Source organism: Salinisphaera orenii subsp. orenii MK-B5 (genome assembly GCF_003788635.1).
GTDB classification, from domain to species: domain Bacteria; phylum Pseudomonadota; class Gammaproteobacteria; order Nevskiales; family Salinisphaeraceae; genus Salinisphaera; species Salinisphaera orenii.
Genome location: NZ_AYKH01000001.1, coordinates 113718 through 169319 on the forward strand (window position 1 = coordinate 113718; position 55602 = coordinate 169319).

The window sequence follows — 55602 nt, forward strand, 5'->3', positions numbered from 1 at the left end:
GCCACCGCGTGCACCGGCCGGCCGACGAAATCCGCCAGCGCGCGCGTGCTGGTGTGGTCAAGCGACTGTGCCGCGCCCGGCACGAGCTCGAAGTCACCGCCGGCGCCGTGAACCAGTGACAGATCGACCCCGTCCAGTCGCCCCGGTGGCTCCCGCAGCGGCCCCGCCGGTAACAGTCGTCGATTGCCGAGCCCGCGGCGGGCGTCGGTCACCGCGATCTCCATATCCCGGGCCAGACGATAGTGCTGCAGCCCGTCGTCGGCCACCACGCAGTCGACGCCGGCTTCGGCGACAAGCGCGGCGGCCCCGCGCGCGCGGTCCGGGTCCACCGCCACCGGTACGCCCGCGCGGCGGGCGATCAGGACGGGCTCGTCGCCGGCCACGGCGGTTGGCGTCGTTGCGGTCACGCGCAGCGGGTAGCGCTCCGCCCGGCCGCCATAGCCGCGCGAGACCACGCCGGGGCGCAGTCCCCGCGCCTGCAGCGTGCGCACGATCAGGATCACCAGCGGCGTCTTGCCGCTGCCGCCCACGGTGATGTTGCCGATCACGAGCACCGGCACGCCGACCCGCCGCGAGCGCAGCCAGCCACGGGCATAGGCCGCGCGCCGCAGTGCGACGACCCGGCCGAACAGCCAGGCCAGCGGTAGCAGCGGCCACCAGGCGCCACCGGGCCGGTACCAGGCGCGCTCGAGCGCGCGCGCGAGGCGTTTCATCAGCCCGGCTGCGAGAACTGGATGTCGTGCAGGTTGCGGTAGTGGCCGCGCTGGTCCATCAACTCGCTGTGCGTGCCCTGCTCCACCAGCTCCCCGTCGTACAGCACCACGATCCGGTCCGCATCCTGGATCGTGGACAGTCGGTGCGCGATCACGAGCGTGGTGCGGTCGCGCATGAGCACCTCCAGGCCCTTCTGTATCGCCCGTTCCGACTCGGTATCCAGCGCCGAGGTCGCCTCGTCGAGAATCAGGATCGGCGAATCCTTGAGCAGCGCGCGTGCGATCGCGATGCGCTGGCGCTGGCCGCCGGACAGCATGATGCCGTTCTGGCCGACGAGCGTGTCGTAGCCCTCGGGCAGCGACTCGATGAATTCGTGCGCGTAGGCCCGCCGCGCGGCGTCGATCACGGTCTCGCGGTCAGCGCCGCCGAGGGTGCCGTAGGCGATGTTGCCTGCAACGGTGTCGTTGAACAGCACCACGTTCTGATCGACGAGGCTGATCTGGGCGCGCAGATCCGCCAGCCGGTACTCGGACAGTTCGTGCCCGTCCAGCCGGATGCTGCCGGCCTCGTAGTCGTAGAAACGCGGCAGCAGCGACAGCAGCGTCGACTTGCCGCTGCCGGAACGGCCGACGAAGGCCACCGTCTGGCCGGGTTCCACATCGAAGGTGATGTCGCGCAGGACATAGGCCTCGGTGTTCGGATAGCGAAACGCCATCTCCGAGACCTGGATCTCGCCGCGCGCGCGGTCGATGGTCAGCCGGCCTGGATCGCGCTCCGCCGGCTCGTCCAGCAGCTCGAAGATCGCGCCCGCCGCCGCCATGCCGGCCTGAATGGTGGCGTTCACGCTGGTCAGGCGCTTGATCGGCTGCATCATCCCCATCATCGCGCCGAAGAAGGTCGCCAGATCGCCCGGCGACATCATGCCGCCGCCGGTGTCGCGCACGGCGATCGCGACCACGCAGGCCGCGGCGATCGCGGTGATGAACTGCAGCACCGGCACGCTGGCCGCGGTCGTGGTGGCCTTGCGCATCGACATGCGGCGGAAGCGCTCGTTGATGCGATCGAAGCTGTTGCGTTCGTGCTCCTCGCCGCCGAAGACCTTCACCACCCGCTGCCCGGTGAGCACCTCTTCGCTGATGTGCGTGATGTCACCCATGGACTGCTGCATGGTCACGCTGTAGCGACGAAAGCGCTTGGAGACGTTGCTCACGATCAGGGCGATGATGGGCCCGACCACGAAGACCACCATCGCCAGCGACCAGTTCACCCAGAACATCAGAAAGGTGAAGCCGATGATGCGCATGGTGTCCTGCACCACGATCGTGATCGCGCTGGTCGCCGCCCCGGAGATCTGGCCGGTGTAATAGGTCAGCTTGGCCGTGGTCTTGCCGGTCGAGTGGTCGTCGAAAAAGCTCGTCGGCAGCTGCAGGAACTTGGCGAACACGTCCCGGCGCACGTGATAGATCACGCGGTTGGCGACCCACGACATGCCGTAGCTCGACAGGAAACCGAACACGCCGCGCACCATCAGCAGTCCGAGCAGGAAGACCGGAATCCAGCGGATCATCCACGGGTCGCGATCCACGATCGAGCCGTCCAGCAGCGGCTTGAGGATATAGATCAGCCCCGTATCGGCCGCGGCGTAGCCCACCATCCCGATCGCCGCGATACCGAGCCATTTCCGATGGGCCCAGGTATAGCGCAGCAGCCGCGGATAGATCTCGCGGACCGGCATGTCGGTATGAACTTTCTGGCGCGCCAAAACTACTCCTGTGATCGCGTGGCGACGTCCACCCGGGCGAAACCGGCGGCCGCCGCAGCATCGAATACGCGCACGACCGCACCGTGTCGCGCATCGCGATCGGCGCGCACCCGCAATGCGCGATCCGGGTATTGTGCCCGCTGCGCGCGCAGCGACGCGACCAGCGCCTCGGCGGCGACCGACTCGCCGGCGACTTCAAAGCCGCCGCCGGGGGTCACGCGCACGTCGACGTGCGCCTCCTTGGTCGCGCCCGCATGGGCCGCCGGTGGCAGCTCCAGCGCCAGCACGCGCTCGTCCGCGAACCGCGCCGATACCATGAAAAAGATCAGCAGAATGAACACGACGTCGATCAGCGGCGTCAGGTTCACCCGCGGCTCGGTATCGTCATTGCGGCCGAATCTCATCGCGCGGCCGCCGGCGATCCCTGCTCGGTGTCCATCAGCCGTACCGCCCAGCGCTCGAGCAGCAGCGCCCGCTCCGCCACGCAGCCGGTGAAATAACGATGCGCGGCCAGCGCGGGGATGGCCACGCAGAGGCCGGCCGCGGTCGTCAGCAGCGCCTGCCCGATACCGCCGGCCAGCCCGCCGGCCGCACCGGAGGCCTCCAGCGCGGCGAAGACGTCGATCATGCCGGCGACCGTGCCCAGCAGACCCAGCAGGGGCGCGATCGCCGCGATCGTGCCCAGCGTGTTGAGATAGCGCGACATGTCATGGGCGGCGCGGCGCCCGGCCTCTTCGATGCGTTCGCGGCGCTGATCGGGCGACGCCCCGCGCGACGCCGCGACCGCCGCCCACACCTGCCCCAGCGGGCTGTGCGCGGCCAGTGCCTCGCGATCCGAGGCACTCAGCGCGCCGGCGCGCGCGATCCGGGCGAGCTGACCGGTCAGGGCGGGCGGCGCGACCCGCGTCGCCCGCAACGCCCAGGCGCGTTCGATCACGATCGCCAGCCCGAGCACCGAGCACAGCAGGATCGTCAGCATCAGCCACCCGCCGGCCATCGTCATCTGCCCCATGCGTCGTGCTCCCTTAGATCAGACGCGCACCGAAGCCAAGCCGGCACGCTCGCGCAGGCATCATAGTCGTCGCCCACGGGCCGCGGCCAGCGGGTCACGGCACCTGCCAGAGCCGCGGGTGCTGGTCACGCCAGCGGGTGACACGGATCGCGCGTTCCGCGCTGCCGGGTACGGCCACCCTCAGCGCCCCGCCCGTCGCCGTGCCGATGCGCTGCGCGCCGACAGCCGAGAGCCGTTCGCGCACGCCCTCGGTGGGAAATCCCCAGCGGTTGCGCCAGCCGGCGGAGATCAGCGCAAATCGCGGCCGCACGGCTTCGAGGAAGGCCGAACTGGAGGAGCTGTCGCTGCCGTGATGTCCGACCACGAGCACCTCGCCGGCGAGCGCCTCCGCATTGCGGGCGATCAGGCGCGCCTCACCCGCGGCGTCCAGATCGCCGGTGAGTAGCACCCGCCCGCCGGGCGAAGCGATGCGCAACACGCAGGAGCGTCCGTTGGTATCCGCGGCCGCCGCACGCTCGGCCCGTGTCGGATACAACACCCGGAAGTCGACGCCGTTCCAGCGCCATTGCTGTCCGGCCACGCAGGGGCTGTCGCCGCCCGCGCCCTGCCATCGGACCACCTCGAGTTCGCGGACGATGGCTGCCGCCCCGCCCCGATGATCGAGATCGGCGTGACTGATGAGCAGGCGATCCACCCGGGGCCGACCGACGTGGCGCAGATACGGCACCACGATGGCCTCGCCGGTATCGAAGCCGGTCCGATAGGCCGGCCCGGCGTCGAAGACCAGCGTGTGTTCCCGGGTGCGAACGACCACGGCCAGCCCCTGGCCGACGTCGAGGACGGTCACGCGATAGGCTTCCTGCGGAATGCGTTGATCGGCGGGCTGCCAGCCGATCAAGGCCGGCAGCAGCAGCGCGGCACCCGCCCAGCGCCCCGGCAGGCCGCGCGGTAGCAGCAACAGTGCGATTCCCGCGATCGCAAGCAGCAGCGCGGCCACGCCGGGCAGCGTCAGATGAACCGCGGCCAGCGGCCAGTCGGCGACCCATGCCAGCCCCTGCCAGCCCGCTCCGAGAAGCCACGCCGCCCCCGTCAGCAAGGGTCCGCCGGCTGCCGGCCAGGCGAGCGCCAGGGCCGTGAGCGTCAGCAGCGCGGGCACCACGACCACCGCGAGCGGGATCAGCAGGGCGTTGACCACCGGCGCGACCATCGACGCCTGCTCGAAGAACCAGAGCGTCAACGGCGTCAGACCGGCGATGAGCGCGAGCTGGATATGACCGAAGGCCAGCCAGTGCCCCCGGCGCGGGCCGCTCGCGGCGATATAGAGCAGCCACGCCACGGCCCCGAACGACAGCCAGAACCCGGGCGCGATCACCGAAGCCGGGTCCCAGAAAAGCACTGCGATGGCGGCGAAGGCGAGCGTGCGCGACGGTGCCACATCCCGCCGCAGCGCCATGACGGCGAGCGCAACGGCAACCATGACCAGCGCACGCTGGGTCGGCAGCGCCAGACCGGCGAGCGCGGCGTAGCCGGCCGCACCCACGAAGGCTGCCGCGGCCGCCAGACGATGCGCCGACCAGCCCGGCGCCACCCGAAGCGCCAGCCAGCGCGCCAGAAAGAACAGCACGCCCGCGATCAGGCCGATGTGTAACCCGGAAATGGCAACCAGATGGCTGGTTCCCGTGGCCCGCAGCACCGCCCACTGGGCGTCGCTGATCGCATCGCGTGCGCCCAGCGTCAAGGCCTCGATCAGGCCACGCGCCGGCGCATCCCCCAGTATCCGATCCAGCCGCCGCAGCGCCAGGGCGCGCAGTCGGTCGAGCGACATCGAAGCGGCCCGATCGCAGTCTCCGGCCTCGCGCACGTAACCGGTGGCGTCGATGCGTTCGCGCCAGAGCCACGCCTCGTAATCGAAGGTGCCCGGGTTCGCCGAGCCGTGCGGGGTCTCCCACTTCACCGTGGCCCGCACGCAGTCGCCCGGCAACAGCGCGGGCGGGTCGTCGTACCAGGACAGCCGCACCCGATACGGGGCGACGTCGCGCGCCAGCACGAAGCGACTGCGAAAGGCCTCATGGCTGACGAGTCCGGACACGCGTCCCACGACGGTGGCGGTCTCCCCGCTGCGTTCGACCGGCAGGCGCGCGTCGAGTCGATGCGCGACGTCCAGGCTCGCCCACAGCGCCGCGACCAGACCGGCGGCGAGCACGGCGCGGCCGGGAAAACGCAGCAGACAGCAGAGTAGTCCGGCCAACGGCAGTAGCGGCGCGATCGGCGTCGGCCACAGGTAGACACCGCCGCTGGCGCCGATACAGGCCAGCGCGAGCAGCCGCGGATCCCGGGCATAGCGGGCGAGCGCCCCGTGCCAGCTGCGGTCGGGGTCCAGCTGTACGTTGTCGTCGCCCCGCCCCATCGTCGGCCGCCCGTTCATCCGCGCGAATGCGCCTGCCCCGGAACTTTCACATTACACGAGGCCGGCGGCAACGCAGCACGGAGCGCCGTGGGTCGCGGCGAACGTCAGGCCAGGTCGGACAGCTCCGCGGGCGCCAGGCGGCCGTCCGACAGGGTCCAGACCTGATCCATGCGCTGGGCCAGCGTGCGGTCGTGGGTGACCATGACCAGGCTGGTATCCAGCGACTCGTTGAGTTCGAGCATCATGTCGAACACGCTCGCCGCGGTGCGATGGTCGAGGTTGCCGGTCGGCTCGTCGGCCAGGATGCAGGCGGGCCGCGTGACCAGGGCGCGCGCGACCGCGGCACGCTGGCGCTCGCCGCCGGACAGTTCGGTCGGCTTGTGCTCCAGCCGATCGCCCAGCCCCACGCGCTCGAGCAGTTCGCGGGCGGTCTGCAGCGCCGGCCCCGTGGGCCCGCGCCGTATCAGCAGCGGCATCGCCACGTTCTGGACCGTGGTGAACTCCGGCAACAGATGATGAAACTGATAGATGAAGCCCAGTTTTTCGTTGCGCAACCGGCCGCGGGCGGCGTTCGACAGTCGCGTCATGTCGTGCCCGCCGATGCGGATCTCGCCGCTGCTGGGCGTGTCCAGCCCCCCGAGCAGATGCAGCAGCGTCGACTTGCCCGAGCCGGAGGCGCCGATCACCGCGATACGCGCCCCGGGGGCGACCTCCAGGTCGATGTCGCGCAGAACCGTGACCGGCTCGCGAACCTCGCTGAACAGCTTCGACAGACGGTGACAGGACAGTACCGGTGTGGCGCTCGCATCACTCATAGCGCAGGGCCTCCGCCGGCTGCACGCGCGCCGCGCGCCAGGCCGGGTAGAGCGTCGACAGGAAGGACAGCACCAGCGACAGCGCCGCGATGCGGAGGACGTCGGTCTGGTGCAGTTCGGCCTTGAGCTGGCTGATGTAGTAGACGTCCGCGGAAAGCAGATCGGTGTTCAGCAGGCTCTCGAGCATGGGCACGATGTGCTCGATGTTGATCGACAGCAGCACGCCGAGCGCCACGCCGAGCACGGTGCCGATCACCCCGATCAGCGAGCCCTGGACCATGAAGATGGCCATGACCGAACGCGGCGTGAGCCCGAGCGTTCGCAGGATGGCGATGTCGCCCTGCTTGTCGGTGACCACCATCACCAGCATGGAGACGATGTTGAAGGCCGCCACGGCGATGATCAGGCTGAGGATAATGAACATCACGGTCTTCTCGGTGGCGATCGCCTGGAAGAAATTGGCGTGCTGACGCGTCCAGTCGGAGACGCGCTTGCCGGGATCGAGTGTGGCCTCGAGTTGCCGGGTGACATCGGGCGCGTCGAACATGTCGGTCAGATGCAGCCGCAGGCCGGTCACGCCCTCGCCCATGTGGTAGAGCGTCGCGGCATCCTCCATGTGGATCATGACCATGCCGCGGTCGTACTCGTACATGCCGACCTTGAACACGCCACCCACGGTGAACCGCCGAAAGCGCGGCACGATGCCCGCCGGCGTGATGTTGGCCTTCGGGATCATCAAGTCCACCTTGTCGCCGACGCCGACACCGAGCAGAGCCGCGAGCTCCGCACCGATGACTATCCGATATTCGCCGGCTTCCAGCGAATCGAAGCTGCCGGCGACCATGTGGTCGGCGACGTCGGAGACCTCGGTCTCCTGTGCCGGCAACACGCCGCGGATGAGCGTGCCCGACATATTGCGTCCGCTGCGCAGCATGCCCTCGCCACTGATGTAGGGCGCCGCACCGTTGACGTCCGGCAGCCGCTCGTTGACCTGGGTCTTGAGTTCGCTCCAGTCCTGGAGCGCGTTCCGGCTGGAGGAGATCTCCACGTGCGAAGCCATGCCCAGGATACGATCGCGCAGCTCCGCCTCGAACCCGTTCATCACCGACAGCACCGTGATCAGCAGCATCACGGCCAGCGCGATGCCGCCCATGGAGATCGACGAGATGAAGGAGATGAAGTGGTTGCGACGCTTGGCCCGCGTGTACTTCAGGCCGACGTAGAGTTCGAGGGGTCTAAACATGGCGGCGCATTAAAGCATAATGAGCCCGCACGACGCAGCGCGGCGGCGCGCCGTACGGGGCCATCGGAAAATCAGTCATGCGCATGAGAACGTTACATCGACCGATAGTTCAGATCGGGCTGGAAATCGGCGCAGCACTCGTGCTCCTCGCCGGGGCGAGCACGAAGGCGGCGGCGGACGACTACGGCGCCGAGCCGACGCCGCCACGCGCCACGACTGCGTCCCCGTCCTCTCCGGCCACGTCGGCGGTGCGGCCGCAGCCGCCGTCCACCCCGCCCCGCGGCACATCGATGGCGCGCGTCGAGCGCGAGTACGGCGAGCCGCGCCGTCGCCACGCGCCCGTCGGCCAGCCGCCGATCACGCGCTGGGACTATCCCGCCTACCGGCTCTACTTCGAATACGACCGGCTGATACACGCCGTGGTGCCGGCGGACCCGGCACCCGTGGCCCACCGCGACGAACTCGCGGTGCCACGATGAGCGCCCGCCGGCTCCCGCCGGAATGGGCACCGCAGGCTGCCATACTGCTGGTCTGGCCGCGCTCGGCGGGCGACTGGGGCGGGGGCCTGGCGGCCGCCCGCGACACCATCGCCACGATGGCGGCCATCATCGGCGAGCGCCAGCCTGTGATCCTCGTGGCCGCGGACGCCGAATGCCGGCAGAGCATCGACGACCATCCGCGGCTGCGGGCCGTAGTGCCGCCGGTCGTGATCGACGCGCCGAACGACGACATATGGGTCCGGGACACCGGCCCGCTGACCGTGTTCGACGACGAGCGCGTGTTCGTCGATTTTCGCTTCGACGGCTGGGGCGGACGCTTTGCGGCACTCAACGACGACCGCCTGACGGTCGCCCTGCACGTTGCGGGCGCGCTCGGCCGCGGCACGCTCGAACGGCGTTCGGCCGTGCTCGAGGGCGGCAGCATCGAAGCCAGCGGCACCGGCGCGCTGCTGACCACCGAACGCTGTCTGCTCGCCGGCCGGCGCAATGCCGGGCTCAGTCGCTCGGGCGTCGAGGCGATGCTCGGCGACGCCTTCGGCGCGACCACGATCCACTGGCTCGCCCACGGCGATCTCATCGGCGACGACACCGACGGCCACATCGACACGCTCGCCCGCTTCGTCGCGGCGGATACGATCGCCTATCAGGGCTGCGCCGACGAGACCGACCCGCATTTCGAATCGCTGACCGCCATGCGGCGCGAGCTCGAGGCGCTGCGCGCCCCCGACGGCACCGCCTATCGACTCGTCGAACTGCCCCTGCCCGCGCCGATCCACGACCCCGACGACGGCCATCGGCTGCCCGCCGGCTACGCCAACTTCGTCATCGCCAACGGCTGCGTGCTGATCCCGGCCTTCGACGACCCCGCCGACGCCGTGGCCCGGCAGCGGCTGGCCGACTGCTTTCCCGAGCGCGAGGTCATCCTCATTGACAGCCGCGCCTTGATCCGCCAGCACGGCGGCCTGCACTGTGCCTCCATGCAGATTCCCGCCGAGACCGCCCATGGCTGACACCCGCATCCGGCGCGTGGCCGTCGCCCAGTACGCCTGCACGCCCGAGCCCGCGACCAACCTGGACACCGCCGTGGCCCATATCCAGCGCGCGGGCGAGGCAGGCGCCGATCTCGTGCTGCTGCCGGAGCTGCACAACACGCCCTACTTCTGCCAGCGCGAGGATCCGGCCGGCTTCGACCTGGCCGAACCGATCCCCGGGCCCTCGACCGAGCGTCTCGCGGCAGCCGCCCGCACCGCCGGGGTGGTGGTCGTGGCCTCGCTGTTCGAACGCCGCGCTCCCGGGCTATATCACAACACCGCGGTGGTGCTCGACCGCGACGGTCGCATCGCCGGCCGCTACCGCAAGATGCACATCCCGGACGATCCCGAATACTACGAGAAGTACTATTTCACGCCCGGCGATCTCGGCTTCACCCCCATCGACACGTCCATCGGCCGGCTCGGCGTGCTGGTCTGCTGGGACCAGTGGTACCCGGAAGCCGCGCGGCTGATGGCGCTGGCCGGCGCAGAGCTGCTGATCTATCCCTCCGCGATCGGCTGGGACGACGCCACCGACGACGCCGACGAGCAGGCGCGCCAGCTTGCCGCCTGGCAGGGCGTGCAGCGCGGCCACGCCATCGCCAACACCCTGCCCGTGATCGCCTCCAACCGGGTCGGCGTCGAGGGCGACGCCGACACCGAGATCCGTTTCTGGGGCCACAGCTTCGTGTTCGGCCCCCAGGGCGAGACCCTGGCCGAGGCCGGCGAAAGCGGCGAACTGCTCATGGCGGACATCGACACGGCGCGCACCGAGACTCTGCGCCGCGTCTGGCCGTTTCTGCGCGACCGGCGAATCGACGCCTTCGGCGAGCTGACGCGGCGTTTCCGCGACTGAAGCACGCGCGGCCAGTCGTCTCGAGCGCGGGTCTGTGCAATAATCCGCGCCCTCAAATGGCCGCTGCAGACGACATCGACGCGCGCACCTCCCCGCTGTCACCGCCGGCGCTGACACCCGGTGCGCACGACCACTGGCAGGGGCTGGCCGGCTGTGCGTCCTCGCTGGCGCTGGTTCAGGCCGCCGAGGCCGCGGACGCGCTCACGGTGGCGGTCGTGGCCGATGAGCATCGCGCCTACCGGCTCGAGGAGGAACTGCGCTTCTTCGCCGGCGATTCGCTGGTCATCCGGCATTTTCCCGACTGGGAGACGCTGCCCTACGACGTCTTCTCGCCGCACGCCGACATCGTCTCGGAACGCCTCGCGCTGCTGCACGCCCTGCCCGGCATGGGTCGCGGCATTCTCATCGTCGCCGCGGACACGCTGCTCCAGCCCCTGCCGCCGACGACCTTCGTCGACGCGCGTGCGATGGTCTTCGAGGTCGGCCAGCAGCTCGATTTTCACGCCCTGCGGCAACGCCTGGAAGCCGCCGGCTATGCCGCGGTGTCCGAGGTGCGCACGCACGGCGAATACGCCATCCGCGGCGCGGTCATGGATCTCTATCCCATGGGCGCGGCCACGCCATATCGGCTGGATCTGTTCGACGACGAGATCGACACCATCCGGGCGTTCGATCCGGAGACGCAGCGCTCGACCGACCGCATCGACACGATCCGGCTGCTGCCGGCGCGCGAATTCCCGCTGGACGACGAGGCCATCAAGGCCTTCCGGCAGCGCTACCGGCAGGCGCTGGAGGGCGACCCGGGCAACAGCGTGATCTATCGCGATGTCTCCCGCGGCGTGCCGCCGGGGGGCATCGAGTCCTATCTGACGCTGTTCTTCGACGGCACCGCCTCCCTGTTCGACTATCTGCCGGCGCACGCCCGTGCGGTCGAGCTCGGCGACGTCGCCGCGGCCGTCGACAGCGCCTGGATGGCTCTATCGGCGCGCTACGAGCAGCGCGGCGTCAATCCCGAGCGGCCGCTGCTGCCGCCCGAGGCCGCGTTCGTGAACCCCGCGACCGTGCGCTCGGCGCTGGACGGGCTCACCGCCGCCCGCATCGAGGTCGGCCGCGACGGCATCGACTTCGGCGCCACCGACGTGCCCGCGCTCACCGGCGCCGACATCGCCGCCACCGGCCATGCGCTGCGCGATTTCTTCGAGGGCTTCGACGGCCGGATCCTGATCACCGGCGACTCCGCCGGCCGCCGCGAGGCGCTGCGCGACTGGCTCACCACGCTGGGGCTGGCCCCGGCGCGCTGCGAGGACTGGGCGGATTTCCGCACCCAGAACAAGCGCATCGCCGTGACCAGCGCACCGCTGGAGGCCGGCTGCGTGATCGCCGCCGACGGGCTGGCGATCATCGCCGAGACCCAGCTCACCGGCAGCCGGCCGCCGGCCAAGAAACGCCGCCGCGTGGTGCGCGATCCCGAGACGGCCATCCGCGAGCTCACGGACCTCGCCCCCGGCGCCCCGGTGGTGCACCAGGACAACGGCGTCGGCCGCTACCGCGGGCTGATCAAGCTCTCCGCAGGCGGCGTGGAGAACGAGTTCGTCACCATCGAGTACGCCGGCGGCGACCTGCTCTACGTGCCGGTGGCCTCGCTGCATCTCGTGCACCGCTTCACCGGCGCCGACGGCGACAGCGCGCCGCTGCATCGGCTCGGCAACGAGCGCTGGTCGAAGGCGCGCAAGAAGGCCGCGGAGCGCGCCCGCGACACCGCGGCCGAACTGCTGGAGGTCCAGGCCCGTCGGGCCGCGCGTCAGGGCACCTCGATGGTGGCCGATGCCGACGACTACGCCCGGTTCGCCGCCGATTTCCCCTTCACCGAGACGCCCGACCAGCAGCGGGCCATCGACGAGGTGCTGGCCGATCTCGCCGCCGGCACGCCGATGGATCGCGTGGTCTGCGGCGATGTCGGCTTCGGCAAGACCGAAGTCGCGCTGCGCTCGGCCTTCACCGCGGCCTCCGCCGGCTATCAGGTCTGCGTGCTGGTGCCGACCACCCTGCTCGCCCAGCAGCATTACCAGAGCTTCGCCGATCGTTTCGCCGACTGGCCCGTCCGGGTGGCCGCACTCAGCCGCATGCGCACCGGCAAGCAGCGCGAGAGCCTGCTCGCCGAGATGGCCGACGGCCGTCTGGACATCGTCATCGGCACCCATCGGCTGCTGCAGAAAGACATCCGCTTCAAGCGGCTCGGCCTGCTGATCGTCGACGAGGAGCACCGCTTCGGCGTGCGCCACAAGGAGCGCATCAAGGCACTGCGCGCCCAGGTCGATCTGCTCACGCTCACCGCGACCCCGATCCCGCGGACGCTCAACATGAGCCTGTCGGGCCTGCGCGACCTGTCGATCATCGCCACCCCGCCGGAATCGCGGCTAGCGATCCAGACCTTCGTGTCCCGCCACGACGGCGCCCTGATCCAGGAGGCCGCCCGCCGCGAGATGCGCCGCGGCGGGCAGATCTACTATCTCCACAACAAGGTCAAGGACATCGAGGGCGTCGCCCGCGATCTGGCGGCGCTGCTGCCGGAGGCCCGCATCCGCGTCGCCCACGGCCAGATGCACGAGCGCGAGCTGGAGTCGGTGATGCTCGACTTCTATCACCGGCGCTTCGATATTCTGCTGTGCACGACGATCGTGGAATCGGGGATCGACGTGCCCAGCGCGAACACCATCATCATCGACCGCGCCGACACCTTCGGTCTCGCCCAGCTGCATCAGCTGCGCGGGCGCGTGGGCCGTTCGCACCATCGCGCCTATGCCTACCTGCTGACGCCGCCGCGCGAATCAATGACGCCGGACGCCGAGAAGCGCCTCGACGCACTCGCCTCGCTGGACGATCTGGGCGCGGGATTCGCCTTGGCCACCCACGACCTCGAGATCCGCGGCGCCGGTGAACTGCTCGGCGAAGGCCAGTCCGGCCAGATCCAGGAGATCGGTTTCGATCTCTACCGGCAGATGCTCGATCGTGCGGTGGCCGCCTATCGCCGGGGCGATGTGCCCGATATCGACGCCGACGGCCTGATGGGCGCCACCGAGGTCGAGCTCGGCGCCACCGCCCTGCTGCCCGAGGACTACATCCCCGATGTGCACATGCGGCTGGTGCTCTACAAGCGCATCAGCGCGGCCCAGGACGCCGCCGGCCTGCGGGCGCTCAAGGTCGAGCTGATCGACCGCTTCGGGCTGCTGCCGGAGGCCACGGAGACACTGTTCGCCGCGACCGGCGTCAAGCTGCTCGCCGCGGGGCTGGGCATCGCCAAGATCGAGGCCGGCCCCGACGTCGGCCGCCTGCACTTCGGCCGCGACAGCCGCATCGACCCGGCCCGGCTGATCGCCATGGTGCAGTCGGACGCCCGAGCCTATCGGCTCGAGGGCGACGCCCGGCTGGTGTTCTTCAAGGACATGCCGGACGTCGACACGCGCGTGGCGCGCCTGACCGAGCTGCTCGGCAAGCTGGGGGCGCAGACCGAGGACGCCGCAGGGGCCGCCGTCGCCGAAGGCTGAGCGGGCCGAGCGGGCCGAGCGGGCGCAACACACCACCGCCAAATCCTTGACGCAGGACGCGCCACCGGGCGTCAGCAGGTCAACCGCGAGTCGCGATGCCGCGCGGCACGAGCCCGCGACGACGCAGGCTCGCTATCTCGTCGGGATCGGATCAGATCAGGGCGGCTGCCGGCGCGGGCCCAACTCACCGCCGGCGAGCGGGGCTCGCATGTGGCATCGGGTCAGCGAATCGCGCCCAGGGCCAAAGGGCTACACAGCCGGAGTGGAGACCAAACGTGGCCCGCACGGGACGCCTGAATGCCTTCTAGAGCGAGGGCAACAGCTGTTCGAGAATGCGTTCCACGTTCGCCATGCCCCGGGTCAGCGTCGCCTCGATCTCGGCGTGGATCGCGCTGCCGCCGCTGCGGCCGGCGGCCTTGTTCACCACCACCGCGCAGCAGGCGTAGTCGAGGCCGGCTTCGCGGGCGAGTGCGGCTTCGGGCATGCCGGTCATGCCGACGATGTCGCAGCCGTCCCGCTCCATGCGGTCGATCTCGGCCGCCGTTTCCAGGCGCGGACCCTGGGTCACACCGTGCACGCCGCCATCCGCCGGCGCGAGATCGAGACGCCGCGCGGTCTCCAGAATGGCCGTACGCAGCGCCGAATCGTAGGGCTCGGTGAAATCTATGTGATCGAGACTGCCGCCGGCCGGATCGTCGTGGAAGCTGTGGGCGCGGCCCCAGCTGTAATCGATGATCTGATCCGGCACCACGATACGGCCCGCCCGCATCGCCGGTGTGATGCCGCCCACCGCCGCGACCGCGATGACCTGCCGGCAGCCCGCATCGGCCAGCGCGCGGATGTTGGCGCGGTAGTTGATGCGATGCGGCGCGAGCCGGTGTCCGGGGCCGTGGCGCATGACGAAGCAGGTGTCACGGCCCGCGAAGCGCCCACACACCAGCGGCCCCGACGACGGACCGTAGGGTGTGGAGGCCGGCGCCGGGTTGCCGGCGGCCTCGAGCGCGGTGAGCTCGGCGAGCGCGGTGCCGCCGATGACGCCGATCGGCGCCGTCATGTCAGCCGCCGCGGCCGACCGCGTAGACGGCCGGCAGCTGCCGGAAATAGCCCTTGTAGTCCATCCCGGCGCCGAAGACATAGCGATCCTCGACCGGGCTGCCGAGAATGTCGGCGTTCATGCCCGGCTCGCGACGATCATGGTCCTTCTGCAGCAGCATCGCGGTCCGCACCGAGGCCGCGCCCTGGGCCTCAATGGCGCGCAGGATCGCGGCCAGCGTATGGCCCTCGTCGAGGATGTCGTCGATGATCAGCACGTGCCGGTCCGCCAGCCGGATGCCGGGGCTGACCTTCCACACCAGTTCGCCGCCATCGGTGTCGCCGCGATAGCGCGTGGCGTGCAGGTAGTCGAACTCGAAGGGAAACGCCAGCCGCTTGGTGATCTCGGCCGTCGGCTGCAGCCCGCCGAGCATGACGCACATGATCACCGGATCGCGATCGGCGAGCTGATCGCTGATCTCGATCGCCATGCGGTCATAGCACTGCTTGAGCGCCGTCTCGTCGAGCACACAGTCGGCGCCGGCGTAGACCGCGCAGGCCTCCTCGTAGCGCTCGGGATCGAATCCGCTCATGCCTCTCCTTCCTCGGTCGGGCTGTCCGGGCCCCGTTCATCGGTATGGTGACGTTCGCGGGCCTCGGCCCGCCGCCGCTCGGATTGTACCTTGTCGGGGTCGATCTCTTCCTGCGTGGCCGCCGCTTCGGCGGTCGCCCGCTCGGCGCCGAGCACGCGCAGGACATCCGGCACGTGCAGGGTGGAGGTCGGATAGGCGATCGTCGCATCGTGCTCGCGGACGATGTCCTGGATGCGCTGGAGCACGCTCTGCTTCACCGCGAGATACTCGGTCCAGTCCGTGGTCCGCGTGTAGCAGTAGACCAGCAGATTGAGCGCACTCTCGCCCAGGCTGTCTAGATAAGTGAGGATGATCTGGTCGCTGTCGATGCCCTCGTCGGCGTCGAGCATGTGCCGCACCGCGGTCACGATGTCGGGCACGGCCGCGGCGTCGTCGTAGCGCAGCGCCACCGTCTCCATGATCCGGCGGTGGGTCATGCGCGAGGGGTTTTCCAGGGCCACGTTGGAGAACACGGCGTTGGGCACGTACAGCGGCCGCATGTCGAAGCGCCGCACGGTCGTCGCGCGCCAGCCGATGGCCTCGACCACGCCCTCGATGTCGCGATCAGGCGAGCGGATCCAGTCGCCCACGGAGAACGGCCGGTTCAGGTAGATGGTCAGGCCGCCGAAGATGTTGGCGAGCACGTCGCGCGCCGCGAAACCGACGGCGATGCCGCCGACGCCGGAGAACGCCAGCAGCGCGGAAGGCGCGACGCCGAAGGCCTGCAGCAGCAACAGCGCCGCCACGATCAACACGACGATGCGCAGCAGTTTCGCCAGCGCGTCGGCCGTGGTGGCATCGATGCGGTTTCGTCGTGTCGCCGCCCGCGACAGCGCGTTGGCGCCCACCGAGCGGATGATGCGAAACGCCAGCCAGGTGCCGATCAGAATCAGCGCGATCTGTCGCACCCGGGGCAGATAGGCGAGCCAGCCCTCCGGATCCTCGGGCGCTGCGATTCGGACCGCCACCGAGATGCCGATGACCCAGATCGCGGCCTGCAGCGGGCCGTTGACGCTGCGATAGATCGCATCGTCCCAGATGTTGGCCGTGTGGCGCACGCGCCGGTGCAGCAGTGCGAGCGCACCCCGGGTGATCAGATCCAGCGCGACGGTTGCCGCGAGCACGGCGGCCAGGTCGAGCCAGACGCCCCAGGTGCCGCGCAGATCGCCGTAGGCGGCGACCAGATCTGCGATGAGCGTCTCGCCCGGCATGTCAGGCGCGTGTGTACTCGTCGTCGCGCAGGCGCTCGAGTTCGGCGTGCGCCCGCCGCCAGCGCGGGTCGGCCCGCAGCGCCTTGAGATCGGGTGCGGGCGTCTCGCGCCCGCAGTCGGCGATCAGGCGCTCGCGGCGCGCGACGCCGGGCCCGTCGAGCGCCACCGCCTCGAGCAGGCCGTCGACGGCCGCGCGATCGTTGCAGACCGGCAGAAAATCGCAGCCCGCGGCCTGTGCCCGGCGGGCGCGCTCGCGGTGATCGCCGACGACCGCCGCGCCGCCCATGCTGAGATCGTCGCAGAACACGCAGCCCGAGAATCCGAGTTCACCGCGCAGCACCGTGTCGATCCAGTAGTGCGACAAGCTGGCCGGCTCGGCGTCGAGGGCCGGGTAGCGCACATGGGCCATCATCACCGAAGCCAGTCCCGACTCGATGAGTCCGGCGTAGGGCGCCATGTCGGCGCGAACGTCGCGGGCCTCACGTCGGTCCACCGGCAATTCCGCATGCGAGTCCGCGGCGACGAAGCCATGACCCGGGAAATGCTTGGCCGTGGCCGCGCTGCCGGCCTCGACGAGGCCGCCGGCGAAGGCGTCGGCGAGCGCGGCCACCGTCGCGGCGTCGGCGGCGAAGGCGCGATCGCCGATCACGGTGGAGGCGCCGTGATCGAGGTCGAGCACCGGAGCGAAGGGCACGTCGACGCCCACGGCCGCGAGCTCCGCGGCCATCAGCCAGGCGAGCTCGCCGGCGGCACGCCGCGCCGCATCGCGATCGGTGACCGCAAGCCGGCCGAGCGCACGCATCGGCGGCACGCGGGTGAAGCCGTCGCGAAAGCGCTGCACGCGGCCGCCCTCCTGATCCGCGGTGATCAGCAGGTTCGGCCGCGCCGCGCGCATGGCTGCGGTGAGCGCGGCCAGCTGGGCCGGGTCGGCGTAGTTGCGCGTGAACAGGATCGCCGCCCCGACCGCGGGGTGCGCCAGCAGCTCGACGTCGGCCGCGCTCAGTTCGGTGCCGGCGACATCGACCACCAGCGGCCCGGGGCGCGCCGGAGCGCTACTCATGGATATTGACCTTCGTGCCCACGACCACGCGGTCGAATAGATCGATCACGTCGTCGCTGGTCATGCGGATGCAGCCGATCGAGCCGGGCTTGCCCATGACCGCAGTATCGGCCGCGCCGTGGATATAAATGTAGCGGCGCATGGTGTCCATGGCGCCGAGCCGGTTGACGCCGACCTCCTCGCCGCACAGCCATAAGATCCGCGTGAGGATCCAGTCGCGCCGCGGCGCGGCCTCGGCCAGTTCCGGCGAATAGATCTCGCCGGTCGGGCGTCGCCCCTTGAACACCGTGCCGCGCGGCGCGTCGGCACCGATCTTGGCGCGGATGCGATGACGACCGCGGGGCGTCTGGTTGCTGCCCTCGAACTCGCCGCCGCCCTTGGTCGCGGTGGAGACCAGATAGCGCCGGAGCTCGTGATCCCCCGCATCCAGCACGACCAGCGTCTGCTGACCCAGATCGATATCGACATGCACACCCGCAGCATTCATCCGCGCCACCGCCCGTAGGGTTCAAAGGAAAGCGCGTGATTGTAGTACCGCCGATCGTCGGAGACCTCGTCCCCGAGCCAGTCGGGGCGCGCGAAGGTCTCGTCGGCCGCGCTCAGCTCGATCTCGGCGACCACCAGCGGCGCGTTTTCGCCTTCGAAGACATCGATCTCCCAGGTATGGCCGTCGTGATCCACCCAGTGGCGCGTCTTGATCACGGGCGGGGCGACACACAGCGAGGCCAGCATCTCGCGCGCTTCGGTCAGCGGGATCGGGTACTCGTACTCGGCGCGAGCGGTGCCGATCACCGCCGCCTTGACGTTGAGATTGGCCCGCGTGTCCTCGACGCGGACCCGTACCGAGGCCGGCCCCTCGCCGCAGAGATAGCCCTGCTCGAAACGGGCGCTGGCGCGCACGTGGTCGCGCCAGCCGTCCCCCGCCACCAGAAACTTGCGTTCGATTTCCGTCGCCATCCGTCAGCCGTTCCTCTCGAAGACCGCCATCGATTCGATGTGCGCGGTATGCGGAAACATGTCCATGACGCCGGCGTGCGTCAATCGGTAGCCGTACCGATGCACGAGCTCGCCCGCATCCCGGGCCAGGGTGGCCGGATGACAGGAACAGTAGACGATGCGCTTCGCCTCGCTCGCCGCCACCTGCGGGAGCACTTCGGCCGCACCGGAGCGCGGCGGGTCGATCAGCACCTTGTCGATGGGCGGCTGCGCCCAGGACGGCGATGCCTCGGGCTCGAACAGATTGGCGACATGGGCCTCAATGTTGTCCACGCCGTTGGCCCCTGCGTTGACCCGCGCGCGCTCGACCAGGCCGGCCTCGCCTTCGACGGTGACCACACGCGCGGCCCGCCGCGCCAGCGGGACCGAGAAGTTGCCGAGACCGGCGAACAGCTCGAGCACGGTCTCGTCGGCCTGCACATCGAGCCGCGCCAGTGCCTGATCAACCATGCGGGCGTTGATCCCGGCGTGGATCTGGACGAAGTCGTTGGGCTGGAAATACAGCCGCGCATCATGCGCCGGCAGCGTGTAATAGAGCGCCGGCGCGTCAGCCGACAGCGGCGCGATCGTGTCCTCGTTGCCGGGCTGCAGATAGATCGAGAAGCCGTGCTCGGCGCCGAACGTCGCCAACCGCTCGCGATCGGCCGCCGTGGGCTCATCGAGCACCCGAAAGACCAGCGCGATGGCATTGTCACCGGCCGCGACCTCGATCTGCGGGATGCGCTCGCGGATCGACAGCCCGTCGATCAGGTGCGCGAGGGCCACCAGCCGCGTGCCGACCGGCTCGACCAGCACCTCGCAGCGCTGAAGGAGCGCGATGAACGGCGCGCCGCGCTCGCGGAATCCGACCAGCGTGCCGCCTTTTTTCGGCACGTATTTCACGCCCAGCCGGGCCCGGCGCCGATAATGCCAGCGCTCGGCGACCAGCGGCGCCAGGGTCGCATCGGGCTCGACCTTGCCGATGCGCGCCAGCGCCTGCATCAGCTGGTCCTGCTTGAACGCCAGCTGGGCATCCTCGCCGGCGTGCTGCAGGGCACAGCCCCCGCAGACGCCGAAATGGGCGCAGCGCGGGGTGACCCGATCCGCGGAGGCCGACAGCAGCGTCTCCAGCGCGGCCTCCTCGTAGTCGCGTTTCTGCCGGGTCGGGCGATAGAGTGCGCGCTCGCCCGGCAGCGTGTCAGCCACGAAAACCGCCTTGCCGTCGACATGGCCCACGCCGCGGGCATTGCTGGCCAGATCGACGATGTCGGCGATGTTGCGCTCGACCGGACGGCCGCGCCGGCGCCGTCGACTCATGCCGCGCCCTCCGCCGGCCACGCCGCCTCTCGCTGATGGCGCTCCTCCGGGCTCATGCGGCCGCGGGCGACCTGCAGACGCAGCCAGAGCCGGTAGCGCCCTTCCGCGCGCGCGGCCGGCCCACGATCGGCCATTGCGCCGACACCGAGCAACTCGTGGTATTCGAGCTCTGCGTCCGGCTCGGCCTCGGCCGTCGGGAAGCCCAGCGCATCGGCGAGGCCGAGAAATCCGTCCGGACACCAGCCCTCCGGCAGCGGCAGATCGTGCATCAGGGCCCGCGCGGCCAGCAGCTGCAGGTCCGCAGCGCACCAGGCCACGGCCTCCGCGCCCGGGTCCGGCCAGGCCGCGAACAGACGGCGCAACCGCGTGGCCTCGTCCACGCCGGCATCGGCGTCGACGTCCAGCCGGCGGATCGCCCGCCCCGAATCGATCACCGCAGCGAGCCCACGCACCGCGCGCAGATGCGGCGGCCACGCGATACGTCCGGTGCGCTGCAGACGCACCTGCTCGAAGGCGCTGGTCAGGTCGGCGTCGTCGAGCCGCTCGTAGTCGCCCAGCCGGCGCGCCGCGCCGACATCGAGACCCGTGTCCAGCGCCAGCGCCACCACGCCGACGGTCACGGCTTGTCGTACACGCCGGTGGACAGGTAGCGATCGCCGCGGTCGCAGATGATCATGGCGATGGTCGCGTTCTCGACCTCGCGGGCCAGGGACAGCGCCGCGAACGCACTGCCGCCGGAGGACGGGCCGGCGAATATGCCCTCCTCGCGCGCCATTCGCTTCATCGTGGCTTCGGCATCGGCCTGTTCGACGTTGATGACCCGATCGACCCGCTCGGGCTCGAAGATCTTCGGCAGGTACTCCTCGGGCCAGCGCCGGATGCCGGGAATCTTGGATTCCCCGGCCGGCTGCACGCCGATGATCTGGATGTCGGGATTCTGCTCCTTGAGATAGCGAGAGCAGCCCATGATCGTGCCGGTCGTGCCCATGGTGGCCACGAAATGGGTGATCTCGCCGCCGGTGGCCTGCCAGAGCTCGGGGCCGGTGGTCTCGTAGTGCGCGCGCGGATTGTCGGGATTGGCGAACTGGTCCAGCACCACCCCCTCACCGTCGGCGTGCATGCGCGCAGCGAGATCACGGGCGCCCTCCATGCCCTCGGACTCGGAGACCGAGACGATCTCCGCGCCGTAGGCACGCATGGACGCGCGTCGCTCCTCGCTCATGTTCTCGGGCATGATCAACTTCATCCGGAAGCCCTGCATGGCCGCCACCATCGCCAACGCGATGCCGGTATTGCCGCTGGTCGCCTCGATGAGCGTATCGCCCGGGCGGATGTCGCCGCGTTCGGCGGCACGCCGGATCATGCTGTAGGCCGGTCGGTCCTTGACCGAGCCCGCGGGGTTGTCGCCTTCGAGCTTGGCCAGCAGCGTGTTCGAGGCATTACTGCCATAGCCTTCGGGCAGGCGCTGCAAACGCGTGAGCGCGGAATTGCCGACGAAGTGATCGAGCGTGGGATAGTCTTTCATGGCGCGATTCTAGCAGCGCACCCGCGCTCAGCGCAGTGCCCGACGGCCGGTATCCATGGCCGCCCGCATCTCGCGCACGGCCTCGGACAGGCCCACGAACACCGCGCGCGCGACGATGGCGTGACCGATGTTGAGTTCAACGATTTCGCCGATCGCCGCGATCGCCTCCACGTTGTCGACGTGCAACCCGTGCCCGGCGTGGACCTCCATGCCGAGCCCGGCGGCGTGTTGCGCCGCGGTGGCGATACGGCGGCGCTGATCGTCGCGCTCGGCCGTGCCGCGGGCATCGGCGTAGGCGCCGGTGTGCAGTTCGATGTGGCGGGCCCCGGCCGCGGCAGCCGCCTCGATCTGACGTGAATCGGGGTCGATGAACAGCGCCGCTCGGATGCCGGCGGTATGCAGTCGCCCGAGCGCCTCGGCCACGGCACCGACCTGACCGGCGATGTCCAGCCCGCCCTCGGTGGTCAGTTCGGCCCGCCGCTCGGGCACGAGACAGCAGTCGCGCGGATGGCCGTGCACGGCGATCTCGAGCATCTCGGCGGTCATCGCCATCTCCAGGTTGACCGCGATGTCGGTACCCTGCAGCAGCGCCTCGACGTCGGCGTCCTGAATGTGGCGACGGTCCTCCCGCAGATGGACGGTGATGCTGTCCGCACCGGCGGCCACGGCCTGACGCGCGGCCTGCACCACATCGGGATAGACCGTGCCGCGCGCCTGCCGCAGGGTGGCGACATGGTCGACGTTGACGCCCAGCCGCAGGGGCTTGGTTGACGTTCGGGTGCTTGCGTTCAAGTCGGGTCTCCCCTGGCGGTTCGTTGGGTGTCGGTGCCGGCGGCGAACTGCTGCATCGCCTGGAGCGTGGCCACGGACTTCAGCGGTCGGCCGCCCAGATGCGGCGCGATCGCGGCCTGCATGAGGTCGCGCGCCGCGCGCACGTCGGCGCGGCTGTCGAAGCGCCCGGCGGCCAGCCCGCGCAGGGCGTCACCGGCGATCTGGACCTCGCCGGGCCCAGACGCGCCGCGGGCCTGCCGCAGGCCGGTATCGGGATGATAGAGATAGCGCCCGCCCGCGACCACCGCCGTGTCGTCGTCGCTGGTGGCCTCCAGCGAGATGCCGTAGCCGAGCACGTCGAGCAGATCGCGCTCGAAGAATCGCAGCGCGACGATCGCCGGCGCTCCCGCGTCGAGTCCGTCGAGCAGCGCGATCAGGCTGTCGTAGAGCGGCGGATGCGGATCGTCACGCGCCAGCAGGCGCATGATCAGCTCGCTGGCGTAGAAGCCGCCCATCAGCGCGTGACCGCTCAGGCGGTAGCGCCGCGGCGCGTCCACGTCGGTCAGCGTATGCAGTTCGCCCCGGCCGGTCCAGGACAGGGCGAGACCGGTCAGCGGCTCCAGCACCCCCTGCCAGCGCGACTTCGGGCGCCGCGCCCCCTTGGCCAGCAGCCCGATCCGGCCGTGCTCGCGGGCGAAGGCCTCGACCAGCACGCTGGTATCGCGCCAGGCGCGGCGGTGCAGGATCAGTGCCGGGGCGAGTTCGACGCGCATAGCGCTGACATCGGCGACGGGGGCATCACATCTGCGAGCACGCGATCGGCCGACGGCGCACCGTCCCACGGCCCGGCGGCGGCCGGCACGGGCTCGGGGCCAGGTCCGACCGGATCCGGCAATCCGCGCTGCGGGCGCGATTCGAGCGAGGCGTTGACGAGTGGAATCGGATGTTGCGGACGTTCGAAACGCATGGTGACGCGCGTGGGACAGGCCGTGAGAAACGGGGCCCAGGCGCGGCAGCCCGGTCGGCCGGTTTCGGCAAGCACGAGTGGCTAGTGGCCGAGATCGCGCACGCTGGCCTCGGAATCGATCCAGTTCTCGCGCACCTTGACCCAGAGCCGCAGATCGACCCGCGTATCCAGCCGCGAAACCAGATCCAGCCGCGCCGCCCGGCCGATCTTCTTGAGCATCTGGCCACCGCGACCGATCACCATCGCCTTGTGGTTCTCACGCGAGACCCAGATACAGGCGTGGATCTCGATCGGCACGTCGCTGCTGTCGAAGCGCTCGATCTCGACCGCCGCCGAATACGGCAGCTCCTGCTGCAAAAACAGCGTGAGTTTCTCGCGCACGGTCTCGGCGGCGATGAAGCGCAGATTGCGGTCGGTGTACTCGTCGTCGGGAAACAGAAACGGGCCCGCCGGCATGCGGGTTCCGCACTCGGCGATGATAGCGTCCAGATTGCGACCCTTCTGCGCGGATATCGGCGCCACGAAGGCGAATTCGCGCTTCTCGCTGACCGACTGTATGAAAGGCAGCAGCTCGGTCTTGTCCGCGACCCGGTCGACCTTGTTGATGACCAGCCCCACCGGCGCCTCGACCCGCGCCAACCGCGCGAGCGCCGCGGCATCCTCGTCGCGCCAGCGGCCCGCCTCGACCATGAAGAGCACGAGATCGATGCCCGCGAGGCTGGCCACCGCAGTCTCGTTGAGCACGCGATTGAGCGCGCTCTTGGCGGTCGTGTGCAGGCCCGGCGTGTCGACCAGCGCGATCTGCAGATCCTCGCGCGTATAAACGCCGATGATGCGATGACGGGTGGTTTGCGGCTTGGGGGTGACGATGCTCACCTTCTCGCCCACCAGCGCGTTGACCAGTGTGGACTTGCCCACGTTGGGTCGGCCCACGAGGGCCACCATGCCGCTGCGTGTATCTCGGGTCTCGCTCATTGATCGTCCGCGTGAAGTCGTTCGAGCATGCGCCGGGCCGCGTCCTGTTCGGCCTTGCGGCGGCCGCCGCCCTCGCCGTCCACCGTGTCTCCGGTGTCGGCGAGATGACAGCGTGCCACGAAGTGCTGACAGTGGTCGGCGCCGGTGACGCTCACCAGGGTGTATTCCGGCCGCTCGCGGGCGCGCGCCTGCAGCCACTCCTGCAGCCGGGTCTTGGCGTCCTTGAGGCTGTCGGCGCTGGGCAGCGCGGCCAGGCGGCTGGCGTACAGCGCGTGCACGACCGTCTGGGCGGCGGCGAAACCGCCGTCGCAGTAGATCGCGCCCAGCACGGCCTCGACGCCGTCGGCCAGGATCGAGGCCCGCCGACGGCTGCCGTCGCGGTTCTCGCCCGGGCCCAGTACCAGCGCCTCGCCCAGATCGATCTCCTCGGCGATCGCGGCGAGCGTGCGTTCGCGCACCAGCGCAGCGCGCAGCCGCGACAGATCACCCTCCGGCGCCTCGGGGCAGCGCTCGAACAGCGCCGCGGCGATGACGAAGTTGAGCACGCCGTCGCCGAGGAATTCCAGCCTCTCGTTGTGATCGGAGGCCGCGCTCCGATGGGTGAGCGCGCGCGCGAGCAGCGCCGGACGCTCGAACGCGTAGTCCAGCCGGCGTTCCAGCCGGCCACCGGCGTCGCGCGGCGCGCTAGCGCTCATCGCCACCGGCCAGCATGGCGCTTTCCTCGAACGAATAGACCAGCGACAGATTGAGCAGCATCGGCCGGCGCACTTCGTAGCTCAGCGAGATCCGGCGGCCGTCGCCGGCCCGCTCCACGGCTACATCGCGGCCGCTGAGGTTGTCGACATAGCCGGCGTCGAAGCGGCGCTGGACGGCCTGCTGGATCTCGCCGGCGCTGGCCCGACGCAGATCGGGGTCGTCGGCGACCGCCTGCAGCGTGGTGCGCACGTCGTAGGCGTTGAGATAAACGGGCACGCTCTTGATCGCCACCAGCGCGATCAGGCCGAGCGTGATCAGCACATAGAGCAATCCCCAGATGGTGATGCCGCGCTGAGCGCGGCGGTTCCGCATGCGTGTCGCTCGCTGCACTTCGCCTCGCATCCCCGCTCGTCCCCGTCGCCGCTAGTGAAGAATATGGCCGATGCGCGAAAAGCGCACATCGAAATCGTCGAAATCGATGCTCATCCAAGTCATGAACGCCTTGCCGACGAGATGGTCCTCGGGCACGAAGCCCCAGACGCGCGAGTCGGCGCTGTTGTCGCGGTTGTCGCCCATGACGAAATAATGTCCTTCAGGCACGGTCACGCTTACGTTCGGGCCGTTACGTCCGACCACCTGCAGCACCGGATGATCGGTGCCACCCGGCAGCTGCTCGATAAAACGCAGCATACGGGCGTTGGCGTCGGCGTCGGGACCGTCGTAGACGCCCCGCTCGGCCAGCGGCACGCGTTCGCCGTTCAGGTAGAGATGCTCGTCGCGATAGGCGACGCGGTCGCCCGGCAGCCCGATCACACGCTTGATGTAGTCCTTGGTCGGGTCCGGCGGGTAACGAAAGACGACGATGTCGCCGCGTTCCGGTTCGCCCAGATCGAGAAACTTGGTGTGAAAGACCGGCGCACGCAGGCCGTAGCTGAACTTGTTGACCAGCACGAAGTCGCCGACCAGCAGCGTCGGCACCATTGAGCGTGAGGGAATCCGGAACGGCTCGAACACGAACGCGCGCAGCACCAGCACCGCGAGCAGCACGGGAAAGAACGAACGCGCGAACTCGATCGCCCAATTGGCATCCACGCCGGCCGCACGCCGTCGTGCGAGCACGAGTCGATCGATCAGCCAGATCACGCCGGTCAGCACGGTGGCCAGCGCGAGCCAGGCCTCGAAGTCGAGATGTACGGTGTTCATGGGCAGTTCGCGGCGGCGCCGGGCCTAGTCGGAATCGTCGGTCGACAGCACCGCGAGGAAGGCCTCCTGCGGTATCTCCACGCTCCCGAGCTGTTTCATCCGGCGCTTGCCTTCCTTCTGTTTTTCCAGCAACTTGCGTTTGCGCGAGACGTCGCCGCCGTAGCATTTGGCCGTGACGTTCTTGCGCATGGCCTTGACCGTGGACCGGGCGATGATGCGGGTGCCGATGGTCGCCTGGATGGCGACGTCGAACATCTGCCGCGGAACGATGTTCTTGAGCTTCTCGACCAGCGCCTTGCCGCGCTCGTAGGCGCGGTCGCGGTGCACGATGTGGGCCAGCGCATCGACCGCGTCGCCGTTGATGAGCACGTCCAGGCGCACGAGCTTGGCCGCCTGGAAACGGGCGAAATCGTATTCGAACGACGCGAAGCCGCGCGAGACCGACTTCAGGCGGTCGAAGAAGTCGAGCACCACCTCCGACAGCGGCAGCTCGAAGCTCATGGACACCGAATTGCCCATGTAGCTCATGTCCTTCTGCACGCCGCGCTTTTCCATGCACAGCTGCATGACAGGGCCGACGAAATCGTTGGGCATGAGGATCGAGGCGTGGATGATCGGCTCGCGTATCTCCTCGATGTCACCCGGATCGGGCAGCGCCTGCGGGTTGCTGATCGACAGCACCTCCCCGCCGGTCGTCAGCACTTCATAGATCACGGTGGGCGCGGTCGTGATCAGGTCGAGGTTGTATTCGCGCTCCAGGCGCTCCTGCACGATCTCCATGTGGAGCATGCCCAGAAAGCCGATACGGAAGCCGAAACCCAGGGCGGCCGACGTCTCGGGCTCGTAGTTGAGCGAGGAGTCGTTGAGCCGCAGCTTGGCCAGCGCGTCGCGGAAGTCCTCGTAGTCGTCTGAATTGACGGTGTAGACCCCGGCGAAGACCCGCGGCTGGATCTGGCGAAAGCCGGGCAGACGCGCCTCGCAGGGGGCATGCGCGTGGGTCAGCGTGTCACCCACGGGCGCGCCGTCGATGTCCTTGATGCCGGCGATGACGTAGCCGACCTCGCCCACCTCGAGCGCCTTGCGCGGCGTCTTCTTGGGCGTGAAGATGCCGACGTCGTCGACCTCGTACTCGCGCTCGGTGGCCAGCACCTTGATGCGGTCGCGCGGGGTCATGCGACCGTTGACGATACGCACCAGCGAGACCACGCCCAGGTAGTTGTCGAACCAGGAGTCCACGATCAGCGCCTGCAGCGGCGCGTCGGCACTGCCGACCGGCGGCGGAATGCGCCGGATGATCGCCTCCAGTACGTCGGTGACGCCCTCGCCGGACTTCGCGGAGACCAGCAGCCGGTCGGTCGCGTCCAGGCCGATCACATCCTCGATCTGCTGGGAGACGCCGTCGGGATCGGAAGCCGGCAGATCGATCTTGTTGAGCACCGGCACGATCTCGAGATCCTGCTCGATGGCGGTGTAGCAGTTGGCCACACTCTGGGCTTCGACGCCCTGCGAGGCGTCCACCACCAGCAGGGCGCCCTCGCAGGCCGCCAGGGAGCGCGAGACCTCGTAGGAGAAGTCGACGTGGCCCGGCGTGTCGATGAAGTTGAGCTTGTAGGTCTCGCCGTCGGCGGCCTGATAGTCCAGCGTGACCGCCTGCGCCTTGATGGTGATGCCGCGCTCACGCTCTAGATCCATCGAATCGAGGACCTGCTCGGCCATCTCCCGCTCGGTCAGGCCACGACAGGCCTGGATGAAGCGATCGGCGAGCGTCGACTTGCCGTGATCGATATGGGCGATGATCGAGAAGTTGCGGATGCGTGACTGCATGAACGGTCCGGCGCGGCAATTAAGCCCAAAACAATCGCCCCGGCAGGCGCCGGGGCGATACGATGAAGCGTCGTAGTATACGCCGAGGCCCGCCGCAGTTTCAGCGGCGGCGCCCTCAGTCGTCGCCCGGCCGCATGGCGAGATACAGTCGATTGCCCTCGCGCACCACGAGCAGCGCTACCGGGCCGTCAGCCGCCTCGAGTGCTTCACGCAGGGCCTCGGGCGACCCGACCTTCTCCGATCCGACCGCGAGCACGACATCGCCGGGCTGCAGGCCCGCCTCAGCCCCGGCGCCCTCCGCGACCGCTCCGATGCGAACGCCGTCCTGCTCCAGATCGAGCCGGCGTCGCTCCGTCTCGTCCAGAGGCTCCAGCGTCAGGCCGTAGGGGCGGCTCCGCTCGCGCCTTGGCTCGCCGCCGCCGGCGCGGGTCATCAGATCCTCGGGCAGCGCCTCGATGGTGACGTCGATAGTCTGTTCGTCGCCGTCACGCAGCAGCGTCACGCTCGCCTGCTCGCCCGGGGCGATGGTGCCCACCAGCGGCGGCAGGGCGGCGGCATCGCCCACCGCGTGATCGTTGAACGAGAGGATCACGTCCCCGGCCTGGATGTCGGCCGAAGCCGCCGGACTCTCGGGCACCACCCGTGCCACCAGCGCGCCCTCCGGGCGCTTGAGGTCAAAGGATTCGGCGAGTTCCCGGTTGACGTCCTGGATCTGCACGCCGAGCCAGCCGCGGGTCACGCTGCCGGAGTCGCGCAGCTGGCCGGCGACGTCCATGGCGATGTCGATCGGAATCGCGAAGGACACGCCCTGGTAACCACCGGTCTGGCTGTAGATCTGCGAGTTGATGCCCACGACCTCACCGGCGAGATTGAACAGCGGCCCGCCCGAGTTGCCGGGATTGATGGCCACGTCCGTCTGCAGAAACGGCACGTACTGGTCGCTGGCCAGGCTGCGCTGCTTCGCCGAGACGATGCCGGCGGTCACCGAGGTCTCGAAGCCGAAGGGCGAGCCGATCGCCACCACCCAGGAGCCCACCTGCAGCGCCTTGGGATCGCCGATCTCGACCGTGGGCAGGTCGTCGGCGTCGACCTTGAGCACCGCGAGGTCGCTGTAGCGATCCTGGCCGACGACCCGCGCGACCAGTTGGCGCCTGTCGTTGAGCTTGACGATGATCTGGCCGGCGTCGGAGACCACATGACGATTGGTGAGAATGTAGCCGTCTTCGGAGATGATGAAGCCCGAACCGCGCGACGGATGCGGCGTCGACTCCGGCCCGCGCGGCATCGGCATCTCGTCGTCGCCGCGGCCGGAGCCCTCCTCGAAGAAGCGACGCAGCCAGTCCTCCATCGGGTTGCCGTCATCGCCTTCGCCGCCGCGCTCCCCGCTGCCGTCGCTGCCGGGTTCCGGCGGCACCGCGCTGATGTTGACCACGGCCGGTGACACCGACTCGACGAGACCCGTGAAGTCCGGCAGCTGACTGACCGGCCGGCTCTCGTCCTCGCCGCCACAGCCCGAAAGCGCGAGCAGCGCGACGATCAGAAGCGTGTACAGGCGCAGTGGATGACGTAGTCGCTGCATGAGGAAATGCCTATCGATTGCGTGCGGACGAGTTTCTGAAGGTCAACCCGAACAGCATGCCACGCCCCGGCCGGCGCAGTCACCCGTCGCCGTCGGCCGGCGCGCGAACCTGAGCCCGCTCACCGCCACGCTCCAGATTCTCCGCGATCTCGCGTACCGTCACCGCCGGCACCTCGCCGACGACGGTGATCTGCGTGTCGTCGATCACGTGGCCGTAGGCGTTGACCGCGCCCATCGTAGTCGCGCCGTCCAGCGGCTTGCGCAGCCCCGCGGGCGCGATGAACGCGGACACGGTGGCCACGCCGTCGGTGAACAGCATCTGACGCACGAAACCATCCTCGGTGACACGGCGCACGCCGTCCTCGGCCAGCTCGAAGCCCGGTGGCAGCGATGTCGGCGTCCATGCCTCCTTCGGCACGGATTCCTCGGCGACCTCGACGGCCCGGTGCTTGATCACGCGGAAACCTTCGATATCGAAGCCCGGCTCGAACGCGCTGTCGGGGATGGATTCCGGGAACTCGATCTCGGTGAACATCAGCTGCTCGAGGACGTCGCCATTACGCAGCAGATCGAGCTTGAGCGGCAGGCGCGTCTTTTCGTCGATGAGCATGCGGTAGCCGTAGCGGTACTGGTCCATCGGCTGGATGCTGATCAGACGGCCGACACGGTCGGCGAGCCGACGCTGGCCTTCGTCGCTCACCTTGTAGTGACGGCGCATCCGCTCGGCCGAGAATTCGGTGACGCTGCCCAGAAGGCCGTCTCGCTTGCGACGCGAGATGAGCACGACCTGGCTGTCGGGCAGAATCGAGGTCACAACGCCGCCGCGGCGGATGACCTCGCGCGGCTGCCCGGTCAGCGAGACCAGTCGCTCCTGCTCGAGGCCGTCGGCAAAGCGGTGCGTGACGCGGAGCGTGTCGAGCTGGTCCTCGCGCAGGTACACCATGACGCCGCGGTAGTTCTCGCGGCCCACGGCCTGCGAGGCACTGGCCAGCAGCTCGTTGACGGACTGATCGGACGAGGGCGGCGGATCCGACGCCGCGGCCGCCTGTCCGATAAAAACGAATAACAGGAAGAACGCTGAAAGCGCCCGGGTCACTGCGTCGATTCCTGCCCATACGTCGCTACCCGAACGAACGCCGGCGTCGTGCCCGACAGGCCGTAGCCGCGGGCCAACCCGTTGTGTTCGACGAGATAGCTGTTGAGTTCATCCTCCAGCGCGGGGTCGGACACGGACCAATGATCGGCCGGCCCCTCCCGAACCGTCTGCCGCGCGCTCGCATCACCGACCACCGCGGCATCCATGCCGCCGCGCGCCGCAACTTCTTCCGTGGTCTCGAAGCGCGCACCGGCAGCCGTGGCGTCCGCGGAGGCGACGCTCGTGGCACTCATGGGCCGCGTCGAGCCGTCCGACTCGCTCTCCTGCTGCAGCGGCGGGTTCACCAGGAAGACGAAACCGGCCGCGGAGGCCGCCACGGCGAGGCCGGCCATGTTGCGCCAGCGGCGACGGCGCGGCGTGCGGGCACGCGGCAGTGACACGACCCGCGACGAGGGCGCTTCGACCGCCTCGCCGTCCTCGGCCGCGATCGCCTGCATGACCCGATCGGAAAAACCGGTATCCAGCGGCACCGCGATCTCGCCGCGATGCGCCCGCAGGGTGGTTCGAAGCCAGTGCTGACGACTCCAGCTGTCACGCAATTCCGGATCGCTCAACAGTCGGTTGACCACCGAGTCGGCTTCGTCGCGCGTGGCCTCGTTATCCAGAAATGCCGAAAAGCGCTCGTTCATGCTGACCTCACTTGTCCGCCAGGGACACCAGTTTCTGCTCGATCGCCGCGCGTGCGCGGAAGATGCGCGAACGGACCGTCCCGACCGGGCAATCCATTGATTGTGCAATCTCTTCGTAACTCATACCGTCCAGTTCGCGCAACATGATCGCGGTGCGCAGATCCTCCGGGAGATCGCGTATAGCACCGATCACGGTGTCCCGGATCTCCTCGCTTTCCAGCAACGCCTCGGGCGTGTCCCGCTCCGAGAACCGGTCGGTGTGGCCGAACGCCTCGGCATCGGCCACGTCGATGTCCTGACTGGCCGGGCGCCGCGAGCGCGCGACCAGAAAGTTCTTCGCCGTGTTGATCGATATGCGGTATAGCCATGTGTAGAACGCGCTGTCGCCCTTGAATCCGTCGAGCGCCCGATAGGCCTTGATGAAGGCCTCCTGCGCCACGTCCGGTGCATCCGCCGGATTCACGTAGCGTGCGGTCAGCTTGATGACCTTGTGCTGGTACTTGCGTATGAGCAAGTCGAAGGCACGCGGGTCGCCGGCCTGAGCACGGGCCACGAGCTGCTCGTCGCTGGCGTCTTCGTTCATCTAGGAAAGACGCGAGCCGCAGCGGATTCCAAGGCAGCTGTCGCGCGAGAATACCTCGTCTGTCTGCGTTACCCGATGGGCGATGACACTATGGACCGCATCCGCGTCAGATAGTTCGCACCGGATTTGCGCTATGCTGCAAGCGTTCATCGATCTAGTCACCGTCAGGAAGCCATACCCCCGCGCCGAGGCGACAGTCTAGCGACGCGGATGCGTTTCGTCATGCCAATGCCCGAAGACAGTACCCACCGATCCTTCGATGTCGTGGTCGTCGGCAGCGGCGCCGCCGGACTCACGCTCGCCCTGCGCCTGGCGTCCAGCGGGCGCCGTATCGGCGTGATTTCCAAGGGCGCCCTCGCCGAGGGCAGTACACTTTACGCTCAGGGCGGCATCTCCGCCGTACTCGACGCCTCCGACAGCATCGACGCCCATGTGGCCGACACCCTGCGCGCCGGTGCCGGCCTGTGCGACGAGCCGGCCGTGCGCTTCACGGTGGAGCATTCCCGGGCCGCGATCGAGTGGCTGATCGATCGCGGCGTGCCGTTCACGCCGGCCGACGAGAGCGACGAGACACCGGCCGGCTATGCCTACCATCTCAATCGCGAGGGCGGACACAGCCATCGCCGCATCATCCACGCCGACGATGCCACTGGCCGCGCCGTGGAGACGACGCTCGAGGGCCTGACCCGGCGGGCCCCGGAGATCACGGTGTTCGAGCACCACATGGCCGTCGAGCTGATCATGACCCGGACGCCGGCGGCGGCGCGGGGGCACTGCCAGGGCGTCTACGTACTCGACATCAACCGGGATACGGTCCGCACCTTCGCCGCACGGCACGTCGTACTGGCCACCGGCGGCGCCAACCTCGCCTATCTCTACAGCAGCAACCCGCACGCGGCCAGCGGCGACGGTATCGCCATGGCCTGGCGGGCGGGCGCGCGGGTCGCGAACATGGAGTTCATGCAGTTCCACCCGACCTGCCTGTACCACCCGAGGGCGCGCTCGTTTCTCATCAGCGAGGCGCTGCGCGGCGAGGGCGCGGTGCTGCGGCTGGCCGACGGCCACCGCTTCATGCCGGATCACGACGAGCGCGGCGAACTCGCCCCGCGCGACATCGTCGCCCGGGCCATCGACGCCGAGATGAAACGCACCGGCCAGCCGCACGTCTGGCTGGATATCAGCCACCGCGACAAGGCATTCATCGAGAAGCACTTTCCCGCGATCAACGCGCAGTGCCTTGAGCTCGGGCTCGACATGAGCGGGGAGCCCCTGCCCGTGGTGCCCGCAGCGCACTATACCTGCGGCGGCGTGATCACCGATGCGCACGGCTGCACCGATCTCGACGGCGTCTACGCCGTCGGCGAATGCGCCTTCACCGGCCTGCACGGCGCCAATCGCATGGCGAGCAACTCGCTGCTCGAGTGCATCGTCTACGCGAGTGCGGCCGCCGACGACATCGCTGGCCGCGATACCACGCCGCTCTGCGCGGATCTGCCCGACTGGGACGAGTCGCGGGTGACCGATTCCGACGAAGAAGTGGTCGTGGCCCATAACTGGCAGGAGCTGCGCCGATTCATGTGGGACTACGTGGGCATCGTACGCACGACCAAGCGCCTGGAACGCGCCCTGCACCGCATCGAGCTGCTGCGCCGCGAGATCCACGACTACTACGGCAGCTTCCGCGTCACCCCCGGGCTGCTCGAACTGCGCAATCTCGCCCAGGTCGCGGAACTGATCATCCGCAGCGCCCTGTCCCGTCGCGAGAGCCGCGGCCTGCATTACATCAGCGACTATCCGAAACCGCTGCCGCGGGCGATGCACACCGTGCTCTCACCGGAGCTCGGCACGGAATCGGCGACAGCCGGCTACCGCCCGCTCTGAATCAGTCCGAGCCCGCGCAGGAGACGCGCAGTGGCTCGGCCGGCGCCGCCCAGAAATCGCCGATGGCGGCGATCGCGCAGGCGTTGGTGAAGCTGGCGCCGTGGCCCGCGCCGGCGACCGTCAGCAACCTCGCTAGCGGATGCCGATCGGCGAATGCCCGCGCCCAGTCCGGCGGTGTGACGGCGTCTTCGCTGCCGCTGACGACCAGCGCAGGGGCGGCCAGCGATGCGTCATGCGCGGGCGTCGCCGTTCGAGGCACCTGCCAGACGTCGCAGACCGGCGCGCCGCGGGCCGGCGCCAGATAGGCTGCGATGGCGGGATGGCGCGAGAGCGCGTCGCGCCACGCCGACATCGAGGGAACCGTGCCGCCGAGGGCACAGCGCGTGCTCCAGAAGACCGCTTCGTTGCGGGCGCTGTCGAGGGCCTGACGCCACAGCCGTTCGGCCAGCGGTCGCAGCGCGTCGGCCGAGCCGGCGCGTGCCCGCTGCAGGCGTGCGCGGGTATCGGCCGCGTTGTTGGCGTCGTAGCTCGCCATGAGCACCATCAGCAACAGGCGATACGGTGTGACCTTGAATCGCGTCTCCACGGGCATCTCCGGCCCGGCCAGCGCGAGCGTCGGCGGTCGCGACGCGTAACGCGCGAGCAAATTGTCCACGAGATCACTGGGCACCGCGTCGCTTTTCCGACCGCAGGCGGGCGCCGCCGCACAGCTCGCATCGAGACGCGCCAGTGCCCCGCCGATCTGCGCTGGCAGGGCAAGCAGGTCGTTGCGCGCGAACGGATAGACCGAGTCGAGCACCATCGCGCGCACCTGCGCCGGCTTCGCCTGCGCGTAGACACGCGCGATCCGGGTGCCGTAGGACACCGCCCAGAGATTGACCGCGTCGACGCCGAGCGCGGCCACCAGCGCCTCCAGATCGCCCCGCTGCGCCGCCGGCCCGAGGGCCGCGGCGGTCTCGCGCCCGAGCGATCGGTAGCAGCCTTCGGCGGCGCGCGCCTCCTGATCGAATTCGACGCCCGCCGAGGGCGCCTGCGCTGCGGCCGCCAGCCGGCGGCTGCGTATCGACTCGCAGGTCGGGCGCGGACGACTGCGGCCGGTTGCCCGCGGGTCGAACAGCACGATGTCGCGAGGCCAGCGCGCCCGCTGCTGCCAGCGCTGCCAGCCCGACAACGCCTCGGGCCCCAGGCCTGCAGCCGAGCCCGGCCCGCCCGGCACGTAGACCACCGGCGTTGCATCGATCCGGTCGGGCCGTGCACGCAACCGCACCACGCGCAGCCGCACCGCCTCGCCAGCCAGGCGATCGCCCGTCTCCAGCCAGCCGCAGTCGATCGCCGCGGCGCTGGCTTCTGGGGTGGCGAGGTCGCAATCGCCCCACGTGATCGATGCGGCCATCGCCGACCGCGGGCTGGCGAGCATGACGGTGATGCCGAGCAGCGCCATCACGGCAGCCTTAGCCGCGCTAATTCGTCGCTTCACGGGCGTCGCGGGGCGGGGCCACGCGCAGGCGCGCGCGCAGACGGCGATGGTGCGCCGGGTCGGTGGCATCGCGAAAGACGATGCAGCGGCGGCGACGGCCGGCGGCGTATGGCTCGAGTGTCAGCACGACCAGCGCATCGCCGAGCGTCAGCGCCTCGACGCAGCGGCCCTCGACCCAGCCGCCGTCACCGGCCTGGCGCCAGCGGCAGTCGCCGTCGAGCAGAAAACGCAGGCGATCGATCGCACGGGGATGGCTGCGGCGGGCGTGGCGCCACGCCCGCACCGCGGGCACTGACAACATGACCAGCAACAGACCAACCACGGGCCGCGACAGCGCAAGCATCGCGCACACCAGCTCTGCACCGCCGTAGCTGCCCAGTACCAGCATGGACTCACAGCGCGATGGCCGTATGACCAGGTCCAGCGCCTGCATCATCGGGCTGCGAGGCATGTGCGTCGCGCGTCAGCCGGCGCCCGGGGGCCGCTTGAACTGCCGGATGCGCCGCAGCAGGTCCGCCTGGATCGCATCGGCCGGCTGCTCGCGTTCCATGATCAGGGCGTAGAGGTCCGGGTCCTCGAGCTGCACCAGCGCCAGCAGCCCCGCCCGTTCGCGCTCGTCCAGATCGTCGTACTCGGTTGCGACGAAACGCTCGAGAAGCACATCGAGCTCCTTCATGCCGCGACGACACAACCAGCGGATACGCGATTTCTCGCTCATCGGACAAAGATCCTGCTGCGAGGCGGCGGGCGGCCCGCGGCGGGCCACCCGCGACGCCGGAAATCAGCTGCGGCGTTCAAGCAGCAGCTTCTTGGTTTCCTGAATGGCCTTGGCCGGATTCAGCCCCTTTGGACAGGTATTGGTGCAGTTCATGATCGTGTGGCACCGATACAGCTTGAACGGATCCTCGAGCTCGTCCAGGCGATCGCCCGTGGCCTCGTCGCGCGAGTCCACGATCCAGCGATAGGCCTGCAGCAGCACGGCCGGACCCAGATAACGCTCCGGATTCCACCAGTAGCTCGGGCAGGCGGTCGAGCAGCACGCACACAGGATGCATTCATACAGACCGTCGAGCTTGGCCCGGTCTTCCGGTGTCTGCAGACGCTCACGCGTGGGCGCCGGCGTGTCGGTCTTGATCCACGGCTCGATCGATTCGAGCTGGGCGTAGAAGTGGGTCAGATCCGGCACGAGGTCCTTGACCACCGGCATGTGCGGCAGCGGATAGATGCGGACGTCGCCCTCGATGTCCTCGATGCGCGTCGTGCAGGCCAGCGTGTTCTTGCCGTCGATGTTGAACGCGCACGACCCGCAGATCCCTTCGCGGCAGGAACGCCGGAAGGTCAGCGTCGGGTCGATCTCGTTCTTGATCTTGATGACGGCGTCCAGAACCATGGGCCCGCACCGGTCGAGATCGATGGTGAAACTGTCGACGCGCGGATTCTCTCCGGCCTCGGGCTCCCAGCGATAGATGCGAAACGTCTTGGTGTTCTTCGCGTCGGCCGGCGCGTCGTGACGCCGACCCTTGGTGATGCGCGAATTCTTCGGCAGTCGGAATTGAGCCATGAGCGGTCTCCGTTACTAAAACCGTGGTGCGGGCGCAGCGCCGCGGACGGCGAACCTCAGTAGGTCCGCTTCTTCGGCGGGATGTGTTCCATCTCGCCCGTCATCGGCTGCATGTGCACCGGCCGATAATCGATGCGTACGTTCGCGCCGCCGTCGTGCCAGGTGAGCGTGTGCTTCATCCAGTTCTCGTCGTCGCGCTCGGTGTATTCCTCGTGCGCGTGCGCGCCGCGGCTTTCCTTGCGGTTGGCGGCGGCGTGCATCGTGGTGATCGCGCAGCCGAGCAGATTTTCGAGCTCCAGCGTCTCGACCAGATCGCTGTTCCAGGTCATGGAGCGATCGGTCACGCCCACGTTGACGAAGGATTCGACCTCGGCGTTGATCTGCTCGACGCCCTTGTCGAGATTCTCGGTATTGCGAAAGACCGCGGCGTATTTCTGCATCGAGCTCTGGAGGCTGTCACGCAGCTGCGCCGTGGGCGTATCGCCATCGGCGTGACGCAGCCGGTCGAAGCGTTCGAGCGCGCGCGTCTCGGCGGCCTGGGTGTCGGCGCGGTGCGCCGCCCCCTTCTTGACCACCTCCGTGCAGCGATGCGCCGCGGCGCGACCGAAGACCACCAGATCCAGCAGCGAGTTCGAACCCAGCCGGTTGGCGCCATGAACGGACACGCAGCCCGCCTCACCGACGGCCATCAGGCCCGGCACGATCGAATCCGGATCGCCGTCCTTGAGGGTCACGACCTCGCCGAAGGCATTGGTCGGCACGCCGCCCATGTTGTAGTGCACGGTGGGCAGCACCGGGATCGGCTCCTTGGTGGCATCCACGCCAGAGAAGATCTTGGCGGTCTCGGTGATCCCCGGCAGCCGCTCGTGCAGCACTTCAGGGCCGAGGTGCTCCAGATGCAGCAGCGTGTGGTCGGCGTTCTCGCCCACGCCGCGGCCTTCCTGAATCTCGACCATCTCGGCGCGACTGACGACGTCCCGCGAGGCCAGATCCTTGGCGTTGGGCGCATAGCGCTCCATGAAGCGCTCGCCCTCGGAGTTGGTCAGGTAGCCACCCTCGCCGCGCGCGCCCTCGGTGATCAGACAGCCGGCGCCATAGATGCCGGTCGGATGGAACTGGACGAACTCCGGATCCTGAAGCGGCAGGCCGGCGCGCAGCGCCATGCCCATGCCGTCGCCCGTGCAGGTGTGCGCGGACGTGCAGGAGAAATAGGCCCGCCCGTAGCCGCCGGTGGCCAGAATCACCTGATGCGCGCGGAACCGATGCAGCTGCCCGCCCTGCAGATCCCAGGCCAGCACGCCGCGGCACTCGCCGTCCTCGGTCATGAGCAGATCGATGGCGAAGTATTCGATGAAGAACTCCGCCCGCGCCTTGAGCGACTGCTGATAGAGCGTGTGCAGGATGGCGTGGCCGGTCCGGTCGGCGGCCGCACAGGTGCGCTGGGCCGTGCCTTCGCCGAAATGCGTGGTCATGCCGCCGAACGGACGCTGGTAGATGTGGCCGTCCTCGGTGCGCGAGAACGGCACGCCATCGTGCTCGAGCTCGATGATCGCCGGCACGGCTTCCTTGGTCATGTACTCGATGGCGTCCTGATCGCCGAGCCAGTCGCCGCCCTTGATCGTGTCGTAGGCGTGCCAGCGCCAGTCGTCCTCGCCCATGTTGCCCAGCGAGGAGGCGATGCCGCCCTGGGCCGCCACGGTGTGGCTGCGGGTCGGGAAGACCTTGGTCACGCAGGCCGTGGACAGGCCGGCGTCGGCCAGACCGCGGGTGGCCCGCAGGCCCGAACCGCCCGCGCCGACGACCACGACGTCGTGCTGATGTTCGATGATGTCGTAGCTCTCGCTCATCGGGCGGCTCCCACAAGAATCATGATCACGGAAAAGATGGCGGCGACGGCCAGCAGAATGTTGGTCAGCTGCAGCGCGATGAGCGCGGCGATCTTGACGGACTCGATGTGGACATAGTCCTCGATCACCACCTGCAGGCCGAGCTGCGAGTGATAGAAGATCGCGGCCAGATAGATCGCCAGCAGCGACGCCTGCAGCGGCGACGACAGCCACTCGGTGACGCTGGCGTAGTCGGCGCCGAACTGTGAGGCGAGGCAGGCGACGAACCACAGCGTCAGGGGCACAAGGGCCACGGCACTCACGCGCTGCGCCCACCAGTGGGCCACGCCCACCTTCGCACTGCCCAGGCCACGCGCCTGCGCGAGCGAGGATCGGATACTGCTCATGTCGGAATCTCCGAAAGGACTGGAAAACGCGGGATCAGGCGATGAGGGCCCAGATCCAGACAAACAGGGTCAGCGCGGCGGCGACGCCGATCGCGACATAGCCGGTCAGTTTCGCGGTCTCGAGATCCAGCCCGACGCCGACGTCCCAGACCAGGTGCCGGATGCCGTTGCACAGATGATAGAACAGCGCGAACGACCAGCAGAACATGAGCAGTTGCCCGAACCATGAGGCCGCGAAGCCGTTCACGCCCGCGAACGCCTCCGGCCCGCTGGCCGCAGCGATCAGCCAGACCGCGAGAAACACGCTGCCCAGCGACAGCACGATGCCGGACGCGCGGTGCGCGATCGAAGTCAGCATCGAGATCTGCCAGCGGTAGATCTGCAGGTGTGGCGACAGCGGGCGGTTGGCCTGTTGGTTCATGGTGGTCCCCGGACGGCGTGAAGGAAAAGCGCTAGAAATCGATGCAGCGCCCGTTCTTCTCCCAATCGCCGTAGCGCACGGGCTCGGGGCCCTTGCGACCGCCATATTCGCGCGGGCTCTCGGGCGCCTCGGCGGCAGCATCGTCGGGTGATTCGGAACGGACGGCGCGGTCGTTCGGCTCGGTCGGGGCATCGGGGGTGGATGCGTCGCGCGACACCGAGTCTGATGAACGTTGCTCTGACATGGTCATACTCTAAACCTCGAGGCCGCAGCTGGCAACGTGAACGACGGCTGAATCGCTGCCCGGACGCGCCGCTGCGGCTATCTTTACGGGCGGTCTAGAATACGGACGATGATCGATTTGGATGCAGCCATGAGCGAAGCCGGACGAGCCCCGTTGGGTGTGATCGAGGTCAGCGGCGACGACGCCGGGACGTTCCTGCGCGCCCAGCTGACCAACGATGTGCTGCGGCTCGGCAGCGACCGACATTTTCTCGCCGCCTGGTGCGATGCCAAGGGGCGCGCCATCCTGCTCGCGCAGGTCCTCGAGCAGGCGGACGACGGCTATCTGCTCATACTGCCGTCCACGCTCATCGACGCCGTGCTGCAACGGCTGCGCATGTATGTGCTGCGCGCCCGCGTCACGCTGACCGATGTCTCCGACCGCTATCGACTCGCCGGCCTCCTCGGCCCCGACCTGCCGTCGGCGAATCGACTGACCGCGCTCGACGATGCCCGACTGCTCGGGCTGCCGCCGACCGCGGACGGCGCAGCGCGCGCGTTGTGGATCGGCACGGCCGACGCGCATCCGCCCGAGAACTCGCTGAGCACCGAGGCTCCGGAATGGGCGCTGGCGTGCATCGACGCGGGCGTGCCGGAGCTCGTGGGCGCGACCCGGGGGCTGTTCGTGCCGCAGATGCTCAACCTTCACTGGCTGCTCGCCATCGATTTCGACAAGGGCTGCTATCCGGGCCAGGAGGTCATCGCGCGGCTGCATTACCGTGGCCGTCTCACACGCCGGCTGCATCGGCTGGCCTGGCGTGGCGACGAGCCGGCCCCGGGCGACGAGATCATCGACGACGCCGACCGCGTCCAGGGCACCGTGGTCAGCGCGGCGCCCACAGCGGGCGACGGCGGACACGGTCGCCTGCTCGCCGTGCTGCGGATCGACGGCGCCGGCTCGGCGCTGAGGGCGGGATCGACCGCACTCGAATTGCTGGACCTGCCCTACGCGACGCCCGACTAGGACGCCCCCCCGCCCTGCGGGCGCAGCTGCGGGAACAGGAGCACGTCGCGGATCGCGCTGCGACCGGTGAGCAGCATCACCAGCCGATCGATACCGATTCCGGCGCCGGCCGTCGGGGGCAGGCCGTACTCGAGCGCGGCGACGTAGTCGGCGTCGTAGTACATCGCCTCGTCGTCGCCGGCGGCTTTGGCATCGGCCTGGGCGGCGAACCGCTCGGCCTGGTCCTCGGCGTCATTGAGTTCGGAAAAGCCGTTGGCGATCTCGCGACCCGCGATGAACAGCTCGAAGCGCTCGGTGACCTCGGGAGCGTCGTCGCGCCGGCGCGCCAGCGGCGACACTTCGGCGGGATAATCGGTGATGAAGGTCGGCTCGATCAGCCGGTGTTCCACGGTCGCCTCGAAGAGTTCGGTCAACCATTTGCCGTGGCCCCAGCTCGCTTCACCCTTGACGCCCGCCGCCTCGGCGGCTGATTTGAGCGCGGCTTCATCATCAACGATCTGCGGCGTGATCCTGTCGTTGTACTTCAACACCGCATCACGCATCGAGAGCCGCTCGAATGCCGCTTCGAGGCGCACTGCGTCCGCGTTGCAGGCATCGGCGTGCCGGGTGGCCATGCGTTCCGACAGCCCGCGCAGGAGAGTCTCGATCAGATCCATCAGATCGCGGTAATCCGCGTAGGCCTGATAGAACTCGAGCATGGTGAATTCGGGGTTGTGCCGTGTCGACAGGCCCTCGTTGCGGAAGTTGCGATTGAGTTCGAACACGCGCTCGAGCCCCCCGACCACCAGCCGCTTGAGATAGAGCTCGGGCGCCACACGCAGGTAGAAGTCGTGATCGAGCGCGTTGTAGTGGGTCACGAACGGCCGCGCGCTGGCCCCGCCCGGAATCGCCTGCAGCATGGGCGTTTCGACTTCGAGGAAATCGCGATCTTCGAAAAAGTCGCGCACGCCGCGCACGAGCGCGCTGCGGGCCCGGAACACCGCCCGGACCTCCGGATTCATGATCAGATCGACATAACGCTGCCGGTAGCGGGCCTCGGTGTCCGACAGGCCGTGCCATTTCTCGGGCAGCGGGCGCAGCGACTTGGTCAGCAGCCGCAGCTCCGTCGCGCGCACGGACAGCTCGCCCTTGTTCGTACGCGACAGCGCGCCCGCGGCACCGACCACGTCGCCGATGTCGAGCTGCTTGAACGCCTGGTAGGCCTCCGCGCCGAGCAGATCCCGCTGCACGAACAGCTGAATGCGGCCGCTACGATCCTGCAGGGTCGCGAAACTGAGCTTGCCCATGACCCGTTTGGCCAGCAGGCGGCCGGCCACCGCGACCCGACGACCGGCGCTGTCCAGCGTCTCGGCATCGTCGTCGACGTGCGCACGCTGCAGCTCCCCGGCGAGCGCATCGGGCCGGAAGTCGTTGGGAAAGGCCGCACCCGCCTCGCGCCAGCGCGCGAGCTTTTCCTTGCGCTGAGCCACCAGACGGTGGGTATCGCCGTCACCGGCGTTGGAATCGGTCATCGGATGTCCTCAGAGACCTTGCTTGAGACTTTCTTCCACGAACTGATCCAGATCGCCGTCGAGCACGCCCTGCGTGTTGCCGACCTCGACGCCGGTGCGCAGATCCTTGATACGGGACTGATCCAGCACGTACGAGCGGATCTGGCTGCCCCAGCCGATGTCGGACTTGCCCGCCTCGGTGGCTTCCGCGGCCTCGCGTCGTGCCGCCAGTTCGCGCTCGTAGAGCTTCGACTGCAACTGCTTCATCGCCGTCGCGCGGTTCTTGTGCTGCGAGCGGTCGTTCTGACACTGGACCACGATCCCCGTGGGGGCGTGCGTGATACGCACGGCCGACTCCGTGCGGTTGACGTGCTGGCCGCCGGCGCCGCTGGCGCGATAGACGTCGACACGCAGATCCGACGGGTCGATCTCGATATCGATCTCGTCGTCGATCTCAGGGGCGACGAAGACCGCCGCGAACGACGTATGCCGGCGCGCGCCCGAGTCGAACGGCGATTTTCGCACCAGGCGGTGTACGCCCGTCTCCGTGCGCAGCCAGCCGTAGGCGTAGCTGCCGGTGACCGCCACCGTCGCGCTCTTGATGCCGGCCACGTCGCCCGGTGAGTACTCGGTGACCTCGGTGGCGAACCCCCGCCGTTCGAACCAGCGCAGGTACATTCGCAGCAGCATCTCGGCCCAATCCTGCGCCTCGGTGCCGCCGGATCCCGCCTGGATATCGACGAACGCGTTGCTCGAATCCGCCTCGCCGGAGAACATGCGCTGGAACTCGAGCGCCTTGATGTGGGACTCGACCTTGTCGAGGTCGGTCTCGATATCCGCTATCACGGACTCGTCATCCTCGGCCGCGGCGAGCTCCAGTAATTCGGTATTGTCCTCGATCGTGGTCACGGCCTCGTCCATGGGGCCCACGATCTCTTCCAGACGCACCTTCTCCTGGCCGAACGCCTGCGCCTGATCGGGGTTCTCGGCCCACAGCTCGCCGCGCGCGAGCTCGGCGTCGATCTCGGTCAGCCGCTCTTTCTTGTCGGCATAGTCAAAGATACCCCCTGAGGTCGCTAAGCCGCTCGCGCAGCGTTTCCATGCGGCTTTTCACAGCGTTCGTGTCCATTCCGACTCCGGGTTCCGGCGGCAGCAAAAGGGCGAGGATCATTGCAGTTTCGTTTTTTCGGCACAAGCCACCTGTCACATTGCCATTGGCCACCGGAACCCTCTATAATCCGATTGCACGTCACCGGTTTGGGAACCTTAGTTCGCCACTTCGGTGAATGGGACCGCACAACAATCCCCAAACCCGCTCAAGGGAGTTAGAACCTATGCAATTCAAGCAACCGCTAACCGCATGTGTTGCCGGTGCGCTTGGCCTGGCCGTTTCGGCCGGCGCCATGGCGCAGGACAACACGCCGCAGGACAAGCGTTTTTACGTCGCGCCGATGGTCAGCTACGGCTTCTTCGACAACGACACGATCGGCGGCAGCGATTCGTCCTTCGGTCAGCTCAACGTCGACAGCGACGACAGCATCGGCGGGACGCTGGCGATCGGCAAGCCGATCAACAGCTGGCTGAATCTCGAGCTGTTCGGCTTCTATTTCAATCCGGATCAGGATCTGAGCAACTCCGCAGGCAGCGATAACGCGGGCGATGCGGATCTGTACGGGTTCGGCCTGGACGCCCTGTTCTTCCCCGCGCGCGACACCCTGCCGGTCTACGGCATCCTGGGTGCCTCCTGGGGCAAGTACGAGCCGGGCTTCGGTTCGATCAACGGCGCCGAGGTCGGCGACGACGCCGATGCCGACTTCCTGGACGCGGGTCTGGGTTACATGTACCAGATCAACGATTATGGTCTCGCGGTGCGCGCGGAATATCGCTACCGCTACACCACGGTCGACAGCGCCGACGTGCTGGGCTCGGACTACGAGGATGCGCGCTTCGACGATCACATCGTTTCGCTCGGTCTTCAGGTTCCGCTGGGCGCGCCGCCGAGTGCACCTGCGCCCGAGCCGGCACCCGAGCCGGCCCAGCCGCAGGATAGCGACGGCGACGGCGTGATCGACGCCAACGACCAGTGCCCCGGCACGCCGCGCGGCACCGAAGTCGACGCACGTGGCTGCCCGATCGAGAAGAAGGCGCCGATCGTTCTCAGGGGTGTCACCTTCGAGTTCGATTCCTCCAAGCTCACGATGCAGGCCGAGAATCGCCTCGACAACGTCGTGGACGCGCTGGAGGCCAGCCCGGACGTCACATTCCGCATCGATGGCTACACCGATAGCATCGGCACGGAACAGTACAACCTGGGTCTGTCGCAGCGTCGTGTCGACTCCGTGCGTGAATATCTGGTCGAGCACGGCATTCGCACGACCCGCATCACCGGTACGGAAGGCCACGGCGAATCCAACCCGGTTGCGACCAACGAGACGGCCGCCGGCCGCGCTCAGAACCGTCGAGTCGAGCTGAACGTCACCAGCGACGAATAAGCACGACCCGACCTGACCGCATCATCTGCGGGGCCCGGCCTCTTCTGAGGCCGGGCTTTTTTGTGCGCGGCATCGCCAGCGCATCGCCTATCCCCATGCGATCATGAAAGCCCATTCGGCATAGCCCGTCCGTCATGTCGCAGATCCCCGCCGCCATTCGCGACCACTTGCAGGACATCATCATCCGGCACGCACCGGAGCGTCTGATGATCGTCGCCCCCGCCGGGCGCGGAGCGGATCTCGCCAAGCGCGTGGCCGACCAGGCGGGCGAAGTGGTGCAGAGCGAGCCCGCGGCGGTGTTCCAAGAGCTTGGCGACACGGCTCGCTACGATCTCGCCGTGGTATTCGCGATGCACGGCGACAAAGATGCCACGGTCGACACGCGCGTGATCGGCCGGCTGCGGGACGTGAATGCCGGCAGTGTCGTGGTGGCAGCCGCGCTGCAGGAGGCAACCCCGGCGGACCGCCATCCCTGGCGGACTCAGGATTTCATCGCCCTCGGTTTCCGGCGAGCTCCGGAGACGCGGGATCTCGCGCCCGGCTGGGGCGTATTCCGCTACGACATACACGACTACAAGACCACGCCGAGCTGGCTGAACTCGCGTTACTGGGCCAACCCGGGGCGGTGGGACAAGGAACGCTGGTGAGGCTCAGCCTTGGGGCACGATGAGCGCGTCCAAGCGCGGCACGGCCTCTCGGCTCCAGTGATCGATCGCCCACCGCAGAATCGCGGCCGGCGTGCGGCATGCGAGTGTCGCGAGCGGCCGCTGGCCGAGCAGGCTGAGACAGCGTACGAGCTGCGGCCCGAGCGCATCGTCGGCGAGACCCAGCGCACCCGTACTCTTACTGAGCTTGCGGCCCTGATCATCCACGAGAACCGGGATGTGGGCATAGACCGGCGCCGCCAGGTCGAGCATCTCGGCCAGATACATCTGTCTAGGTGCAGACGACAGCAGATCGGCGCCGCGCACCACATGCGTGACGCCCTGCCAGGCATCGTCGACCACCGTCGCCAACTGATAGGCCGCGTGGCCCTCGACGCGGCCTAGCACGAAATCGCCTACATCGCGCGCCAGCCGCTGCGTATATCGCCCCTGAATCGCGTCCGGGCACGTAACGGTCACATCAGCGACGCGTAATCGCGTCGATCGTGCGCGACGGCCTGCCGGCATGCCTCGACGGCAGGTTCCCGGATAGATCGGCCCTTCAAGGCCTTCCGGCCCTCCGCTCTGCTCCCGGCGCGTACAGGCGCAGCGAAACGCGCGGCCCGTGGCAAGCAGTGATGCGATCGCCTTGGCATGCGCCCCGTGGCGCTGACTCTGATAGAGGATGTCCCCATCCCACTCGAAGCCGAAACGCCGGAGTGTCGCGATGATGTCCTCGCTCGCACCGGCCACGGTACGTGCCGCGTCGAGGTCGTCGATACGCAGCAGCCAGGCACCGCCATGGGCCCGGGCATCAACGTAGCTCGCGGTCGCGGCCAGCAGTGAGCCCAGATGGAGCGGGCCGCTGGGCGTGGGTGCGTAGCGACCCACATACGCCGTCACGTCGACACGCCTGGTTGCGGCTGCGACGTCGGACGACCGCCCGACGTGACGCCGCGGCGCAGATTGTCGATGGTACAGGCATGCACAACGTGATTATCGCGTTTGCTGCGGCGTCGGGACAACCGGCGCGCGCGCCGTGGGTTCATCCGCAGGGACGCCTCTCGGACACGAAAAAGCCCGCACCATGAATGATGCGGGCCGCGCTGACTTATCCGGTTCTGGTCGGGGTAGCAGGATTTGAACCTGCGACCTTCTGCACCCCATCCTTTCCAAGCAATGCATTCCAAGCTGTTGTCAGCACTACCGATGCTTATCTAACCGCCTGCGAACCCTACGAAACCTATTGCCGACCCTATGTAATCGTGTGACACTAAATGTCACCGAATACACGCCCGTTTGCTGACACTGTGCTGACACGGGCGACAACATGGGCCGTCTGTAATGGGACACAGGTTAACCGATCGAGTCGTTAAGGCGCTCGAAACGCCAGACGGAAAATACACGATCGTATGGGATGACAAGACGCCCGGCTTCGCCGTGCGCGTAACCAAAACGGGCGCCAAGTCTTTCATCCTGAATTACCGCACACATGGTCGGGAGCGCCGATACACCATCGGTAAATATCCCGCATGGTCGGTCGCCGCGGCGAGGGAACAAGCTGCAAAGCTGCGTCGGCAGATTGACCTGGGCGAAGACCCGCTCGGCGAGCGCAAGGCGGCGGCCGGCGAGCTGACGGTCGGCGACCTGATCGACCAGTACCTTGCCGAGCATGTCGCGCATAAGAATGCGGCCGGCACGGCGACCAACTACACGTATTGGCTTAATAGCCTGGTCCGGCCCGATCTGGGTAAGCGCAAGATCACGGCAATCAAACCGGCCGACCTCCGGCGGATTCATCGCGACCTGAGCAAAGGCCGGCCGATTCTGGCGAACCGCACCATTAGCACGGTGCAGCGAATGTATAACTACGCCATCGCCGAAGACCTTTGCAGCGACAACCCGGCCAAGGGCATCGAGAAGAACCCCGAGGCCGGCCGCGAACGTTATCTGTCCGGGGACGAGCTGCGCCGGCTGTGCAAGGCACTGGCCGACTATCCCTATATGCACAAGGTGCGCCTGAGCCGCGAGGAAGCGCTCGCCACCGGCAGTAAATCCGCATGGCGGCGACGCGAGAATCCGCTGGCCGACAGAATCCAGTCGTGCAACGCGATCCGATTATTGATGCTGACCGGCGCGCGCAAAGGCGAACTGCTATCCGCCAAGTGGGCCGACATAGACCTACAAGCCGGCGTCTGGATCAAGCCGGGGGCGACCACGAAGCAACGAACAACGCATCGCGTCCCCCTGTCCGCGCCGGCAATGGAACTGCTCGCCGGCATCGAGCCATCGAGCGAATACGTGTTCCCCGGCTCCGGTGGTCAGCCACAGAAAGACCTGAAAAAGACTTGGGCGAGCGTCTGCGAGCTGGCCGAGATCGAGGGCGTGCGTATCCACGATCTACGCCACACCTACGCCGCACAACTGGTCAGCGCCGGGCTATCTCTACCGATCATCGGCGCCCTACTCGGCCATACGCAGGCCGACACAACGCAGCGCTACGCCCATCTAATGGATGACCCCTTGCGAGAGGCAACAGAGCGCGTCGGCTCAATTGTTAGCGGCGCTGAAGGTGGCGAGCGCGCTGAGGTAGTGAATATCCGAGGGCGCACGTAATGGCGATAACACGAGAATCTCTAGACCGGCATCGCGGGTTGCCCGAAGGGCTCGTATTGATGCGCAAGTTTACTCGACAGGTATCCGCCGGCAATACACCCGACGCCGATTTGCTGCTGGCCATCGCGGAGATGTTTCGCGATGTCGAGGCGGCAGCCGATAGCGGCAGCACCGATGCGCAGAGCGTTAAAAAGGCGATGAAACTGGAAGCAGGACGAGGACGAAAAGCGTCTAATTCCGCTTCTGACACCTGGCCACAAAGATCATTCTGCATCGCGGTAGAGCGGAGACGACGCGAATATGGCGAGTCCAAGCCGAAAGCGCTCGAGGCTGTATGTAATGAGCGATACGTTGCCGAGGCTACCGCTAAGCGCTGGCACGAAAAACATTGGAAGTCCGCGCAGTCTCATCTCGACCGCATGGCCGCGATTGAGCGCTGGGTAGATGAACAAGACAGCAAAACGCAAGCATGGATCGAATTGCTGGCCCGATCGCTCGGCGACGCCGAAGGCGACCCCACGAAATAAGTTATTTAATGGGGATCGGCATCGGATGACACCGACTGCAACCTGATATCCACATTCACCGGATTGGGTATCAGTATTTAGGCGGTCGGGATCACACAACGATCCACCGGCCTCGCCGCAACCTGATACCCACATTCACAGCAACGGGTATCAGCACGATGCAATCTGATAACACCGGCATTCTCGCCGACTACTACACCCGCGACGAGTTGGCCGCCGAGCTTGGCCGCTGTCGCCGCACCCTTGCCCGCTGGGCATGGCTTCGCACCGGCCCGCGAATCACTCGCCTTCAAGGTCGCGTGCTCTACCACCGCGACGATGTAAAGGCATGGCTTCGTAGCCAAGCGGAGGGCGCGGCATGAGCGGCGCCCAAAAAGAAAACCCCGGCGCGGCGGCAACCGCGACCGAGGCCAATAATGTCAGTACCCCTGACGGCTTCAAGCATACCGAATCGCCGATCAGCAAACTACTCCATCGGCTCGACAAGGTGCGACAAACCGGCCGCGGGCAGCATCTCGCCCGCTGCCCTGCGCATGATGATGGCAGCCCAAGTCTGTCGGTACGGGAGAGCAGCGACGGCACCGTGCTTATGCACTGTTTCGCGGGCTGTCCGGCCAGTGACGTGCTGGCGGCCGTGGGCATGGAGCTGGCCGAGCTGTTCCCCGATTACGGCCGGCGAGAGGCCCGCCCCAAGCGGCGCGGTGAACGGCGTATCAACCCGCTGGATACGCTGCGAGCTGTCGACCACGAGGTGCATATCGTCGCTGTTGTAGCGGCGGACATGCGAGCGCACCGGACGGTAGACGACGCCACCATGCGGCGGCTCACACTGGCGGTATCGCGCATTGGTGCGGCTCGGGGGCTGTATGAATAGCAGCGTTCAGCTTGCCCGAATCAATACCGAGGCCGACAGGCAGCGCCAGGCGACCGCCAATCTCGACGCCAGCGATTTAAGTCACGATGCGCTCGCCAATCGGTTTTCTACCGAACGGCTGCGCGGTAACGGGCTATATGTCGCGCCTTGGAATCGATGGATGCTGTGGACCGGCGCGCGATGGGAGGCCGATGACCGATTGCGCCACATGACGATGGTGCGCGCGTTTTTGCGAGACGTGGCACAGGCGGCCAGCGACAAGGATGCGGATAACCTGCGATCCGACGCGATGCGGGCCGCTGTCGAGCGTATGGCGCGAAGCAACGAGGAAATCGCCGCGAGCGCGGACCAGTGGGACGCCGACCCGTGGCTGGTGGGCACGCCCGGCGGCACGGTGGATCTACGGACCGGGCAGCTGCGACCCGCACGGCGCGACGACTACATCACCAAGCTGACGGCGGTGACGCCCGCCGACACGGCGGACTGCCCGCAGTGGCGCGCGTTTCTCGCCCGCATCTTCCGGTCGCAGCCTGACATCGTGCCGTTTCTGCAGCGGGCGGCCGGCTATGCGCTGACCGGGCAGACCACCGAGCACAAACTGTTGTTCGCGTTCGGCACGGGCCGCAATGGCAAGGGCGTGTTTTTCAATACACTGGACGGGATCATTGGAGATTACTCGACTGTGGCCGCGTCGAGCACGTTTCTCGCTTCCGGCGCAGATTCGCACCCGACCGATCTGGCCAGCCTGGCGGGCGCGCGTCTTGTGACCGCCAGTGAACTACCACCCGGAAAGGCGTGGAATGAAGCGCGAATCAAGTCACTGACTGGCGGCGATCCGATCACGGCACGGCGGATGCGGCAGGACTTCTTTACGTTCGAGCCGCAATTCACGCTGTTTATCGCGGGCAACCACATGCCGAGCTTTCGCGGCATAGACGAGGCCACCCGCGCCCGTGTGCTGATGATCCCGTTCGCCGAGACCATCCCGGCCGACGAGCGCGACCCCGACCTGTCCGACAAGCTGCGGGCTGAATGGCCGGCGATACTGCGATGGGCGATCGATGGTGCGCTCGAATGGCAGGACGCTGGGCTGGCTCCCCCGCCCGCCGTGGATGCGGCCTCCGAGGAATACATGGACGACGAGGACGAGCTGGGGCAGTTCGTTGCCGAATGCCTGCACCCGGACGCCGAGGCGTTCGTGCTCAATCGCGAGCTATACCAGACCTTCAGGCAATGGAGCGAGGACCGCGGTATGCGATCGCCCTGGACGCAGCGGGCACTGACGCAGGCGCTTATCGAACGCGGTTATGCGATCAAGCGGCGCAACAGCGGGCGCGGACTGGCTGGCTATCGCCTGATGCCATACGAATCAGCGCCTTACGCCAAGGCAACACGGGGATGGTGACGCAGGTGACGCAAGCTCCTATATCAGACGCATACGCGCGTGCGCGCGCGTGCGCATGGCGGGTTATATGGGGCAATCCGTCACCTGCGTCACTTGCGTCATGGTCCCAATACTCAGGTTTGGCCCTACCCGCGTTGTCGCCTGTCAAGTTTCGTTTTTATATTTAGCCGAGGCTAAGTTTCATGTCTGACTCAAAAAAGGCGATCGACTTTATCCAGTCGCTGGAAATCCCCGAGGGGCCGAAGGCGGGCAAGCCGATCAAGCTGGCGAAGTTCCAGAAACAGTTCATCCGCGGCGCGCTCAAGAAATCGACAGCGGTGGCCGTGCTGTCTGTCGGGCGCGGCAACGGCAAGTCGGCACTGACGGCCGGCCTCGCGCTCGGCGAACTGCTGGGCGCCTGGGACACCCAGCCCCGGCGCGAAGTCCTGACCGCGGCGCGTACACGCGAGCAGGCCAAGATCGTGTGGCAATTCATGTTCGGGCTGGCGGCAACGCTCCCCGACGAGATACAGGATCAACTGCACTGGCGCCGCGCCCCGTACACCGAAGTCGAGTTCGACGGCGACGGCGGCGGGCATATCTGCAAATGCATCGCGGCCGATCCCAAGAACGCGCTCGGCACCGCGCCGACGCTCGCCATCATGGATGAGCGCGGACACTGGCCCAGCGACAAGGGCGACGACCTCGAGGCCGCGCTGTTGTCCGGCCTGGGCAAACGCGGCGGGCGCGCGGTCATCATCTCGACCAGCGCCAGCGACGACACACACAGCCTGTCGCAGTGGCTCGACGACCCGCCCCCCGGCACCTACGTTCAAGAGCACCGCCCGGCGCCCGGTCTGCCGGCCGACGACTTCGACAGCATCATCGAGGCCAACCCCGGCGCCAAGGCGGGCATCGGTTCCTCGCCCCAATGGCTCCAGGCACAGGCGCAACGGGCGATCGCCCGCGGCGGCTCCGCGCTGGCGTCTTTCCGGCTCTACAACCGCAACGAACGCACGAGCGCCGAGAACCGCGACGTATTGTTGACCGTGGATGACTGGCTGGCTGCCGAGACCAGCGAGCTTCCCCCGCGCGAAGGCGGCGCCATCGTGGGCGTCGATCTGGGCGGCAGTGCCTCCATGTCCGCGGCGGCGCTCTACTGGCCGAATACCGGCCGGCTGGAAGCCGTGGGCGCCTTCCCGTCAAATCCGAGCCTCGCCGATCGCGGCCAGCGTGACGGCGTACGCGATCGCTATGTCGAGATGAAAGACCGCGATGAACTGCTGGTCATGGGCGAAAAGATCGTGCCGGCGCCGCAATTCCTGCAAGCGATCACCGACCGGCTGGATACCGCGCCCGTCACGTGCTTCGTGGCTGACCGCTACCGACAGAGCGAGTTCGAGGAAGCCTTGCAGGCCGCAGGCCTGCGCGTGCCCGTGGTCTGGCGCGGGATGGGCTTCAAGGACGGCGGCGAGGACTGCGAGCGATTCCGTAGCGCCGTATTCGACGGGCTGGTGCAGGTGCGGGCGTCCCTGCTGCTGCGATCCGCCTTTGCCGATGCCGTGACCCTGCGCGACCCGGCCAACAACATGAAGCTGGCCAAGGCGCGCTCGACGGGGCGAATTGATGCGGCGGCAGCGACGATCCTGGCGGTGGCCGAGGGACGCCGGCGCAGTGCGCGGCCGGCCTATCGTGCCCGCTCGGCGCTATGGGCGTGAGGAAATATCGCCCCAATCGCCCCAGCGAACTGGCCCAGCGCGATCGACGCTGGCCGGGCCTACGGCTGGCCGCGCTCCGGCGCGACGATTGGCGTTGTGTTCAATGCGCCAGCAAGCGCCGGCTCGAAGTGGATCACGTCGAGAGCGTGCGCAAGCGGCCCGACCTGGCGTTCGACCTGACGAACCTGCAAACGCTCTGCGCCGTATGCCACGGAAAGAAAACCCGTTTCGAGATGACCGGGCGCGAGCCGAACCCAGAGCTTGACAAATGGCGAGAACTTATAACCAACACTTGAACAGTTGTTTTATTGTATGGGATACTGTACGGGTATACACCACTCGCGAGTATCCGTATGTTGCAGTCGCAGAAGATCGCCCGCCGGCAGTCCGAGATCCGGCAGAACCTGGCCGAACTGGCCGCCAACGACGCCCCGACCGAAGAGCAGCGCAGCCAGATGGACGCGCTCGACGGTGAGTATCAGGCCAACGAATCGCGCTATCGCGCCAGCCTGATCGCCGAGGACGACGAGCGGCGCGACGCCGACCGCGACCTAGAAACCCGCGAGGCGGGCGAATGGGACAAGCTGATCGCGCAGTACGAGATGCGCCAGGCCGCGCTGCACCTCGACGAGGGCCGACAGTTCGACGGCGCCACCGCCGAGGTCGTGCAGGAGTTGCGACAGGCCGGCGGCTATCGCGGCGTACCCGTACCGTTCGCGGCTTTCGAGACCCGCGCCGGTGAGACCACCTCCGCGACCGTGCCCGATCCGGTTGCCACCATGCCGATGATCGACCGGCTGTTCCCGCAGAGCGTGGCCGGCGCGATGGGCGCGCAGATGGTCAACGTCACGGCCGGCGGCATCGAATATCCGGTGAGCACCTCACAGGTGACCGCGGGCTGGGCCTCGACCGAGGGCGGCGACGTGGCCGGCCCGACCGAGTTCTCGACCGTCGACCGGCCGCTGGCGCCCGACCACACGCTCGGCATTCAGATGCGGCTGACCCGCAAGGCGATGAAGCAGTCGGCGGGCATCGAGGCCGCGATCCGGCGCGACATGCAGGGCGCCATGCAGGTCGAGATCGACAAGGCGGTATTCCAGGGTAGTGGCAGCAACGGCCAGCCGGCCGGCGTCGTCGCCCAAGCCGCCGACTACGGTATCGACTCGACCGCCGTGGACGCAGCGGCCAGTTACGGCGCCTTCCGCAAGGCGGTGACCGAGTTCATGCTCGCCAACGCGGCCACCGGCCCCGGCAGCGTCCGGGCGCTGATCCGCCCGGAAATCTGGGACGCGATGGACGACGTGATTTTCGACGCCGGCAGCGGCGTAACCGAATACGACCGCCTCGCGGCGAAGCTGGGCAGCGTCACGCAGTCGCACAACGCACTGGCCGCCCCCAGCGGCAGCACCCCGGCGAGCAAGGCGCTGTTGACCACCAACGCGGGCGGTCAGTCGCCGATCTTCGTGGCGACGTGGGGCGCGGTCGATTTGATCCGCGATCCGTATTCCGATGCCCAGAGCGGCGGGCTGCGGCTGACCGGGCTGGTCACGATGGACGTATCCATTAGTCGCGCCGAACAACTGCGCGTGCTGTCGGGCTTGCAGTAATGCTATTCGCGCCGATCAACGGCGGTCTGGAGCTACGCGCAGAGGCGGACGGCTCGCACACGATCGCGGGCCGATTCCCCTACGGTACGCTGGCCGAGCTGGGGCGCGGGCGTCGCGAGACATTCGCCCCCGGCGCCTTCACGTTGCAGGACGACGTGCATTTACTGGCCGGCCACGACTACAACCGGCCGCTGGCGTCGCGTCGGTCCGGTTCGCTGACGCTGACCGATGCCGACGATGGGCTGGCGTTCGAGGCGCGTATCAGTGCCGACGTGGCGGATACATCGCACGGCCGCGACACCCTGGCGCTGGTGCGTGCGGGCTTGTCCGTGGGCCTGTCCCCCGGCTTTCGTGTTCGCCCCAATGGTGAGCGCGTTGAGCGCCGCTCTGGCGGCCTGCTGCGCACGGTGCACGGTGCCGATCTGTTCGAGCTATCCGTTGTCACGCGGCCAGCCTACGACAGCGCGCAGGTGGAAGCCCGATCGTGGCAGCCGGAAAACCCGGCCGGTTCCCGTTCGGTTCCGGCGGCTTGGAGGTGGCGCTAATGCCTGTCGAGATCGTCCGCGAAGATGAAGACCTGCCGAGCGACTATCCGGCAGAGCCTGCCGATCTGAGCCCCGCCGCCCAAGCGATCGACGCGACGGCGGTCTGGGCGCGCATCGAACAGTGGATCATCCGGCGCTGGCCGGCGCGTGAAGTCCAGTGGATTACCGAGGGCGAAGGCTACTTCGTGCCCCGGCTCCAGCCGGCCGAGCTCACCAAGGCCGAGCAGTGGAACGGCAAGGACTGGATCGAAGTCCAGCCCGACCCGGCGCCGATGGGTCTGTACCTGAATCACGGCACGCACCGGCTGACTTATCAGGTCGGCGAGGCCGAGCCCCCGGCGCCCGTCATGCGTGCTTATATCCGCCTGGCGGAGTATTGGGCCGAAGTCCAGCCCGAGGGCGGCGCCACGTCGGTATCCGATGGCGATTACTCGTTCACCCGATCCGCCAATGCGGTCGCGCGCGCGTTGCAGTATTCCGGCGCGGCCGATCTGCTGCGGCGCTACCGGTCATGAGCGCAGGCTACTTCAAGCGCACCTATCCGGTCTGGCGCAAGACCACGACCGACGGCCCCTATGGTGAGCCTGTCGAGGAATGGAACAAGATTGCCGACGCACCGGGGCGGGCCTATCCGGCGCGCATGAATGACACGTTCGCCGCCCAGCAACAGGCCGGGATCGTGACATGGACGTTCGCCACCCCGGCGGATACCGACATACAGACCAGCGACCAAGTGCGCTTCGATGGGCGCACGCTCAACGTGCTGGCGGTATCGGTCACGTCCCGAGGCGATCGCATCGAGGCACTGGCCGAAGAACAACAGGCGGGATCATGAGCATTCTCGATCGTTTTCGACGCACCAAGGC

The 55602-nt window shown here is 68.1% G+C and carries 58 protein-coding genes (2 of these 58 running past the window's edge); 20 read left to right on the plus strand and 38 right to left on the minus strand.

Annotated elements, in window-relative coordinates:
• The 7 genes from lpxK to SAOR_RS00595 form a co-directional block, all read right to left on the minus strand.
• Positions 1-713 carry the 5' portion of a tetraacyldisaccharide 4'-kinase gene (lpxK, locus tag SAOR_RS00565; RefSeq protein ID WP_123629756.1) on the minus strand. The gene continues 283 nt to the left of window position 1, outside the view, so only the first 713 of its 996 coding nucleotides appear in the window; it begins with the start codon at positions 711-713; its stop codon lies beyond the left edge, outside the window.
• Positions 713-2476: a lipid A export permease/ATP-binding protein MsbA gene (gene msbA / locus SAOR_RS00570; RefSeq protein ID WP_245965346.1), complete on the minus strand. Its 1764-nt coding sequence runs from the start codon at positions 2474-2476 to the stop codon at positions 713-715. Before msbA ends, lpxK begins: the two co-directional genes overlap by 1 nt.
• 2 nt (positions 2477-2478) lie before the next feature.
• On the minus strand, positions 2479-2880 hold the full coding sequence (locus tag SAOR_RS00575) for an ExbD/TolR family protein (protein WP_123629757.1): 402 nt from the start codon (positions 2878-2880) through the stop codon (positions 2479-2481).
• Complete coding sequence (locus SAOR_RS00580; RefSeq protein WP_123629758.1) at positions 2877-3488, minus strand: MotA/TolQ/ExbB proton channel family protein; 612 nt, start codon at positions 3486-3488, stop codon at positions 2877-2879. Before SAOR_RS00580 ends, SAOR_RS00575 begins: the two co-directional genes overlap by 4 nt.
• 94 nt (positions 3489-3582) lie before the next feature.
• A complete protein-coding gene (locus SAOR_RS00585) occupies positions 3583-5895 on the minus strand; it encodes a DNA internalization-related competence protein ComEC/Rec2 (RefSeq protein ID WP_185015491.1) in 2313 nt (770 codons plus the stop codon).
• 104 nt (positions 5896-5999) lie between these two features.
• The gene (gene lolD / locus SAOR_RS00590) at positions 6000-6710 is read right to left on the minus strand and encodes a lipoprotein-releasing ABC transporter ATP-binding protein LolD (RefSeq protein ID WP_123589795.1); all 711 of its coding nucleotides are present in this window, start codon (positions 6708-6710) and stop codon (positions 6000-6002) included.
• Positions 6703-7953, minus strand: a complete 1251-nt coding sequence (locus tag SAOR_RS00595) for a lipoprotein-releasing ABC transporter permease subunit (protein WP_123589796.1) — start codon at positions 7951-7953, stop codon at positions 6703-6705. The genes lolD and SAOR_RS00595 overlap by 8 nt, the downstream gene beginning before the upstream one ends.
• A gap of 290 nt (positions 7954-8243) precedes the next feature.
• Here SAOR_RS00595 and SAOR_RS00600 point away from each other — a divergent pair, with 290 nt between their 5' ends.
• The 4 genes from SAOR_RS00600 to mfd are packed head-to-tail and all read left to right on the plus strand — an operon-like array spanning position 8244 to position 13885.
• The gene (locus tag SAOR_RS00600) at positions 8244-8432 is read left to right on the plus strand and encodes a hypothetical protein (protein ID WP_123629760.1); all 189 of its coding nucleotides are present in this window, start codon (positions 8244-8246) and stop codon (positions 8430-8432) included.
• Entirely contained in the window at positions 8429-9463 is a 1035-nt protein-coding gene (locus SAOR_RS00605) for an agmatine deiminase family protein (RefSeq protein WP_123629761.1), read from the plus strand. Before SAOR_RS00600 ends, SAOR_RS00605 begins: the two co-directional genes overlap by 4 nt.
• Positions 9456-10340, plus strand: a complete 885-nt coding sequence (locus tag SAOR_RS00610; protein WP_123629762.1) for a carbon-nitrogen hydrolase — start codon at positions 9456-9458, stop codon at positions 10338-10340. The genes SAOR_RS00605 and SAOR_RS00610 overlap by 8 nt, the downstream gene beginning before the upstream one ends.
• A 56-nt stretch (positions 10341-10396) precedes the next feature.
• Positions 10397-13885: a transcription-repair coupling factor gene (gene mfd / locus SAOR_RS00615; RefSeq protein ID WP_123629763.1), complete on the plus strand. Its 3489-nt coding sequence runs from the start codon at positions 10397-10399 to the stop codon at positions 13883-13885.
• A gap of 304 nt (positions 13886-14189) precedes the next feature.
• Here the strand turns inward: mfd and SAOR_RS00620 are convergent, their stop codons facing one another.
• The 20 genes from SAOR_RS00620 to rpoE form a co-directional block, all read right to left on the minus strand.
• Complete coding sequence (locus tag SAOR_RS00620) at positions 14190-14939, minus strand: S-methyl-5'-thioinosine phosphorylase (protein WP_123629764.1); 750 nt, start codon at positions 14937-14939, stop codon at positions 14190-14192.
• A gap of 1 nt (position 14940) precedes the next feature.
• On the minus strand, positions 14941-15510 hold the full coding sequence (locus SAOR_RS00625; RefSeq protein ID WP_123629765.1) for a hypoxanthine-guanine phosphoribosyltransferase: 570 nt from the start codon (positions 15508-15510) through the stop codon (positions 14941-14943).
• On the minus strand, positions 15507-16760 hold the full coding sequence (locus tag SAOR_RS00630; protein WP_123629766.1) for a mechanosensitive ion channel family protein: 1254 nt from the start codon (positions 16758-16760) through the stop codon (positions 15507-15509). Before SAOR_RS00630 ends, SAOR_RS00625 begins: the two co-directional genes overlap by 4 nt.
• A 1-nt stretch (position 16761) precedes the next feature.
• Positions 16762-17820, minus strand: coding sequence for a beta-N-acetylhexosaminidase (gene nagZ / locus SAOR_RS00635; protein ID WP_245965347.1), 1059 nt, complete (start codon positions 17818-17820; stop codon positions 16762-16764).
• Entirely contained in the window at positions 17813-18307 is a 495-nt protein-coding gene (locus tag SAOR_RS00640; protein WP_123629767.1) for a L,D-transpeptidase, read from the minus strand. Before SAOR_RS00640 ends, nagZ begins: the two co-directional genes overlap by 8 nt.
• Positions 18304-18777, minus strand: coding sequence for a CYTH domain-containing protein (locus tag SAOR_RS00645; RefSeq protein ID WP_123629768.1), 474 nt, complete (start codon positions 18775-18777; stop codon positions 18304-18306). Before SAOR_RS00645 ends, SAOR_RS00640 begins: the two co-directional genes overlap by 4 nt.
• 3 nt (positions 18778-18780) lie before the next feature.
• Positions 18781-20112, minus strand: coding sequence for a 23S rRNA (uracil(1939)-C(5))-methyltransferase RlmD (gene rlmD, locus SAOR_RS00650; RefSeq protein WP_123629769.1), 1332 nt, complete (start codon positions 20110-20112; stop codon positions 18781-18783).
• Complete coding sequence (locus SAOR_RS00655; RefSeq protein ID WP_123589806.1) at positions 20109-20732, minus strand: hypothetical protein; 624 nt, start codon at positions 20730-20732, stop codon at positions 20109-20111. Before SAOR_RS00655 ends, rlmD begins: the two co-directional genes overlap by 4 nt.
• On the minus strand, positions 20729-21637 hold the full coding sequence (gene cysM, locus SAOR_RS00660) for a cysteine synthase CysM (RefSeq protein WP_123629770.1): 909 nt from the start codon (positions 21635-21637) through the stop codon (positions 20729-20731). The genes SAOR_RS00655 and cysM overlap by 4 nt, the downstream gene beginning before the upstream one ends.
• A gap of 27 nt (positions 21638-21664) precedes the next feature.
• Positions 21665-22429: a pyridoxine 5'-phosphate synthase gene (locus SAOR_RS00665; RefSeq protein ID WP_123629771.1), complete on the minus strand. Its 765-nt coding sequence runs from the start codon at positions 22427-22429 to the stop codon at positions 21665-21667.
• On the minus strand, positions 22426-23181 hold the full coding sequence (gene recO, locus SAOR_RS00670) for a DNA repair protein RecO (RefSeq protein WP_123629772.1): 756 nt from the start codon (positions 23179-23181) through the stop codon (positions 22426-22428). Before recO ends, SAOR_RS00665 begins: the two co-directional genes overlap by 4 nt.
• Before the next feature lie 275 nt (positions 23182-23456).
• Positions 23457-24350: a GTPase Era gene (gene era / locus SAOR_RS00675; RefSeq protein WP_123629773.1), complete on the minus strand. Its 894-nt coding sequence runs from the start codon at positions 24348-24350 to the stop codon at positions 23457-23459.
• Complete coding sequence (gene rnc / locus SAOR_RS00680) at positions 24347-25045, minus strand: ribonuclease III (protein WP_123589811.1); 699 nt, start codon at positions 25043-25045, stop codon at positions 24347-24349. Before rnc ends, era begins: the two co-directional genes overlap by 4 nt.
• Positions 25035-25418, minus strand: a complete 384-nt coding sequence (locus SAOR_RS00685) for a DUF4845 domain-containing protein (protein WP_184947207.1) — start codon at positions 25416-25418, stop codon at positions 25035-25037. The genes rnc and SAOR_RS00685 overlap by 11 nt, the downstream gene beginning before the upstream one ends.
• A gap of 51 nt (positions 25419-25469) precedes the next feature.
• Positions 25470-26249, minus strand: coding sequence for a signal peptidase I (lepB, locus tag SAOR_RS00690; protein WP_123589813.1), 780 nt, complete (start codon positions 26247-26249; stop codon positions 25470-25472).
• Positions 26250-26273: 24 nt separating this feature from the next.
• The gene (gene lepA / locus SAOR_RS00695; RefSeq protein ID WP_123589814.1) at positions 26274-28073 is read right to left on the minus strand and encodes a translation elongation factor 4; all 1800 of its coding nucleotides are present in this window, start codon (positions 28071-28073) and stop codon (positions 26274-26276) included.
• 115 nt (positions 28074-28188) lie between these two features.
• On the minus strand, positions 28189-29652 hold the full coding sequence (locus tag SAOR_RS00700; protein ID WP_123629774.1) for a Do family serine endopeptidase: 1464 nt from the start codon (positions 29650-29652) through the stop codon (positions 28189-28191).
• 79 nt (positions 29653-29731) lie between these two features.
• A complete protein-coding gene (locus SAOR_RS00705) occupies positions 29732-30748 on the minus strand; it encodes a MucB/RseB C-terminal domain-containing protein (protein WP_123589816.1) in 1017 nt (338 codons plus the stop codon).
• Positions 30745-31437, minus strand: coding sequence for a sigma-E factor negative regulatory protein (locus SAOR_RS00710; protein WP_123629775.1), 693 nt, complete (start codon positions 31435-31437; stop codon positions 30745-30747). Before SAOR_RS00710 ends, SAOR_RS00705 begins: the two co-directional genes overlap by 4 nt.
• 7 nt (positions 31438-31444) lie before the next feature.
• Complete coding sequence (rpoE, locus tag SAOR_RS00715; protein ID WP_123589818.1) at positions 31445-32020, minus strand: RNA polymerase sigma factor RpoE; 576 nt, start codon at positions 32018-32020, stop codon at positions 31445-31447.
• Positions 32021-32242: 222 nt separating this feature from the next.
• Here rpoE and nadB point away from each other — a divergent pair, with 222 nt between their 5' ends.
• Positions 32243-33901, plus strand: a complete 1659-nt coding sequence (nadB, locus tag SAOR_RS00720) for an L-aspartate oxidase (protein WP_221177795.1) — start codon at positions 32243-32245, stop codon at positions 33899-33901.
• Position 33902: 1 nt separating this feature from the next.
• Here the strand turns inward: nadB and SAOR_RS00725 are convergent, their stop codons facing one another.
• The 8 genes from SAOR_RS00725 to SAOR_RS00760 all read right to left on the minus strand — a co-directional run bounded on the left by SAOR_RS00725 (position 33903) and on the right by SAOR_RS00760 (position 39843).
• Entirely contained in the window at positions 33903-35342 is a 1440-nt protein-coding gene (locus SAOR_RS00725; protein ID WP_185015492.1) for an alpha/beta hydrolase, read from the minus strand.
• A 19-nt stretch (positions 35343-35361) separates the two neighbouring features.
• Positions 35362-35829, minus strand: coding sequence for a protein YgfX (locus tag SAOR_RS00730; protein ID WP_123589821.1), 468 nt, complete (start codon positions 35827-35829; stop codon positions 35362-35364).
• 12 nt (positions 35830-35841) lie between these two features.
• Positions 35842-36096: an FAD assembly factor SdhE gene (locus tag SAOR_RS00735; RefSeq protein ID WP_123589822.1), complete on the minus strand. Its 255-nt coding sequence runs from the start codon at positions 36094-36096 to the stop codon at positions 35842-35844.
• A gap of 63 nt (positions 36097-36159) precedes the next feature.
• On the minus strand, positions 36160-36939 hold the full coding sequence (locus SAOR_RS00740) for a succinate dehydrogenase iron-sulfur subunit (RefSeq protein ID WP_123589823.1): 780 nt from the start codon (positions 36937-36939) through the stop codon (positions 36160-36162).
• Positions 36940-36995: 56 nt separating this feature from the next.
• Positions 36996-38786 carry a succinate dehydrogenase flavoprotein subunit gene (gene sdhA / locus SAOR_RS00745; protein WP_123589824.1) on the minus strand — a complete coding sequence of 597 codons (1791 nt, stop codon included), beginning with the start codon at positions 38784-38786 and terminating at the stop codon, positions 36996-36998.
• Entirely contained in the window at positions 38783-39172 is a 390-nt protein-coding gene (sdhD, locus tag SAOR_RS00750; protein ID WP_123589825.1) for a succinate dehydrogenase, hydrophobic membrane anchor protein, read from the minus strand. The genes sdhA and sdhD overlap by 4 nt, the downstream gene beginning before the upstream one ends.
• 34 nt (positions 39173-39206) lie before the next feature.
• The gene (sdhC, locus tag SAOR_RS00755; RefSeq protein ID WP_123589826.1) at positions 39207-39593 is read right to left on the minus strand and encodes a succinate dehydrogenase, cytochrome b556 subunit; all 387 of its coding nucleotides are present in this window, start codon (positions 39591-39593) and stop codon (positions 39207-39209) included.
• Positions 39594-39624: 31 nt separating this feature from the next.
• Positions 39625-39843, minus strand: coding sequence for a DUF1674 domain-containing protein (locus tag SAOR_RS00760; RefSeq protein WP_245965348.1), 219 nt, complete (start codon positions 39841-39843; stop codon positions 39625-39627).
• Positions 39844-39966: 123 nt separating this feature from the next.
• Here SAOR_RS00760 and ygfZ point away from each other — a divergent pair, with 123 nt between their 5' ends.
• Positions 39967-40839, plus strand: a complete 873-nt coding sequence (gene ygfZ, locus SAOR_RS00765; protein WP_185015493.1) for a CAF17-like 4Fe-4S cluster assembly/insertion protein YgfZ — start codon at positions 39967-39969, stop codon at positions 40837-40839.
• On the opposite strand, the gene lysS is transcribed toward ygfZ, so the two are convergent.
• Positions 40836-42350 (minus strand): lysine--tRNA ligase, encoded by a 1515-nt coding sequence (gene lysS / locus SAOR_RS00770; RefSeq protein ID WP_123589828.1) that lies wholly within the window; start codon positions 42348-42350, stop codon positions 40836-40838. The two genes, ygfZ and lysS, sit on opposite strands and share 4 nt — an antisense overlap.
• A 9-nt stretch (positions 42351-42359) precedes the next feature.
• Positions 42360-43458, minus strand: a protein-coding gene (gene prfB, locus SAOR_RS00775) for a peptide chain release factor 2 (protein WP_123629778.1) whose coding sequence is annotated in 2 segments (ribosomal slippage) — positions 42360-43385 and positions 43387-43458 — 1098 coding nt in all. Because the reading frame shifts where the segments join, the coding sequence is not laid out codon by codon here.
• Positions 43459-43732: 274 nt separating this feature from the next.
• Here prfB and SAOR_RS00780 point away from each other — a divergent pair.
• Positions 43733-44821 (plus strand): OmpA family protein, encoded by a 1089-nt coding sequence (locus tag SAOR_RS00780; protein ID WP_185015494.1) that lies wholly within the window; start codon positions 43733-43735, stop codon positions 44819-44821.
• Between the two features lie 134 nt (positions 44822-44955).
• Complete coding sequence (locus tag SAOR_RS00785; RefSeq protein WP_123589831.1) at positions 44956-45468, plus strand: DUF6231 family protein; 513 nt, start codon at positions 44956-44958, stop codon at positions 45466-45468.
• 3 nt (positions 45469-45471) lie between these two features.
• On the opposite strand, the gene gluQRS is transcribed toward SAOR_RS00785, so the two are convergent.
• Positions 45472-46368 carry a tRNA glutamyl-Q(34) synthetase GluQRS gene (gene gluQRS / locus SAOR_RS00790; protein WP_123629779.1) on the minus strand — a complete coding sequence of 299 codons (897 nt, stop codon included), beginning with the start codon at positions 46366-46368 and terminating at the stop codon, positions 45472-45474.
• A gap of 441 nt (positions 46369-46809) precedes the next feature.
• Here gluQRS and SAOR_RS00795 point away from each other — a divergent pair, with 441 nt between their 5' ends.
• The 12 genes from SAOR_RS00795 to SAOR_RS00850 all read left to right on the plus strand — a co-directional run.
• Positions 46810-48081: a tyrosine-type recombinase/integrase gene (locus SAOR_RS00795; protein ID WP_123629780.1), complete on the plus strand. Its 1272-nt coding sequence runs from the start codon at positions 46810-46812 to the stop codon at positions 48079-48081.
• A gap of 59 nt (positions 48082-48140) precedes the next feature.
• Complete coding sequence (locus tag SAOR_RS00800; RefSeq protein ID WP_123629781.1) at positions 48141-48608, plus strand: hypothetical protein; 468 nt, start codon at positions 48141-48143, stop codon at positions 48606-48608.
• A 158-nt stretch (positions 48609-48766) separates the two neighbouring features.
• On the plus strand, positions 48767-48970 hold the full coding sequence (locus SAOR_RS00805) for a helix-turn-helix transcriptional regulator (RefSeq protein ID WP_123629782.1): 204 nt from the start codon (positions 48767-48769) through the stop codon (positions 48968-48970).
• A complete protein-coding gene (locus tag SAOR_RS00810; RefSeq protein WP_123629783.1) occupies positions 48967-49482 on the plus strand; it encodes a hypothetical protein in 516 nt (171 codons plus the stop codon). The genes SAOR_RS00805 and SAOR_RS00810 overlap by 4 nt, the downstream gene beginning before the upstream one ends.
• A complete protein-coding gene (locus SAOR_RS00815) occupies positions 49475-50887 on the plus strand; it encodes a phage/plasmid primase, P4 family (protein WP_123629784.1) in 1413 nt (470 codons plus the stop codon). Before SAOR_RS00810 ends, SAOR_RS00815 begins: the two co-directional genes overlap by 8 nt.
• 182 nt (positions 50888-51069) lie before the next feature.
• Positions 51070-52584: a terminase TerL endonuclease subunit gene (locus SAOR_RS00820; protein WP_185015495.1), complete on the plus strand. Its 1515-nt coding sequence runs from the start codon at positions 51070-51072 to the stop codon at positions 52582-52584.
• Positions 52575-52880 carry an HNH endonuclease gene (locus tag SAOR_RS00825; RefSeq protein ID WP_123629785.1) on the plus strand — a complete coding sequence of 102 codons (306 nt, stop codon included), beginning with the start codon at positions 52575-52577 and terminating at the stop codon, positions 52878-52880. The genes SAOR_RS00820 and SAOR_RS00825 overlap by 10 nt, the downstream gene beginning before the upstream one ends.
• Positions 52881-52937: 57 nt before the next feature.
• Positions 52938-54191: a phage major capsid protein gene (locus tag SAOR_RS00830; protein WP_123629786.1), complete on the plus strand. Its 1254-nt coding sequence runs from the start codon at positions 52938-52940 to the stop codon at positions 54189-54191.
• Positions 54191-54736 carry an HK97 family phage prohead protease gene (locus SAOR_RS00835; RefSeq protein ID WP_123629787.1) on the plus strand — a complete coding sequence of 182 codons (546 nt, stop codon included), beginning with the start codon at positions 54191-54193 and terminating at the stop codon, positions 54734-54736. The genes SAOR_RS00830 and SAOR_RS00835 overlap by 1 nt, the downstream gene beginning before the upstream one ends.
• Entirely contained in the window at positions 54736-55251 is a 516-nt protein-coding gene (locus SAOR_RS00840; protein ID WP_185015496.1) for a head-tail connector protein, read from the plus strand. Before SAOR_RS00835 ends, SAOR_RS00840 begins: the two co-directional genes overlap by 1 nt.
• Positions 55248-55571 carry a phage head closure protein gene (locus tag SAOR_RS00845; protein WP_123629789.1) on the plus strand — a complete coding sequence of 108 codons (324 nt, stop codon included), beginning with the start codon at positions 55248-55250 and terminating at the stop codon, positions 55569-55571. The genes SAOR_RS00840 and SAOR_RS00845 overlap by 4 nt, the downstream gene beginning before the upstream one ends.
• Positions 55568-55602, plus strand: partial view of a phage portal protein gene (locus tag SAOR_RS00850; RefSeq protein ID WP_123629790.1) — the 5' portion only. 1036 nt of this gene lie beyond the right edge of the window; only the first 35 of its 1071 coding nucleotides appear in the window; its start codon is at positions 55568-55570; its stop codon lies off the right edge, out of view. The genes SAOR_RS00845 and SAOR_RS00850 overlap by 4 nt, the downstream gene beginning before the upstream one ends.

Bases quoted from the DNA above. Each gene is read 5' to 3' on its own strand.
- SAOR_RS00785 (WP_123589831.1), top strand. From the start codon at position 44,956: ATGTCGCAGATCCCCGCCGCCATTCGCGACCACTTGCAGGACATCATC.
- SAOR_RS00740 (WP_123589823.1), bottom strand. From the start codon at position 36,939: ATGGCTCAATTCCGACTGCCGAAGAATTCGCGCATCACCAAGGGTCGG.
- rnc (WP_123589811.1), bottom strand. From the start codon at position 25,045: ATGAGCGCTAGCGCGCCGCGCGACGCCGGTGGCCGGCTGGAACGCCGG.
- SAOR_RS00805 (WP_123629782.1), top strand. From the start codon at position 48,767: ATGCAATCTGATAACACCGGCATTCTCGCCGACTACTACACCCGCGAC.
- SAOR_RS00645 (WP_123629768.1), bottom strand. From the start codon at position 18,777: ATGGCGACGGAAATCGAACGCAAGTTTCTGGTGGCGGGGGACGGCTGG.
- SAOR_RS00825 (WP_123629785.1), top strand. From the start codon at position 52,575: ATGGGCGTGAGGAAATATCGCCCCAATCGCCCCAGCGAACTGGCCCAG.
- sdhD (WP_123589825.1), bottom strand. From the start codon at position 39,172: ATGAGCAGTATCCGATCCTCGCTCGCGCAGGCGCGTGGCCTGGGCAGT.
- SAOR_RS00830 (WP_123629786.1), top strand. From the start codon at position 52,938: ATGTTGCAGTCGCAGAAGATCGCCCGCCGGCAGTCCGAGATCCGGCAG.
- SAOR_RS00605 (WP_123629761.1), top strand. From the start codon at position 8,429: ATGAGCGCCCGCCGGCTCCCGCCGGAATGGGCACCGCAGGCTGCCATA.
- SAOR_RS00760 (WP_245965348.1), bottom strand. From the start codon at position 39,843: ATGACCATGTCAGAGCAACGTTCATCAGACTCGGTGTCGCGCGACGCA.
- SAOR_RS00610 (WP_123629762.1), top strand. From the start codon at position 9,456: ATGGCTGACACCCGCATCCGGCGCGTGGCCGTCGCCCAGTACGCCTGC.
- SAOR_RS00840 (WP_185015496.1), top strand. From the start codon at position 54,736: ATGCCTGTCGAGATCGTCCGCGAAGATGAAGACCTGCCGAGCGACTAT.
- SAOR_RS00730 (WP_123589821.1), bottom strand. From the start codon at position 35,829: ATGCCTCGCAGCCCGATGATGCAGGCGCTGGACCTGGTCATACGGCCA.
- SAOR_RS00625 (WP_123629765.1), bottom strand. From the start codon at position 15,510: ATGAGCGGATTCGATCCCGAGCGCTACGAGGAGGCCTGCGCGGTCTAC.
- SAOR_RS00575 (WP_123629757.1), bottom strand. From the start codon at position 2,880: ATGAGATTCGGCCGCAATGACGATACCGAGCCGCGGGTGAACCTGACG.
- SAOR_RS00700 (WP_123629774.1), bottom strand. From the start codon at position 29,652: ATGCAGCGACTACGTCATCCACTGCGCCTGTACACGCTTCTGATCGTC.
- SAOR_RS00780 (WP_185015494.1), top strand. From the start codon at position 43,733: ATGGCGCAGGACAACACGCCGCAGGACAAGCGTTTTTACGTCGCGCCG.
- SAOR_RS00620 (WP_123629764.1), bottom strand. From the start codon at position 14,939: ATGACGGCGCCGATCGGCGTCATCGGCGGCACCGCGCTCGCCGAGCTC.
- SAOR_RS00845 (WP_123629789.1), top strand. From the start codon at position 55,248: ATGAGCGCAGGCTACTTCAAGCGCACCTATCCGGTCTGGCGCAAGACC.
- recO (WP_123629772.1), bottom strand. From the start codon at position 23,181: ATGCGCGTCGAACTCGCCCCGGCACTGATCCTGCACCGCCGCGCCTGG.
- SAOR_RS00710 (WP_123629775.1), bottom strand. From the start codon at position 31,437: ATGAACGAGCGCTTTTCGGCATTTCTGGATAACGAGGCCACGCGCGAC.
- nagZ (WP_245965347.1), bottom strand. From the start codon at position 17,820: ATGAGTAGCGCTCCGGCGCGCCCCGGGCCGCTGGTGGTCGATGTCGCC.
- SAOR_RS00800 (WP_123629781.1), top strand. From the start codon at position 48,141: ATGCGCAAGTTTACTCGACAGGTATCCGCCGGCAATACACCCGACGCC.
- lysS (WP_123589828.1), bottom strand. From the start codon at position 42,350: ATGACCGATTCCAACGCCGGTGACGGCGATACCCACCGTCTGGTGGCT.
- SAOR_RS00585 (WP_185015491.1), bottom strand. From the start codon at position 5,895: ATGGGGCGGGGCGACGACAACGTACAGCTGGACCCCGACCGCAGCTGG.
- SAOR_RS00815 (WP_123629784.1), top strand. From the start codon at position 49,475: ATGAATAGCAGCGTTCAGCTTGCCCGAATCAATACCGAGGCCGACAGG.
- SAOR_RS00600 (WP_123629760.1), top strand. From the start codon at position 8,244: ATGGCGCGCGTCGAGCGCGAGTACGGCGAGCCGCGCCGTCGCCACGCG.
- SAOR_RS00810 (WP_123629783.1), top strand. From the start codon at position 48,967: ATGAGCGGCGCCCAAAAAGAAAACCCCGGCGCGGCGGCAACCGCGACC.
- SAOR_RS00725 (WP_185015492.1), bottom strand. From the start codon at position 35,342: ATGGCGCTGCTCGGCATCACCGTCATGCTCGCCAGCCCGCGGTCGGCG.
- cysM (WP_123629770.1), bottom strand. From the start codon at position 21,637: ATGAAAGACTATCCCACGCTCGATCACTTCGTCGGCAATTCCGCGCTC.
- rlmD (WP_123629769.1), bottom strand. From the start codon at position 20,112: ATGAGTCGACGGCGCCGGCGCGGCCGTCCGGTCGAGCGCAACATCGCC.
- ygfZ (WP_185015493.1), top strand. From the start codon at position 39,967: ATGAGCGAAGCCGGACGAGCCCCGTTGGGTGTGATCGAGGTCAGCGGC.
- sdhA (WP_123589824.1), bottom strand. From the start codon at position 38,786: ATGAGCGAGAGCTACGACATCATCGAACATCAGCACGACGTCGTGGTC.
- mfd (WP_123629763.1), top strand. From the start codon at position 10,397: ATGGCCGCTGCAGACGACATCGACGCGCGCACCTCCCCGCTGTCACCG.
- SAOR_RS00640 (WP_123629767.1), bottom strand. From the start codon at position 18,307: ATGAATGCTGCGGGTGTGCATGTCGATATCGATCTGGGTCAGCAGACG.
- SAOR_RS00595 (WP_123589796.1), bottom strand. From the start codon at position 7,953: ATGTTTAGACCCCTCGAACTCTACGTCGGCCTGAAGTACACGCGGGCC.
- nadB (WP_221177795.1), top strand. From the start codon at position 32,243: ATGCCAATGCCCGAAGACAGTACCCACCGATCCTTCGATGTCGTGGTC.
- SAOR_RS00795 (WP_123629780.1), top strand. From the start codon at position 46,810: ATGGGACACAGGTTAACCGATCGAGTCGTTAAGGCGCTCGAAACGCCA.
- SAOR_RS00735 (WP_123589822.1), bottom strand. From the start codon at position 36,096: ATGAGCGAGAAATCGCGTATCCGCTGGTTGTGTCGTCGCGGCATGAAG.
- lepA (WP_123589814.1), bottom strand. From the start codon at position 28,073: ATGCAGTCACGCATCCGCAACTTCTCGATCATCGCCCATATCGATCAC.
- SAOR_RS00630 (WP_123629766.1), bottom strand. From the start codon at position 16,760: ATGCCGGGCGAGACGCTCATCGCAGATCTGGTCGCCGCCTACGGCGAT.
- SAOR_RS00820 (WP_185015495.1), top strand. From the start codon at position 51,070: ATGTCTGACTCAAAAAAGGCGATCGACTTTATCCAGTCGCTGGAAATC.
- sdhC (WP_123589826.1), bottom strand. From the start codon at position 39,593: ATGAACCAACAGGCCAACCGCCCGCTGTCGCCACACCTGCAGATCTAC.
- SAOR_RS00835 (WP_123629787.1), top strand. From the start codon at position 54,191: ATGCTATTCGCGCCGATCAACGGCGGTCTGGAGCTACGCGCAGAGGCG.
- SAOR_RS00580 (WP_123629758.1), bottom strand. From the start codon at position 3,488: ATGGGGCAGATGACGATGGCCGGCGGGTGGCTGATGCTGACGATCCTG.
- lolD (WP_123589795.1), bottom strand. From the start codon at position 6,710: ATGAGTGATGCGAGCGCCACACCGGTACTGTCCTGTCACCGTCTGTCG.
- rpoE (WP_123589818.1), bottom strand. From the start codon at position 32,020: ATGAACGAAGACGCCAGCGACGAGCAGCTCGTGGCCCGTGCTCAGGCC.
- lepB (WP_123589813.1), bottom strand. From the start codon at position 26,249: ATGAACACCGTACATCTCGACTTCGAGGCCTGGCTCGCGCTGGCCACC.
- SAOR_RS00685 (WP_184947207.1), bottom strand. From the start codon at position 25,418: ATGCGGAACCGCCGCGCTCAGCGCGGCATCACCATCTGGGGATTGCTC.
- era (WP_123629773.1), bottom strand. From the start codon at position 24,350: ATGAGCGAGACCCGAGATACACGCAGCGGCATGGTGGCCCTCGTGGGC.